Source organism: Vibrio navarrensis, assembly GCF_015767675.1.
GTDB lineage: Bacteria > Pseudomonadota > Gammaproteobacteria > Enterobacterales > Vibrionaceae > Vibrio.
The window spans coordinates 115343-173013 of the sequence record NZ_CP065219.1 but is presented as its reverse complement, the minus strand read 5'-3'; the positions used below and the strand labels follow the sequence as shown (position 1 = coordinate 173013).

Here is a 57671-nt window from a genome sequence, read left to right as displayed (position 1 = left end):
CAAACCGCGAGTCAAGCACTCACACCCAATGCGTTACCGCTTAATATCGATGAGTATTGCGCCGATGAAACCTGCCGCCGAGATATCCGCGCGCCCAAAGAATCGAGACTGTCTGACAGTGACATCAATAGCCAAAAAAACCTTGCTTTCGCTGAAGATGAGACCGCCCAAGCAATACAGAATAACTTCAACAAGGGTAAGCCTGATATAAAGAGCGACCCTGCGATGCGCTTTGCTTTACTCGGTCAAGAACATGCCTTTGAAGTGACCCATGGCATTTCTAACGCCTATGTGGACTGTGATGCGGGAACTCAGTGCTTGATTGAAAATAATACACGTATCTGCACCTCACCAACGAACAACCCTGTCTCTTGCTTTGAAACGCCTTATGTGTCTGAGCAAAGTATAGAAAGTGGCAGTGTTTCATTTGATTATAATGGTTTTACTCCTATTCATTATTCGCTGCCAGAAGGCGTAACAGAAATCACAGGGATCCGCTTCCCTACGGTACTCACATGCCAAGGATTAAGCTGTCTTCCGGCCATTAATAATGGGGTTAAATTCCTTATCAACAACAACGTGATCCACTCCAAACCCTACAGGGATGGCTCTAACACAACCGAAGCGGAACGAAGCCTCTGTACAAAAGGGGGATTTGGTTATATCTGCCTCCAAAAGTACCCGTCTTTCTATCAGGCAACCGCTTTAGGAACATCAAGTGACATCACGATTGATATTCTTAAAGATGCTGGATTGTTCAACGGTACATTCACTATTGATTACAAAAAAGGGGCAAACTTAATGAAGTGGCAATCCAGTTGCTCAACGTTATTGCCTGAATGTAAACAAACACAACGCACCTGCGTCGAAGGTGCAGAGACTCGCATCATTAATGGCATAAGCACTTATCTCAGTTGTTGGAAATACCAGGTTGATCACCTTTGTGAACTAGCAGACTCATGCGCCAGCTTACCCAACGACTGCAACGAACAATCTCGTTCTTGTTCACTCAAACAAAATGGGGTTTGCGTCGAAGAAGAGATTGAGAAAAGCTGTCCTGATAAGTCATGCCGCGCCACCCAAATGCAGTGCGGTGAACAATCCTTTTGCCTTGATGGCGATTGCTATGCGGAGGAGCCCAAACTTAATGGCAACTTTGATAAATCTGTCGCGGCATTAGCTGGCCTTTCCGAAGCGGTCAAAGACATTGGCGACCCGCCACAAATCTTTACCGGTAAACCCATGATGTGTGACAAAAAACTCGCCGGTTTTAACGACTGCTGCAAAGACTCGGGCTGGGGACAAGATGTTGGCGCAAAATGCAGCGAAGCAGAAGAGGCACTAGGCAAAGCTAAAGAGAAAGGATTAACCCTCTATGTCGGTGAATATTGCGCCAAAAAAGTCTTAGGCGTTTGCACTCGTAAAAAGCGTAGCTACTGCGTTTATGACAGCAAGCTTGCCAAAATCATTCAAGAGCAAGGCGCTATCGGGCAATTAGGCAAGGGACTTGGCAGTGCGAAAAGCCCTACCTGCGCCCCCATCACGCCTGAAGAGTTGGGTCAAATCAACTTTGAGTACATCGACTTTAAAGAGTTTTACCCTGAGATGCACGCCAACGCCCAGCTCCCTAACTTTGATGAAATCAAGGAACGGCTTCAAAGTGCGACGGGCAATTAAAGCATCCTTCTTAATCACTTTGCTTCACTCAATCAAGGTCTATGATGATGAAAAAACGACTGCTTTACGTCATTACCCTAGGGCTGCTTGTTCAACTTCCCACCTTGGCTAATGAAACACCGCCAGGGTGGCGATGGTACAACGAACCCAAACCAGCCCCCCAATCGCCCAAACCCGAGTCACTACCAAGCAACACCCAAACCACCATATCAAGCCCGAAAACCTTGTCAGCAACCGAACAAATGGCGTGGTTCCACACCATGCATAAGGAGGCGCAAAACGATGCGGTTATCCACCCCAAAGATAAGGAAAAACTGGCCAGGTTCCTAGCGCTTAATCGATTTATTACCGACCAAACCGACCAGTTAGGCATGACCTTTAAGGCTTTACTACTGGAAAAACCCGAGCTCTCTTACACCAAAGACCACCCGACAGAGCAAGCCGCAAGGCAGGTATATTTGGAGCTTGAAACCAAAAAGAAAACCGAGGCCGTGGAGAAAATGAAGCAAGAAGGCTGGGGTTTTTTCTTTGTCTATGAAGGCAAAGACACGCTCAGTCAGCAACTCGCCCCATCCATTCAAGCCTTTGCTGACCAATACCATTTTGAGCTCCTTGGGATCAGTAATGATGAAACCTTCATCACTAACATCAAAGAAAACCGCCACAACCAAGGCAAGGTTTCAGTGCCGTTTACCCCCGCATTGATTTTAGTGCACCCAAGCACTGGAGAGATGAAGCCACTGGCGTATGGCTGGATAAGCCAAAATGAGCTACTTGGGCGTTTTTACAACGTCGCAACCAACTTTGAACAATCCGATTTTTAAACATTAAGGAGGCGTCATGCCATATCGAAGTATCCTTTTGCTGAGTTTTTCGCTATTAGCTGGCAGCGCGCACGCCGCCATGCAAAACCAATACGCCTTAGTCTTCTTTTTTCAAAGCACTTGCTCGTACTGCCATCAGGCATCGCCTAAAGTCACTCGCCTTAGCGAGCGCTTCCAACTGCCCGTCTATGCTTTTTCTGTTGATGCTACAGGCATCCCAGGTTTTGAAGTTCCCATTCCGGTCACCCCTGAAATTGGCCGCACCTTTTTCCCTGAAAATGCGAAAGCGATCATGCCGGCCCTCTTCTTGATGAACGTAAACAGCCGCAAGTTTTCCCGCTTGAGCATCGGCGATGTGCCAGAAAGCACGTTAGCTCAGAGCATTCAAAACGCGCTCAATGATCCACGAGTGCAGGAGGCATTGCAATGAGGCGCTATTTTACTCACCACTTATCCACCATTTCGGTGCATAAGAACATAATTCCCTTATTGCTCATCGCTTTACCCGCAATGAGTCACGCCGACGCCAACAACGCCCTAGCACGCTTTTTTGATAACTCGGGCTATAACGCCAACGTCTCCAACCCTAGCGCTTACCAAGGCCAATCCGCCAACTATTACACCGGAGGCAGCTTGTTTGTACGCACCCCCATCGTGGACGCGCAATTGGTCAGTGTCACCGTGCCCTCTATCAGTGCGGGTTGCTCGGGAATTGACATGTTTATGGGGGGGTTCTCTCATGTCAATTCGGACCAACTGGTGAAACTGGGTAAAGCCATTATCCACAACGCCCCCCCTTTTCTTGTCAACTTGGCCTTGCAGACTTGGGCACCACAGCTCAAACAAAACCTCGATAATCTGCAAGCCATTGCTGACAAATACCTAAACCAATCCGTGAATTCTTGTGAAGCCGCACAAGCTGCCATCGGTGGATTGGCGGCCTTTGCGGCACCCGCCACCAAAAAGCATGTTTGTGCCACGCTCGGCACACAAAACAATGCGTTCTCAGACTGGGTACAAGCTCAGCATGAATGTGGGGCGGGAGGTAAAGCCGCCGGTCAACTGGCCAACGCAAAAAACGACTCAGCCCTGAAAGACATCACCAAAACCAATCATAATGTGGTGTGGTCGGCAATTATGAATAACGCGTTTTTGTCGGCAGATGTACACCTCGCGCAATTTATGATGAGCCTATCAGGGACCTACGTTTACGATGCCAACGGCGACCCTCGCTACTACCCTAGCTTGTTGACCAATAATAACAACTTGGTCAACGTGCTCTTAGAAGGAGGTAAAGCCGACATTTACCAGTGCAGAAACACCGGAGCGAAAGAGTGTATTACCATCACCAAGGCCAACAACTTATCCATCAGTCAGGCCAACGGTATTCAAAGCCAGATACGCAAACAACTGGAATCGATACTACGCCACATCGCGACTGACCAAAAACTCACGGATAAACAAAAGAGCTTTCTAGAGCTGACCCAGACACCGGTACTCAAATTTTTTATGGATGATCTGTCAGCCAATCAAACACCCGAGATCGGCAGTTACTCACGCATGATAGCGGTAGAGCTTCTTAATCAATACCTCACCAATATGTTGAGTATCGCCAGCCAATCACTGGCCAGTACTAATAACAGTGTCGAGGATATCGCCCTCATCACGCGCGATATCGATAACGCCAAACGATTTACGACAGGACTTGCCGACAAAGCCATTGAGGCGCTTAACCAGCGCAACCAGCTTATCGAGTCACAACGAAAAACGGCGCAGCAAAGTCAAAAGGACATCGGCACAACCACCAAACCAACACCGGCTTATGGGAACTAACCTATGATACTTGAGTATTACACCTACACCTCTGGCGAGGTGGTCAACAAAGCCTTTAACGCGTTGGCCACCTTTTTTAAAACCAATACCTTTGGCGATTACTTACAGATGTGCATGATGCTGGGCCTTATCACCAGTTTGTTTATCTTCATGCTCTCTCGTAACCCCAAAGACATTATCAAATGGATGGTGGTTTTCTTTGCGGTGCCATTGTTTCTTATCAACATGAAAGCAGACATGCTCATCATTGACAAAACCCAACCAGGAAAAGCCTACAAAGTCGATAACGTTCCCTACCTCGTCGCCGTGCCGACTTACTTTTTCTCTTCTATCATGGTGGGGATGACCGAAGGGGTGGAAGCCATCTTCACGACCTCAGATGATGAGCGTTATGGGCGAACAGGCATGCTGTTTGCCTCTGAGCTCTATCAGCTCTCAAGGCAATCTAGCGTGCGCGAAATAGGACTCAAAAAGCTGTGGAGTGATTATTTTCAAAATTGCATGATTGGCGATGTGAGAATTAACCACAAGTACACTTGGGATGAACTCTTTGCCGCCACGAATATTTTTACCTTTCTCGATGGCATCAAACAAAGCCCACTGCGCGCGCTCTACCTTGATGAGGGCGGCGGAAAAATCAGCTATAAACTGTGTGAAGAAGCTTACCCCATTGTAAAACAGCGCTTTGATGCGGCTTCGAATGAAAATGTCACCTTGTTAGCGCATCATTTACTCGGCAAAGAAGCCAATCGCTACAAACCGCAAATCGTGCAATCGATCCAACGCAGCTACAACAAATTCTTTTCCATCAGCACCAGCGCTTCCAACACCATTAAGCAAAACATGCTGATGAATGAACTTCGCTACAACCTAGATAGCCTTGACCCCACCCAAGCCGCGCTCAATTACGCCTACACGACCAACAAACTGCAAACCACTTCGATGTGGGCTTCTCTCGGTTTAATGGCAAGGGAATATTTACCCATGCTCCATACCATGTTGTTTATGCTCTTTGCTTGCTTGGCCTTTTTTGTCGCCGGTGCGGCGGTCATTCCAGGTTTAACCCTGATGGTACTGAAAAACTACCTTGGCACGTTTGCCTTTTTGGCTACGTGGCCAGTGCTCTTTGCTATCATCAATGGCATCCAGTTATGGGGACTGGAATCATTATCCACTGATGTCTCTGGTACATTTGGTGGCCTCGTCCTCTCCAATGCCAATGCGGCCGATGAGCTTCACAGCCGCTTTGCCTGGATGACCGGAATCTTGATGATAGGCGTGCCGGCAATCGCAGGGGGCATCCTCAAAGGGGGACAATCGGTCGTATCGAGCATGAACTACCAACTATCGAGTATGATTAATTCCACCAATGCCAGAGCGAGCGCGGCTGCATCGACCGGTAATCTGGACTTTGGCAGTATGCAAATTGATAACCACAGCATGAACAACACCCATGCCAACAAGTTTGATACCAACACACTCACCAACCAAGGACACAGTTACACCCAAAACCAGGATGGCTCGGTGACGACCCAACATGGCGATGGACGCACCACCTACGACAGTACGCAAACAACCAGTCGCGGTAACGTCAGTGCCAACACCTCCTCGATGCTGCAAGAGAGTGTCGCCAATGCGCGCAGCAATACCCAGCAAAATCTGGAACAAACTAGCACCCAACTTGGGCAAACCATCCAAGCTGGCGCGGCATTGAACGACCGCTGGCATGACAGCGTGGGTAAAAACTTAAGCTATGGCGAAGGCAGCAGCACTGGCTTTAATACCCAAGTCAGTCAGGGCATGAGCAACATGCAAAGCGCCATTGACAACGTCAGCAAGCAAACGGGATGGAGCAAAGAGAAATCTCAAGCGTACTTGCAAAGCGCTTACGCCGGTGTGGAGGCTGGCGTAGGAACAGGCAAAGGGAAATCACTATTCAATTTCGGCGCTAACGCTGGGGTGAAGTGGTCAGACGAAGAGCGCACCGCCTACAGCAACATGACCAGCGAGCAAAGGCAGCAGCTTGAACAAGCCACCAAACAGTATACTGAAGGAGCCAACGCCGTCACCAGTGCCGGCACCCAAGTGGACAACAAAGACACGCGCACGTCAGTTGAGCAGTTTGCGCATGACTTTGCGATTAACGCCAGCAACACCAAGTCTCTAGGAGCCAGCGTGATGCAAAGCCAAGCGGATTTGAACGCCCTATCCAACACTCAAACCCGTTTGGAATCGGGCGGAGCCAGCTTTACGACGAACGCGATCCAAGGCTTCCAGAACTACTTAGAAAGAAATATCAAAGACCCAACAGAAGTCCAACGCCTCATGACCGCTTACCAACCGGAAGACATTGCGGAAGCGAAAGAGCGCTGGCAGAAATTCACGCGCACTGAGGAGTTTGCCACCATGGCGGGACTCGATGGCGACAGCGCACGCATCGTGGCCAAGATGAACGAAACGCACCAAGCCAGTGCGCCAACAGGTGTGCTGAAACTCACTCCAGAGCAAAATAAAACGCTGGAGAAAGAATGGGAAGACACACAAGACGCAGTAGAAAAAACACGCACCGCTGTGTTGCACAACAAAGAAACGGGAGGGCTGTTTAACCAAGAACGCTTCGATGGGGTTACGGAGGATGTGCAGCAACAACAAAATCAGACGCAGCAGTCGATCACCAAACCAGAGCCCGTCATTGAGATGACCATCAAGCCAGAGGTAGAGGCTGAGGTGATAAGACCCGAAAGGACGGAATACGTCACCGCCGATCAGACCTACCCTGCGGTGCCAAGATACACCCCAAAACCCAAAAATAGTATTAATCAAGGTGCATAAAAAGGACTTTATGCACCGTCTAAATACTGGTATTATGATCAGGTATCTGAAAGGAGCATTATTATGAAAAGAATCCTACCTCTATTGCTACTTACCTGCGCGAGTGCACAAGCGCAAACGCATTCTCCTGAGCTCACTCAACTGCTGAGCGAGATACACGAGCAATACAATAGCCCAACTCTCATGAGCATCGATAAAAAAGACATGGCAGACCTCACCAAGCTGCCTTACTTTTTGCAGCACATTGATGAAACGGACACCGTCGAATCAATACGCCTCAATGCCTACCTGCAAGGTTTGCAATCTGCGTATTTTGGCAGTGCGAATCGTCAACAAGACTTAGGCGGCAATCACTGGTTCTGCATGCGCGATACGATGGCGCTCGACCCCAAACGCCACCCAGAGTTTATTAAAGAGATGATTTGGACGGTGTTAGAAAAAACTGCTAAGAATGATCCTCAAAACTTTCGAAGAGATAATTACGCAAGTGCGTTTGCTGCTTCGACAAAATCTGTCATCGAATACGGACTCCAAACCGAATACCCTTGCTATGACCCAATTCCAAAGGACTTACAACTGAACGGCTGGAAATATTAATCTCAGCGCTTAGGTCAACATTAACAGAGCATTGTCGTTCAAGAGTCCGTGTGCCGGCAAAAGAAAACATCCTCTATTATCCTGCCTAACACTCATCGCCAACCCCAGTAAAACGCCTCCTTGTCATTTCCAACGACAAAGAGGCGTTTTCTATCTCTATCCCCAAAACCGCTCAAAGAGGGGTTTAACGCAAGTGTACTTATCAAGATAACCGCTCAAACAAACGGGACGCTTTTGTTTCCCTGATTGAGCCTTTACAACGTTTCAACCTTTTATTTAGTGGAGACTGCCATGTCTAGACCTTCACGCTCCAAGGGCAATCATTTTACCCGTGGTGGACAAATCACCTTCCACTCGATTCGAATGTTCTTTCAAGTCAACAATACCTTGGTCTACGCCTCTATTTGGGCGGTCATTGCCTTAACCGGATTTCTCACGTGGCTGCGCGCCCCCGATAATGCCTTTTGGTCTGTATTCTACTACTGGCGCAACCAGCTTTATGCCAACCTTGGCCACGATTTAAGCAGTGAAGTGACGACCTTCTGGAATGGAAAGCGTTACGTCGGCACCCTTGCCTCACAGCTCGAAAACACACAGCTCATTACCCTTTACGACAATGTCATACGCCAAGCACAAATCAATTTCTTAATTGCCCTCGCCATTGCGTTAGCTATCTTGATGGGCGCGATGAGCTTTTTCAAACGACAAGGCGAAAAGCAAAGTGAAGATCTTCACGTGCGTGGGTTTCAACTTGCAGAGCCGAAAAGGCTCACTCAGGATTTAAAGCAGCGTGCCAAAACGCTGAAAAAACAAGGTGTAGGCAACGGAAAGATTTCTGATTTTAAAGTCGATGGCCTTGCCTTGTTTAAACATGAGTTTGAAGTACAGCACATACTCATCGATGGTACGACCGGAGCAGGTAAATCCGTCATGCTGCGCAAACTACTGCGCTGGATACGCAAACGAGGCGACAAAGCCATTGTTTATGATAAGGGCTGCACCTTCACCAGTAAGTTTTTTGACCCTAGCCAAGATATCTTGCTCAACCCATTTGATGAGCGCTGCGCTAATTGGGATGTGTGGTGCGATGCCATCGATGCCCCTGACTTTGAAAACATTGCCAACGCCCTTATTCCGCAGCACGGTGAAGGCGATCCGTTCTGGGTGGATTCCGCTCGTACCATTTTCTCCAGTACCGCGTATCGCATGAGCCAAGACAATAAGCCTTGCTCGACCGCAAGACTGCTCAGTCTGATCCTCACCTCAGAGCTCGAAACCCTCGGTAACTTTTTACAAGGCACAGAATCGGCTTCCCTTGTCTCTAAAGACATCAAAAAAACCGCCATCTCGATTAAATCCGTTCTGGCCACCTACATTAAGAGCCTACGCTTTTTGGACGGACTGGATGAAAAAGACGATCAAGGCAAGCTCAAACGCCAGCCGTTTTCCATCACCGATTGGGTACTCGATGATAAGCAACGAGGTTTTTTGTTCTTATCCAGTAATGCCCAGCAACACGCTTCCTTGAGACCATTGATTTCAACTTGGCTGGCGATTGCGTCTAACGCCATCTTAGGACTTGATCCGGATGATGACCGACGGATCTGGGTGATTATGGATGAAATGCCCAGTCTGCATAAACTGCCAGAACTCGATAGCATCATTGCTGAGGTACGCAAGTTTGGTGGCTGCTATGTGATTGGCCTCCAGTCGTATGCGCAGTTGGTGAAAACCTACGGCAAGAACACCGCCGATGTGATTTTTGATTTGCTCAACTCTCGCTTTTACTTCCGCGCGCCTTCGGCGCAGATGGCGCAAATCTCCTCTAAAGATTTGGGCGAGCAAGAAGTCGATGTATCAAGAGAAAACATCTCTTACGGTGCGAATACGTTACGTGATGGGGTCTCGATTGGCCACCAAACGATCACCCGTCCTGTCGTATCGAGCAGTGAAATCCAAGCCATGGACGATTTGCAATGCTACCTTCGCGTACCAGGAAGCAGTTTTATCACTCAACTGGATTTGCACTTCGATAAGATGCGAGATGTCAGCGCCGCCTTTATCAAACGGGATTACACCCCATCACCGGCGATGACCAAAGCGTATGAAGAAGCGATTTATTGCGAGTGTGTCGCGCCTGGCATTTTCCTCAATGACGAAGACCGCAATGCACTCACAGAAATCCAAGCCAAGCAGTTTGAAACGCCCGAAGAGATGAAGCTGGAAACAGACCAAATCAGAAAGGCACAGCGAAGTGATACGGTCAAGGAACTGGCCAGCGAGGATGCTGAAAAACTCAAATCCGATGGTGACTATCAAGATCGAGCTCAACGAGAGCTGGAAGAAGCCGCTATCTCCCAAGATAGCGAAATCACTGACGCCTATGATTGAATACAAAAAGCCTTGCGACCGCAAGGCTTTTTAATTCCACCTCACTTCCCCCTTTTAACCACGATACACCGCTCAGCGTTGCTGCCAGCGGCAATTTGCGTTGCATAAGGAAAATCTCAATGCTTTCTATCAGCCCATTAAAATCTGCCTCTGGCGCGGCCAAATACTACCTAAGCGAAGAAAACCCCAAAGATCTGCCAGATGTCTCTTTAGAGAAAGATGCCGGTGACAACTACTACCTCAAAGAAAAAGACCAGGGAGAAAACACCTTCTGGCACGGCAAGCTTGCTATCGAAGCGGGACTGGCTGGCAAAGCCGTGGACCAAACCACATTAGAGTCCGTGCTATCAGGCAACCTTGGTGATGAAACCATCAAGGGGAAGCGAGACGATCATAAATCAGGGTTTGATCTCACCTTTTCCGCACCTAAATCCATCAGCATTCTTGCGCTTACTGGCGGAGATACCCGCCTTATTGAAGCCCACAACAACGCGGTTAAATTCGCTCTCACAGAGCTTGAGAAAGACGTGGCGCAAATCACCACCATCAACAAAGAGGGAGAGCGTGAGTTCCATAACACGGACTCCATGATATTTGCAGTCGTGCGCCATAAAACCAGTCGTGAAAATGATATGCAAATCCACTCACACGCTCTAGCGGCCAATATGACACGTGATCAAGAAGGGCAACTTCGCACGCTGGCGTCTAGCATCAAACAAAAAGGGGGCGTCATTAACGGCACTGGCGAGCGCATCTACAATTTCCAAAAATACTACGGGATTTTATATCAGAGCCACCTCGCGAAAGACGCACAAGAATTAGGCTATGCAACGCGAGGCGTCGGGAACGGCCAGTTCGAAGTCAGTGGTGTCCCTCAATCCATTATTGACGCTTCCTCAACTCGCAAACAACAAATTGACCAGCGCACGCTCGATTTGGGATTTGAGTCTCGCGCCGCTCGCGATGTGGCCAACCTTGATACACGCAAAGGCAAAACCTACCAAAGCAATGACAGCCTCAATAAACAGTGGCAAAACACCGTCAGAGAACAAGGGTATGAGCCCTCTCAACTCGTTGGTCTCGCGCAGAAAGCGAAGGAGCAACAAACGATACCCTCGCTCGATGAAACGAAAGCCGCCATCAGCAGAGCCATCGACCACTTAGGTCAATACAGCACCGCTTTACATCTAGAAAAAATCATCGAACTCACCGCCTCAGAATTCACCAAAGGGGCCGTGCAATTAAACGCGCTTGATATCAAAAAAGCCGCCGATGAGATGATAAAAACAGGAGAGTTGATAGGACTCAGCCAAAAAGGGCAATACACCACCAAAGGCTTAATTGACAACGAGAAGGCGCTTATCGACAGCACTCAAGGACGAGCGCACCATATGCGCACTCACGTTGAACCCAAGATGCTCAATAAACTGGCTATCCCTGAAAGTCAGCAGCGTCTTCTTACCGAATTATACCACTCCACCAAACAGTTCCATGTGGTGAATGTGCATGGCTCATCGCAAGGTATCGCGCAGCAGCTGCTTAACTTGGGTAATCACAGTGGTAAACGGGTTCAGTTTGTCTCACAAAGCGCCAAAACCAAAGCCGAAGGGATGGAGAACGTACAGCGCAAAAGCCAAACCCTTGGGGCATGGATAGCCAATGCTTTTTCCCCAGAGCAGCGACACACCACCCATAGCTTACTGCAAAGCGATGTCCCGCTCACCAATAAAGACGTCTTGCTCATCGATGACGCCAACAAGATGAGCGCCAATGAACTGTTAGCGCTGACCGATAAAGCCAAGCAATCGAACAGCAAAGTGGTGATGTTAAACCGTGTTTCTAGCCGTCAAGGTTTTAAAGCCAATAACGCTATCTCGCTGTATCAAAAAGGCAATGTGGAGAGCCATACTTGGGTGAGTAGTAAACCCATCGAAACAGACGTAAAACTGCATGAGAGTGATACCGATAGGATAGCGCGCGTTTACGCTGACCTCCCCGATAAAGCCAACACTCAAGTGATAGCAACATCCAGCGTCGAGCAACGGCGATTAACCGAAGCCATTCGGGATAGACTCAAAAACACCGGCACGCTTTCTCGCCATGAAACCACTCTGTTCACTCAAGGCCCCCACTACCTCTCTAAAGCGCAGCAACCGCTCGTTCAACACTACAAGCCAGGCATGACGCTCACTCATTGGGACAAAGGCAAACCTCAAAGCTTTGTTATTGCCAGTATCGATAAAGAGAGCAATACCATGACAACACTCAGCAAACACGACGGACAGTCACACACGTTCGACCCATCCACTCGGGCTTTTAAAGCCATGAAGATGCAAATCAGTAAACCGCAAAGTTTGAACATAGCCAAAGGCGAACGGCTTAGCACGTTAGGAAAACACTCCCCCTCCGGTTTGGATGCCAATCAAAGTTACCTTGTCACCGATATCAATAAGACCGGCGTCACACTCGAAAGCCAAGGCAAAACGCAATACCTCAGCTTTGAGCACTTAAAAGACGCACCTTTGCAATATGATTACGTTCGAGGTGCCAGCCATATCGAGAAAAAGGCGCATACCTTACTCTCAGCCAAAGCGTTTACCCTTTCTAAGCCACTCATCAATGACCTGACCGAAAAAACGCAGCGTCTTGATATCTTCACCGATAAACCCGATAAAGCCCAAAGCGCACTGGAAAAAGAGCAAGTTTCCCCGTCAGCGATTGAGCGCGTATTGCAGACACAAAACGTCAACGACCGTTACCTAAACGACACCACCCAAGCTTTGTTAAAACAAGATGTCAGTCAGGCGTTATCGGCACTGGCGAAAGCGCAAAACGCGCCCCTCATCGAGAAAGCGGTCAGCTTTGCCCTTAACCACCTTTCAGAGCGAGAGGCGGCGTTTAGCCAAAAAGCGTTAGTGGTCGAGGCGGTTCGTTACGCCTTTGAAGAAGCCGGCAGCTCGATAACCAAAGATCAAATTGAAACCGAGCTGGCCAAACGCAGCGACACACTCTCAGCGGAATACAGCGACGGGACACGCTGGACGACACAAGCAGCGCTGGAGACGGAAAAGCGCATCTTGCAAAACATCATCGATGGCAAAGACCGACATCAGCCTTTTGCTACCCCTAAGCAGGTGCAAACCTTTCTCGATACCAAACCTCGCTTAACCCAAGGACAAAAAGACGCCATCACGCTGACCTCGACCACCCCAGACAGCTTTGTGGCGATTCAAGGTTTAGCCGGTACGGGTAAATCCACCATGCTCGAATCGAACATTGAGCTTATCCAACTAGTCAAAGAAGCCAGCCAGTTGCCCGAGCAAAACGTGATTGGGCTTGCACCCACTCACGCCGCCGTGTCTGAGCTTGAAAGCAAAGGGGTAAAAGCACAAACGTTGGAAAGTTTGCTGACCGATATCAGGCAAGGCAATCGAGACGCCAGCGACTATCAACATACCCTATTCTTTCTTGATGAAAGCTCGATGGTCAGCAACAAGCAAGCTAAGGAGTTTACCGAACTGGTGAATGCCAGTCAGTCCAAAGCGGTACTTTTAGGTGATAAAGAGCAGCTATTGTCCCTTAGCGCCGGTAAACCGTTTGAACTGGCCATAAGCAAAGGTGATATCGATACCGCGTACATGACCGACATCATTCGTCAGCAAAACGACACCTTGCTGAATGCGGCACAAAACACCATTGATAAGCAACCGCAAAGCGCCCTGGATAAGCTCAAACAGCAAGACCCTGACAACCAAGGTAACGGCCACCATGTCATATCCACGTTGGATGAGCACCATAAAGACCAACGCAAAGCGCAGCTAGAAGCCACTGAAAAGCTGCCTTTTGTCGTGGCCAAAGATTATCTAGAGCGCACCCCAGAGACGCGAGAGAATACGCTTATCATCGCTTACACCAACAAGGAGCGTGACACCATCACCGAATACATCCGCGTCGGATTAATGAAAACCCAAGAGATTGGCAAAGAAAACATCATCACAACCAGGCTGCGTTCTGTCGGGGCGACAGGGGAAGAGCTGTCCACCATGATGCCCTACCAAAAAGGCTTAGTACTGAGTACCAAACCTGGGGAATACGCCACCATAACCCACGTGGATTCAGAGCATGGTGTGGTAACACTCGAAGACGCGAAAGGTAAAACCAAATCCTTCTTACCCCGCAATCGAGACCATACCTTCACCACACTGTTTAACGTGTCAGAAAAGCCGCTTTCAACAGGCGATAAGATCGTGACGCGCTTTACCGATAAAAGCCGCGACATTAAAGCCAACGTGGAATACCGCATCACGCAAGCAAGCTCAGACGGCATCATTGCGCAATCGAAAACAGGAGAGACGCTAACCATCAACCCCAGTGAGCTCAAAGACGGGCATTGGGACTACGCGTATAGTCGAACCGCCGACATGGCGCAAGGAGCCACCTATCCCCATGTCATTACCGCCATTCAGAGCAAAGGGGCACTGACCAACCTAAGACGCGCCGGTATCGATGTCACCCGTGCCAGTCAGCACATCCGACTTTATACTGATAACACCACGCAACTGGTCAGAAGTTGGTTATCCAAAGAAAGCCATAAAGCCAGCGCAATAGAAACCATTAACCAAATCCCACCCAAAGACACCACTTACTTTAACCGCAACGCACTTCCTCACGAGGACGTCCGGTTCCAAAATAAAAGCGGTGACTTTGACTACAATAAATTTAGGGAGCACATCAATACACAGCTACCAAAATACACCGAAAGTCTTGCCATTCAGTTATTAGGCAAGCCAAATCAATCCAAATCAGACCGTGATTACTTAACTTTTGGCAGTGGAAAATCCGCCATTAAAGTTTCCTTAACAGGCGAGTACCGTGGCTATTTTAAAGACTACACCACGGGCGAAAAGGGCTCACTCATCAACCTAATGATGAGCCATAAAGACATCAGCTATAAAGAGACGATGAATGAAGCGCATCAAATGATTAATGAGCCAGAAAAATACCAACTGGAGGAAAACAGAAAACACGAAAAATTACTGAGCACCACACCAAAGCATATTGCTCGGTTTGAAGAAAGAGCCAAGGAGTACATAAATCAAAGCCAGCCGATCAATTGCACACTGGCTCAAACGTACTTAAACAATCTGGGTATCAACAACATTGAAAACGACAATGTAAAATTTCACCCTGCGGTGTACTCGTCCGAAGATAAAAATTTCCACCCTGCTATGTTAACTAATATCCACAACAAACAAGGTGAAACCAAAGCGATTGAAGTCACCTATTTAGACTCACAAGGAAATAGAGACAACACGCTAGACATTAATCCACGAACGCTAGGAACCAAATCCAAACAGTTAACAAGTTTCCACCAAGGAGAGAATTTAAACACGACCATCATCAGCACCTCGATTGAAAATTCATTTTTAATTCGAGAGCAAACTCAAGGACAGATTGACATTATTAATGTCAATCACAAGAACGACATTCAAAACATCAATATCGATGAACTGAGACAGAACATCATTATTGTATTAAACCAAGGTAATCACGATTTAAATCCAAACAACATTGAGAAAATCATCGAGAACCTCAATGGACGAGACATTCAGTTCATGTCAGATGATAATCTCAAAGAAGACATTAAGGCGTGCATCGAAAAACTAGAGAGGGATAACAGTGTACACGATATTGAATTAAGCGAAACACACTCACCTCATCAAGAAAGCGAATTAGACACATCGAATTTTGATGAGAAAAAAGAAATCGACAGTCAATCACTTGAACACTTTGAGCCCAAAAAATATTCACCTCAGCAAGAGATGGACTTTGCACACCAAGAGAAAGAAAGTGATTGGGAGGACAGAGAAATCGACAGAGAGTTAGAACGGTAATAAAAGGGTAGCGACGGCTACCCTTTTTTTTCGCCTGAAAGATAGGCATCCACCTTGTTATCGATATCGGCTTTAATCTGCTGCCTTACGGGCTTTGATTCTTTCTGCTCTCGATATAATTTTTCACCATCAAAGGTTTGCCCGTGAATAACCTCACCAATCGCAGAGCTCTGCCTTACCACTCGGTAAATCTCCTCCATGAGCTCACGGTTCGACGGTCTATCATCGTCACTGTCGTTCAACTTGATACGTAACGCCAGTGTCAAAAGCTGACGCACCGCGTCGGCGTCGGTCAATCGCTCTCGCCTTTGAAACTTACGAAAATCCTGCTCTAGCTGCCCCTTAATCGTTGCCTGTAACACCGTGCTTCTTGTCATTTTTAGATTTTCCTATCTCAAATCTCGTCAATACGATTCAATGCAAAATCAAATACAAATCCATATTATCATAACATTTAAAATAGCCACAGACCAATTCGCAAAAGGTCTAAATTGAAATCAAATACAATAACAGTAACAATCAACTCAAATCGCCCAAATCCCTTACTACACATAGTCTAAATGGAAATTAAATACAGCATCCACATTTTCAAATACGATTTAAACGGCTAATTAGTTGAGATTTTAAAAATTTTTCAATGAGCAATTCACCGAAAATATATCACTCAAGCTATTGTTTTAAATGCACTTAATGATTTCACAGACAACCATTCGCATTGTTTACAATGCGCCGTGGTGTGTGGTCGCTTTCAGAGAAAGCAAAAGGTCAGGATGACTTCATCGCCTTAAACTGTATGGACTAGGAAAAGGTTGACCAGGCCAACGCGAAAAAGCCGCACTATGGCGACTGAATAGAGTTAACTGGAGGGTTCGCAGTTGGAACAAAGAAGACAGGGAGAGGATCAGCAATGCACCATTTTAGTGCACAATGCGTTATTTAACTTTTTGGGAATAATAAGCAGATTTAACTTTTTGAATGTATATTTTTCTGGCGTCCTCTGTGCGCTTGGAAAAACCCGCATTATACGCACCGACACTGTTCCAGTTATAGCCATGACTGGCAAAGTTAGCACTGAGTACCCAAGCCCCTAAAGACACATTAAAACAAGGCTCATAGACATTTTGCTCATTCACATTAAAATCTGAAAGCTTGTCGAACCAACTTGAGTTAATTTGCATTAAACCAAAATCACGACTGAGGACCTTACCAGCAGCATTTTTATTTTCGTTATAAGCAGAAGGATTAAGACTACTTTCAACGGTAGCGATCGCCTCTAATAACTTAGGATCAACATTGTAATATTTTCCTGCCTCATCAAAACAAAAAGCACTGACAGAATGAGAAATGATCAACAATGGCAACAGTGTCACTTTTTTCATAAACCACCATCAAACCAATCCATTTGAGATTGAAGTATATCAGAATAGAAACAACGCCCCATATTATCAATGAGGCGTCATACGTTCAAAGGGTTGTAAACATTTTTAAGATGTATTGAGTAGATGAAACCGCATTAGCCGTTGTTTTTCTAACCCATGCACCACTAAATCGTGACCACTTAAAACCGTTTGACTTCAAAATATTTCGAACTGAATCACTAGGAATTTCATCAAATCGAAATTTTATGCGACCGTCTTCCTCATAAAGAACATAACTAGAACCATCCACTTCACCATTTTGATCAAAAGGTTTTTGACTATGTAGCCTTTCAAGCTCTTCAATTCTTTGTTTTATCATTCTGATATTCGCATTGTTGTTTTTCAATGCGTAATCAGGAAAGCCAGCCGATCCAGTTTTAGGAAACAAGACGCTCTTAGCTTGCGATTCTGAAAATTTGTGCGTTTGAATCATAAATTCAATTTTATCATCCTCCGTTAAGTTATGAGAGCGAATCACTTTATTGATTGATTTCATTGCCTCTTGACTATTTTGCAAACTAATTAGCTTTGCTTTTAGTTTGCTAACGGCTTCGGGATCATCAGAAGCAATACCAGCCGAGCCAACGTTATTAGCTTTATTTTCGTAATGGTCGGATTTTTCTTGAGCGTGAACGGATTTACCCATATCACGCCAAATACGCTCCGCATCTTTTCTCGCTCGTTTTTCTGAATGATGGCCAACTAAAATTGGTTGACCGAATGGTATCAAACTCGCTCTCTCTTTCGACGCTTGATAAAAAATCACAGATTCAGTATGAGCCTTATTAGATAATTCACTAAATCGTTCTTTTTTAGATTCAACGCGTGCTTGATAATCACCAAGACTTACAACGCGCCTAGATTCATCACTGTTATCTTTATCTGGATCGGGTGACGGATATTTACCATCATGATTTAGGGGTGAGATATACCCTTGCCCAAGCGCCTCACAAACTTGTGCAAATGAAAATCTTGGCTTTGCTGGCTTCTCTTGATCAATGGAAAAGTACATAACAAGATCATCGGAAAAATGATAAATACAATCGCAGAACTCGACCTTTGACAGAAAGCCATCGCGAATAGTTAAGTAAATCACCATTTCGCTATAGTTGTTCTCATACCACTCCCAAAACTTGGCCTTGTCATACTCTTTAGGCTCGTTTGCGTTCCAACAATCATCAAGCCCCATAGATTGCGTTTTTAAGATCAACGAGTCACAGCTATCAAGCAGCTTTTGAATGACTTTCTTCGAATTTTTACGAAGCTTGCCAGCCTTGAATGATGCTAGAAATAGATTCTTTTCACTTTGCTTAATCCCATCAGCCGCACAAGAGATATCATTTTTAGGTGAGCTTTCGCGGTCCAGCGGCGAGACGCTGGTTGCTGAATTCAAGTTAGTGAGAGTTGGGGTTGTGTTTTGTTGCGCCATGAGGAGTTTCCTTTCTGTTTGAGTATCACTTTTCGGAGCCGCTTAGCTGTCCGGCCTCTTAACATCGTTCTGGTTTGACAAGGGGCTAGCAGCCCTTAGCAACTTGTTGCTTTAGGGATGCAGCGTTTACTTCCCTTGCAAACCAGGTTGTGTTGAGAGACGGTTTAACAGCTTGCGAGCCCGTAATGTGATGCGAGTCGAAAGGAAAATTCGCGCATAAAAAACCAAGCCCTTACTCGAACTTAGTTGAAATCAGTTAAACGCAACGAGGAGGGACGACGAGGCGCAGCTACGCAGTAGCGAAGGCGTTAGGGATTGTGTATCTGGAACCTAGAGACGCATCGAGCTTGCTCGATATCGCGGCTCAGGTTAGCGATACGAGCGCAGCGAAAAGCCCGACCGCGCAGCGGTAACGCACTGGCTAGCACAACGAACACCCCGGCCTAAAGACCTAAAGACCTAAAGGACGGGATTGCTCGGCTCATTCGATAAAAAAGGTCGCGGTAGCGGCCTTCCTTTTTAAGCATGGCCGTTCAATTTCAAAGAGATGCCCAATGCAGAAATGATGATGGCCATAAATCCTTTAAGCTTAGGATTTCCCTTTGCACTAAGTGTTCTATATGGCGTTTCGCGGGATAATCCCGTCTGTTCCGCAAGTTCTGTCATCCCCTTAGCGCAAGCAATCACACCGAGAGATTGACTGATGAAAGCTGCATCACCAGAGGCTACAGCTTCATCAAGATACGCCTGTATCGATTCAGGGGTATCAATACAACCTACTTAGGGCGGCAACGCCGCCCGTTTAACCGTGAGCGTTAAGGGCTGCACTCCCATTGAATATCTTCACCTAACCTTTTTTCCTCTTCTAGTTGCAGTTCCGTTAGATAGCCGCTTATCACTCTGTCTCCCTCATCCCAAACACAAGAATACGCTTGTTCATTTTCGCTCCAGAAGTTAACAGTGATCATATGCATTGTCGGAGGGCTTCGCCCTCCGCTCCTTGGTTAGTATTCGCTAGGAAGTAAAATAGTGGTTACGCTGCGGTCAGCTTCGGTAATAATCCAAATACACTGCTCACAGAATTTATAACTAGAAAGAATGCGGTCACCGTAACGTGTCGCATGATCGTTTTGCTGCTTATCTTGAACACAGACATTCCCCCAATCACCGCCTTTGTGGCGAGCTAAGAAAGGTTTCAATAGTTCAACTGGCAGATTCCCGAGCATCTTGATAACGCCTTGACTCACGACGATTTCGCCTAAATCAAAATCAATGGATGCTGGAAAGTAGCGTTCTTCTTTATTTTGGATTACATTGGTGCTGTACATAGCTATTACCTTTATTTGGGTAGTGAGTACCGCCTTAGCTTGTTGCACCAAGCTAAGGCTTTTTTTTAATGCGCTTTACTAGATTGCTCTAACGCTTCGGTGTGATCTTTGTTGAACACATAAACAGACTTAATAACCTGCCGTTTTTTGTCTTCATCCCCCTCTTGCTTGCCTTCGTTTTCCACTTTCTTTTCGCAAACCATAAATATTTCGCAGCCCTTAGCGCCCTTTTTCACTTTTCGCCCAGCCTCAACCCATTGACGAAAGCCCGCCCACAGATCGGAAGAAAGAGCAAATTTTTGCTTGTGTTCATCTAAAAGTTCTTGGTTTTTTGCGGAATAAACAGACTGAGTGACAGCATTCATATTGCTCATAATTAAGCCTCTTTTTTATCTAGATAATTGAAGTGAAATGACGTAAATAGATACCCGTTTTCAGTGGTTCTAAATGCCAGTGCTGGCGCGATACTTTTATAGTGAGCAAACACCACCGCCCCATGAGAAAGCGCACTCCCCACCATCACCACAGTCCAGCAATCAAGGCCACTTTCGCGAAGTGATAGAGATAACTGCTCAACTTCCTTAAAAGTGAAACAACGCTTTTCACCAATCAGTTTTTGAATGCACGGATAAAGCATTGATTGCTTGAGTTCTGCGATAGCAATACGTTTTTGCTTTTTCTTTTGGCTCAAACGCTCCTTGGCAAGGCGTACTTTCTTCACGACAAAGCGCAAAGCGTGCGCTCGTTTGATAGCGCGACGAGCATTCAAAAAAACAGCACAAGAGATATCATTTTTAGGTGAGCTTTCGCGGTCCAGCGGCGAGACGCTGGTTGCTGAATTCAAGTTAGTGAGAGTTGGGGTTGTGTTTTGTTGCGCCATGAGGAGTTTCCTTTCTGTTTGAGTATCACTTTTCGGAGCCGCTTAGCTGTCCGGCCTCTTAACATCGTTCTGGTTTGACAAGGGGCTAGCAGCCCTTAGCAACTTGTTGCTTTAGGGATGCAGCGTTTACTTCCCTTGCAAACCAGGTTGTGTTGAGAGACGGTTAACAGCTTGCGAGCCCGTAATGTGATGCGAGTCGAAAGGAAAATTCGCGCATAAAAAACCAAGCCCTTACTCGAACTTAGTTGAAATCAGTTAAACGCAACGAGGAGGGACGACGAGGCGCAGCTACGCAGTAGCGGAGGCGTTAGGGATTGTGTATCTGGAACCTAGAGGCGCATCGAGCTTGCTCGATATCGCGGCTCAGGTTAGCGATACGAGCGCAGCGAAAAGCCCGACCGCAAAGCGGTAACGCACTGGCTAGAATTAGCTGTAGCGGTGGTTCAGGCGGATGAAACGCCGCTCAATGTCCTCAAGGAAGACAAGCAATGCTACATGTGGCTCTACTGCTCGGGCGCAGACTCGCCCGATGCCGCACTCCCCAATGTGAAAAATATCGTCTTGTACGACTATCAAAACAGTCGCGCGAGGGCATGCCCCGTTGCCTTCTTGGGCGACTATGATGGGTATCTGCAAACCGATGGCTATGGTGTTTATGATGGGCTTCATCTCGTCACCAATGTCGGTTGCTTCGCGCATGCTCGGCGCAAGTTCATGGAGGCGAAAAAGCTGCAAGGCAAAGGCAAGTCAGGCAAAGCGGATAGTGCATTGGCTAAAATCCAGAAACTCTATGGAATAGAATCCCGCTTAAAAGGTGCCAGTGCCGAAAAACGGAAAGCAGAGCGCCAAGAGCATGCTAAGCCGATACTGGATGAGCTTTATGAATGGATGACAACTCAGAAAGTGCTTGAGTCTAGCCCGCTGGGTAAAGCGATAAAATACACGCTCGGTCAGTGGCCGAAGCTCACCCGCTATATCGATGAGGGTCACTTATCGATAGACAACAACCGAGCTGAACGCGCAATAAACCGCTGGTTATTGGGAGAAAGAACTGGCTCTTCTCGACCAATCCCAATGGAGCCGAAGCGAGCGCGATGCTTTACAGTATCGTCGAGACAGCGAAAGCCAACGGCCTTATCCTTTACGACTACATGGTCAAGTGCATGCAGGAATTAGCGAAAGCTGAACCTGATATCGATGCACTCCTGCCTTGGAACTTCAAACACTAACAATATCGCCCCGTGGGTTCATGGGGCGGATACTATCAAACCAACCTTTGGCACCTGCAATAACCGCACAGAGAGACCCGAACAACACTTCAAAAAGGCAATACGTAATCTTAGCGCCTTGTCGTTTGTCGTTAAGCGAATGAAAGTGTTCTTTGAAATGGTCAATGTGCATGGTGTACTCCCTAAAAAGAGAACATAAGATCACAACTAAATATGATCGTCAAATCGGTAGTTGTTTTGACTAAAAAATGTTCACGATCTCACCCTGGGAGACTAGTTCCGTGAGCGAATGTTCTCAATTATCAAGACGGCGAAGCTTCAGCAGACCTCTGCTTATAACTAGCCGCGTGAAATCGTCGAACATCATCTAGTAAAATAGATTATCAGACGTCGGCATTTTTAGCCTAAACCGACGTCAATAGCTCACGGGTGGATAGTTACTATTTTTGTATTAGGGTGCTAGATCTCACTTAAGTTTCAAAAAATCAAAACGGACGTGCTGAAGCAACCAATCTTAGGCGGAGTTCCTCTTCAAGAATATAAATATCACCATTGTCGGTATATAGAACAAAACCAGCGTTAACTGGGACGACCCTCTCTATTCTTGCTGAAATTTTTTGGTTTCTATAACTACCGCCGGCTTCTTTAAAACCCCATGTCTTAACCATCACATATGGTTGTTCGGTAGATTGATAATCTTTTACAAAAAGGTATGCTCCTTCATTAGAAAAGAGTGTTCCTGCTTTGCCGGATATATCGACTCCCCCAACATCTGAAAAACCTACATAACTTGGCCGATTGTTGTCGTAGTAATAAAATTTGGTGTATTCACCAAATTCGACTTTTGCATCCAAATCCCAAATCCCTTGCCATGAAATAACAGTGCCATCGGAAAGAACTGCAGAATAACCATAACCATTTGAAGCTACGTTTACGACATCGGTTAACTTGTGATCGTGTTTTACTGACTCAGAGTAGATGTTGCCGCCTGTAAAGATACTGCCCCAAGTCACCACTTTGTCATCAAATGTAGTTGCTGCAAATGAATTAGATGCGGCATTAATTGACTTAACGTTGGTTAAAGGGACCTCTAAGTTATAACTGGTCGACTTTTTTACAGGTTCATAATGTGCAGGAATCGTGACTTGCTTTTTGCGCCACCCACAAACAGGATCAACGTCGTAATAATCTTCTTCTAATCGACAAGTTTTAGTCGTAGCAACATATTGTTGCTCGAAGGTATAATAGTCGTAAGAGAAGCTTCCGCCGTGTGCGCTATTTCCCCATACACCAACACTATTGTCTTGCGTTATATAAGCAAAGGCATGATCATTATTTATTAGAGATAGAACATCGTCACTGACTTGCTCCGCTGGTGAGTTAGAAAGAAAACCCCAGCGATAGAGATTGCTTTGGTCAGTTAAGATTGCATAATTGCCAAGGTAGGAGTCTTTCAATTCGGAAAACTTAACAACACTACCAAGTAGGGTTGAACATGACTTACTGCCATTTTTTATGTTGAAGATACATGTTTCTCCCTGATCAGATTCAGTAGCTAAACTCTCGTTGCTACTAAAAATGCTGTTTACACTGCTGACCAGTAATTTCTCAACCTTATCATCTTTACCAACCAAAAAGACATTTCCCGCTTCTGTCAACACAGCGAAGTAATGGTCTAAAAGCCTTATATCTTTAATTCCTTCGGAGTTAATAAAGGAGAGGTGGTCATTACTGTGGTTTATAGGTCCCCATATATAGAAGTTTCCATTACTCTTGAGTCCACCAAATGCGAATTGAGTCGCAAAGATTTTTTTAAACCCAGAATTTTCAACAGCGGATAGCTTTTGAAATCGTCCGACAGCCTGGTATGCCATTGAACCATCTAAGATGTGATCCCATTCGAGAATAGTCCCATCGCTATACAAAGTTACTTTACTGTAGTCATTTGAAACTTGATCAATAGGAAAAGCTTTATGGAAAGTCTTTGTAAATGTTGAAGAAGGTTGGTCATGATATTGGAGATTGATAGAAACCTCTATCGGTAAAATATGTTCTCCTTTTGAAAGTGTATAGTTACAACTATCAGATACTTTCTTCTCGCCAATTTTCCACGAGCAAGTAAATATTTGACTCCCATCAAGCACACCATCTGTTGAGGCTAGTGCTAACAAACTATCTTGACTTGTATACTCATTTTCTCGGTGAGATGAATAAAGATCAGATTTAAGCCTGATATCGGTAATCGATATACCTTGGTTCGGAGAGGGAGGGTTGGGTTGTGATGGTGTGATATTATTATCATCGTTTCCTCCGCAACCGACTAAAACAAGCAAAACTAAAAATGGTGATTTGAATTTCATATCTCTACTTCTTAAAGACATAATTAGCGTGAGGGTAGTGGCTATGGCTCTTCTTTATCCCCTCAATTATCTAATTGCAATACTAACTACATGCTCAATGCTCAACCTTGCACTTTTAGTATACTTTACAAGCTTTAAAAGGCATACTAATTTTAAATGTTACAGATTAATCACTATAACGTGAGCTTCACAGATCAAGCAGCGAAGTTTGACTGTTCTGAATTAATCACCGTTGGACGCTTTAGCCAATAGTAAGGGCGGGATCGAACTTCAGTTACTGAAATTGTGAGACTTTTTATATCCGATTGAACTTCCTGGTATTATATCGATTAGATCTTTCATTCTTAACTACTGGTTACATGAAATGATCATCATCAAACACTTAGACAAAGTATGTGACACCCGCTCGCACATCAATCAAGCCTACCCCGTTATTGAAGTCGCTTTCCTTGTCATCTCTTCCATGCTTTGTGGCCAGAATAAATGGACTGATATCAAAGACTTTGGAGAGGGTAATCTGGATTGGCTACGCCAGCATTTACCCTATAAAAATGGTATACCTACTCGTCATAATATTGCGGCCATCATGCGAGCGATTGTGCCTGAAACGCTTCTAGATGCCATGGTCGGTTGGGTGAATGAGCACCGTATAAACAGTGAGTTACCTATCATCAGTGTGGATGGCAAAGTCCTCAAAGGAGCAAAGGCGAGTAAGCTGGATAACCCGCTTTATATGGTATCCGCGTTTGAGGTTGACCAAGGATTGGTTCTTACTCATCGACCCTGTGAAGGAAAAGGGACCCTGTGAAGGAAAAGGGACCCTGTGAAGGAAAAGGTAAGGAGATCGATGCTATCAGAAGCCTGCTCGATGCGTTAAATATCACGGATTGTTTGCTGACGGCTGATGCCCTTCATTGTCAGGTGGAAACGCTCCAAAAAGTCGTTGATAAGGGCGGCAATATGTTAGTTCAGGTCAAAAAAAACCAGTCAGCACTGCTGAATGACATCGATGCACAGTTCCAGGCTTATTGGGCATTGCCACAAGAAAAGCAAGCGTTTTACGCTACGCACAACAAAGGACATGGTCGCACGGAAGTTCGTGAAGTCTATACGCTGCCAGCCAACTTTAGCGCGGCTCTTAGGGAAAAATGGTCGATGGTGAAGAGCATCGTTGCCGTAGTCAGAGATCGAACTGTCGGTGATAAAGGAAGCTATGAGACGTCATACTATGTATGTACAGATCACATCAGCTTAGAGTTAGCCGCGCAAGCTTCGAGAAAACATTGGCAAATAGAGAACCAACAACATTGGGCGTTGGATGTCATTTATAAAGAAGACGAACAGCAAATGCATGCTGGTGACTCGGTGTTGAATATGGCTTGTTGTCGCCGCTTTGTGCAGAACTTATTTAGGAAATCAGAAGGTAAAGAGTCCGTGCCAAGGAAAATGAATAAGGCGGCATGGGACTATAAATACAGAACCGAGCTTCTGTTTACATGATTGTTACAAAGCTCATTCGCGCCCTTCTTCTCTGGTAAGATATGTGAGCTATATTTTTTAGTGTAAATTTAATATTGATGTTTTATAACTGTATGAAATGGAAATGAACAAAAAATCTACATTTTCCGGGCAGGCTGTTTACTCGAAGAAAGTGCTTTCAATATATGATATTTGGGTTTTAGGAGTATCAAACAGCTATTTTTGGAAATGTCCAACCAGATTTATTAGTGAGCAGTTTTCAATGTTTGTTTCATCTAATCATTTAGATGTTGGTGTTGGTTCCGGCTATTACCTTAAGAATTTTCTCCCTCAATCAACAAGACGCATTGCATTATTAGATTTGAATCAAAATAGTCTGGATGCGACTTCAAAAGCAATTAATCATCTTCAACCAGAAGTTTACTGTGGAGATGTACTTGAGCCCATTGAAGTAAACATTGATAAATTTGACTCAATTAGTATTAATTATTTACTTCATTGTTTGCCTGGAAATATATCTGACAAGAGTATAATGTTTAAGAATTTAAAGAATCATCTGAATGATAGTGGACTATTATTCGGTAGCACAATTTTAGGAAAGGGTATAAAACTAAATTTTTTTGCTAAAAAATTGATGAGTGTTTACAATAAAAAAGGGATCTTTTGCAATAGCAATGATGACTTAGACTCATTGATATCATCATTAAACGAGCACTTTACTGATGTAAAGGTGGATGTTATAGGATGTGTTGCATTGTTTTCAGGTAAAAAAATATAACAATTTAAGAGGGATTCGTGCCGCGTAGCATTTTGGGTATGCGGTGATTTTGGTTTATGCGGCACTCACCCCTTAACGCGGCTACATGGATTCCCCCGGTTGTCAAACATCCGCTAAACTTCAAGTGATGGGTTTTGGACTGCCGCTCTACATTCGGTCTACTTATCGATGATTCGCATATATCGTGACCCTGATGACTTTACGCGACTGCGGTGCCTTATTCGTTAGATGACATCTAGTGTGTCCGCCGCATTAACAGGCTCTCCGCAAGTGGTCTTAACCTATCTCCATCATTAGCGTCTGCAATGACCCGGTGGGTTTAACTCTTAATAACGCTGCTTAGTGCTTTTAGAGGCTAAGCAGCGTAGTTCTCATATTCGGTTTGATTGTGGAGTAAAGACCAGATGATGCGAGCATTCTTCGCTGCAAGTGCCACAATCGCTCGGTTTAGTCCTCGTCTTTCCTTTATTTGGCGACACCACTGACTCAACCTATCTTGTTTATCACCAATTGTGGTAATGACAGCTCGTGCACCGTGAACGAGTAAGGTACGAATAGTAAACGTTCACCAGTACCACATTGACAGTAAAAAGTGTAACCAATAGCTCTGGATCCGATATTCCTCGGCTGTTTTTAGAATTCATTTCGCCGAAGATGACGACACGTTCGTGACAAATGTGAAATCTTTATGCCTTTGAGGCACTAGCAGAGAGGCATGTGATTTTTGATGACGAGTCACGTTTGACCTCCTGATAGCCGATAGTAGTGAGAGATAGTTTAAACGAATATTGATCAGCAACCGACTTGGGTAGCCACCATTGTCATTAATTCGTTCAAACTGTGTCTCCTTTAGTCTCTAACTGTGCGTAAGCATTCGCATCTTTGATCAGAGCTTCAAAAACACTATCTGTAATCTCCAAATCACCATTTGCAACCTTTGCTACTTCGTAGGGTGTGTAACCAATTTTATTCCAACTACTAAAGCGCTCAGCCGCTTGCTTACCAGTGATCACCGCTTGAGTATCAACTTTACCCCAGAGGATAATTTTCCTAACTGTTTTAGCTTTATCTACATCCAAATACTTAGACATGTTTTACCTCGCTATTCTTCAAATAAAGCCTCAGCCCCAATTAACGGGATAATTCGAAGCAAAACATCCTCCATCACACCATTTTCAGCAGTGACAATTTTCTTCGCTTTTCGATCTTTCCAAGATAAGGTTTGAATCAAACTAGCCGCCACTACACTCGGCTTATCTAGGTTGTTTACTGGAACTTCCGTAGCCTGACCTCGAATACTGGTACTAATCGGGCAGCAGATAAGTAGCCCCGTTTGCTGATTGTATTCTTTACTTGAAAGGACAAGTGCTGGACGGTACTTGCCAATTTCTTTGCCTTTCACTGGCTCAAAATCTAACCAGATAATGTCATTACGTTTAGGGATGTACTGAGCCATTACTCGCCTAGCTCCTTACCAGAAACAACTGCTAATTCATCAGCATGTGCCGTATGAGCATCTAAGCCGTTCAGAAGTTCTTTTTCGCTGAACGGAAAGCGTTTCTTCGGTCGCTTGATTGGTTCGATAGTGATCTTTTTACCATCGGCTTTAACTTCTATATCAGAACCCTCGACAAGCCCTAACTGCTTAATGAAAGCCGCAGGAATTATATTGCCAAGACTGTTACCAATTTTTCGTACTTGAGTGCGCATATCTCAACCTCACAGTGCATACATTGTTATAACAATATTGATTGTACAGCTTTCAACCAAGGTGTCAACATTGTTATAACTACAGTGCTAATTCAGCCGCTTTAGATAATTGGTTAGCTGAAATGTCGATATACTCCAAGCTCATAGACGGGTCGCTATGTCCAGGCGCCCTTTGTATTGCGCTTAAATCAACCCCGTTAGCATTCATGTTCGTTCCATAAGACCTGCGCCCTGTATGACTACTACAGCCCTTTAACCCGACACGTTGATACACATTTCTAATCATCAACTCAAGCACATCACAAGCTTGATAATCTACTTGCTCACCTTCATGGTTGATTCTTGTCTTGCGCTTCATACTGTAGCTGCGTCCTCGATTATTCAGCACTAGCTTGCTAAGGGGATTAAGCTGTTGGTAGGAGTCGTCAAACGTTGTCGCCCATTGGTGCGACTTTCGATAGTCAACCCACTCTTGAATCATTTGCTTGGCTAATTTACTTAACCAGATAGAACGGGGCTTTCTTCGCTTGCATAACGATGCTCTGAGGTAAATCTCATCCTTTTCCTCGTAGAGTCAGAAATACACACACAACGACTTTAGGCCGTGTTGATTATGGTATCAGACGGATTAGCTGGCTTTGGGGGAAAACGCGACTGCTAGAAACAAGGTTAAAATTTGCACACTTAATTGAACCCATATAAACTACAATCAAACTAGGTTCAAAAAAGTATGGTGATATATGTCTTTATATTTAAGCCTTGGCAAAGATACAGAAGGCAACTTTCATCACATTGACTCGCAGAAGTCAGGCAAGGGTGATTTAGCTTGCCCTTTCTGCCAGTGTCCATTAATTGCGGTGAAAGGCAAAACGAAAGCGGCTCACTTTAGACATGACGGCGAGACTTGTAACGAGTCTATGAATGAGATCCCGCAGATACCCGCATGGCATCACTTTCACCTCAACTATCCATTAGAGATTATCGACGCTTTAAAGGACGGCTATCAAGCGGATAGCAAGTCGCCAAACGTGTTTCAACATTGGAAGTCTGGATTACATCGCTTTACACGTACAGCCAAACAAGAACTGTTTAGCCGTGACGACTGGACAGATAACCTCATCTTTACCGATACCGCGAGAACCATCCTTGGCAGCTTACCACTACTAGGGTTTAGCCAGTGGATGCGTAACACATTACAAATGCGCGTTCACACCTTGCGTGAAGCAATCGAACACGGCACAAAGCATCGCGCTTGGCTCGAAATTGAGGCGCACCGCCAGCAAGCCATTCTCAAAGCATCACTGTATCTGTTTGAGTACAAGCTAGAGGATAACAGCGTTATTCACAAGGTTGGGAGAACATCGAGAGAGCCAGAGGAACGCTTGAAAGAAACGGTACTCGATCTAGAAAAAGCCACTGGTAAAGCGGTAATAAAAAGCACTGTTTTGCGCAAAGTTGCGAATTGTGGTCACGTTGAAAAGTATGTTTTTCATCGTTACAACAATCATTTAGCTAGTATTGGGTCGCACACAGAATACCTGGTACTTGATGACAAATCATTGAAGCGATTGAAAGCGGAATTTACCAAGCTGACCAACAACCTAGAACCCTTCAACAAAGCGGAGCGATTCATTGTTACAGGCCGTTGGAAATATGAAGAAAAACGCCTCGCAGCCTCCAAACGTGGCATCAAGCTAACCCAACGCGAAAGCGGTAAGTTTGGTCGGCCTAAAGGAACTACGGTCAGCACTGACGACTTTCTTGTAAAGCACTCTGATATTGTCACCAGTTTAGAACGTGGACGCTCTATCAACCAAACCGCAGAATTTACAGGTAAAGGGCGTTCAACCGTCAAGCGCGTAAAAGCAGCCATGAACAAATGAGGGGAAACAAAAATAAGGTAACTAGGTTAAGTGATTCAAATTTTATCAATACTCAAAATAGAAACGATCTATGTCTGAATAGGGACGAAAGCAATCAACCTGAAAATCACTCAATGTTAACCGAGTAACGCCGCTCTCTAATACTTCAACCGTACCATTATTAGTGGCGGTAAATAGAATGGCTTGTTGCAAACTAGATTCATAACTTAATTGCAGATCACGTAAACAATTTACAAGCGCCTCATGACCTTGCATCTTTGCAGCCTCGATTTTTAAAGCAGATAAATCACATTCAGACGCATCCATTTTTTCTCTATCCGTTGGACACAGCAACCCCCGTTTGGCCAGCAAGAATAACCGTCAGGATTTCAGCACAGCCCTAGAAACCGACAGCCGGCTCCAGCCTCCTGCGTGCTTATCCAGACTAAAAAACCAACCGTGATTACTATCCACCAAATCCGATTCATGTTCCGTTTACCAATGTTTGTGAGACCAAGAGTCCTTGAATATTAACCTGAGATCTGGTTAAGCCAGAACTAAGCAATTACTCTCTAACAGCTCAAACTCTTGAGCTGTTAGATCTAGACTGGGCTTTTTATCCCTCAAGCAGTACGCGATTAATCCGCCCAACAGATTCAGGATAAAACCATGCATACTTCGATGGCGAGAATGCTCGATATACGAAATGTTCTTCAACTGGTCATTCACTGTCTCGATAATAAAGCGTTTTTTCAGTAACGCTCGGTCCCATAAAGAGATAAATTTCTTCTTCATGTTCTTACGAACCGTGGTAATGAGTTCAACGCCCTTATCCAGAAGCTCACCTGTTAAAGCTTTGCTGATATAGCCTTTATCACCGTACAGTTTCCCCCAGATTGCATCAGCCATCTCTGGTACTGGCTTCCTGTCATCTTCATTGCCTTTAGTCAATTTGAGGGCGACAAGCTCGCCTAGGTGATTGATGATCAGATGAAGTTTGAAGCCGAAAGACCAGCCCATCGTCCCCTTTCCATGGCAGGCAACACCTTCAAACACTTTATTTCTTTTGGCTCGAATGATGTGGCAAACCTCAATCTTGGTCGAGCCTACAAACTGGATACCCGTAGGCTTACCTAGCTTTGATGTCAGATAACTGCACATTGGCACGACTACGCTAGCCGTCATACCAAGGAATCTCGTGTAACTTAAAAGGTTTGGAAAGTATTTGGTCAGATTACGGCACACATAGAGCAAATAGTAGCTCTTGAAATCTCGATAGTGGGATTGGTGAAAGTGAATAAGGATGGTCATTATCTCAGCTGGAGATAGCTTACAGGCCCTACGGCGCTTGAGTTCACCGATTTCGATGAGTTGCTGTTGCCACTGCTCAATAAACAACTGACAGAAATCATCGACATCACAGAAGGTTTCAATTAATTTGTCCATGCTCGTTCCTTGGAGGTATCTGTTCCTTTTGGTCGAATGATCAGATCGGGGAACGAGCAATTAGTTCCTCTGCCAGCTCAGTTTCTTATCCAGAGTTCAGGTAATATTAGGTTGATGATTTGCTCAGTTTCGCTCGTTGTTAACATCAATTTTTGCTTCCGCGTGAGTCAAAACTTACTTATCACCATCGATATACAAATCCTCCTTACTTTCTACAGATATCAGAATAGTCTTATTTCGCTGGTCGCTTTCTCAATCGCTTCCTCAAGCGAACCAAACATACCTAGAGAACTTGAGCGATCCCATGCACCGCCAGTGAGACAGCGAACCTCATAGCGGATACCCGTAGGGTAAGCTTTAAACCATGACTCTTTAAGTTTTTGGGTTCGCTCATTGAACTCATGCTCTGATTCTGGCTTATAGTGAACATCGTAACTGGCCATTCGGACTACAAACTCAGAGTAAGTTTCTGGACTGTATTCATCGGTTTCTATGTATGGCCGCCCATACCAATGCTCAGTTTCCAAGGTTTCTCTTTCATCATTTGGCGTGTAATTGAAATCACTACGCAATTTCGGATTAATAAAGATACCTTGCACCACTTCGCACGTTTGGTTCTCTGGATAGTGCTCAGGCAGGTAGTCGGAAATTTCGGTTTCTTCACCTAGGTACTCAATGGTTCTTGGCATGTATATTTTTCCTATATTTAGTGGTTGCAGCAGTTGCGACCGATACTAGATATTGTGTTAGGTAAGAGAACGATTTTCGCTCCGGTTAGCCCCGCACGGCTTGGCGTTTAATAGAAGTGGCCCCCGATTTTCGGACATGACTTTAAGTGGTCGATCTGTTTTGATAGTACCCAACAATACAGGGACAGATTATGACTAGAAAACGTAGAAACCACTCTCCTGAGTTTAAAGCTAAGGTGGCACTCGATGCCGCTAAAGGCGATAAAACCGTCGCTGAGTTAGCTCAGAAATACAACCTGCACGCTAACCAAATCTCGACATGGAAAAAGGAGCTGCTTGAAAACGCAGCCATGATTTTTGCCACCGAAAATCACACAGGAAAAGAGAATTCCGAAGAAGTGGACAAACTTCACGCCAAGATCGGTCAATTGACCATGGAAAATGATTTTTTGGCCAAAGTGCTCGGTCGTTAGACCGAGCCCAGCGAAAGAGTTCGCTGGTTAAATCCACCCCATTGCCGATAAAGCGCCAGTGTGAGCTGCTCAATATTGCTCGCTCTACCGCTTACTATCAACCCATAGGACTCTCTGCTGAGGAGATTGCGTTGCGCCGTATGATTGACGAAATTCATCTTCAGTATCCGTTTATGGGCAGTCGGCGCATTCGAACTGAGCTGGCTAAGAAGGGTCATAGCGTTAATCGTAAGCGTGTTGTTCGACTCATGCGCGATATGGGGATTGGGGCGATTTACCCCAAGCCCAAAACGACGCTGGCGAACAAAGCACACAAGGTGTATCCCTACCTGTTGCGTGATATCGAAGTCACTTACCCAAACCAAGCTTGGGCGATTGATATCACGTACATCCCAATGGCGAAGGGGTTCCTGTACCTCGTTGCTATTATCGACTGGTATAGCCGCAAAGTGCTGGCTTGGCGACTATCCAACACCATGGACACGAGTTTTTGTATCGAAGCGCTTGAGGAAGCGCTGAAGCATTATGGGCCACCTGATATCTTTAACTCAGATCAAGGCAGCCAGTTTACCAGCACAGAGTTCACACAGAAGTTAATTGAACATGACATACGTATAAGCATGGACGGGAAAGGCCGCTGGGTTGACAATGTTTTCATTGAGCGATTATGGCGAAGCCTGAAATATGAGGAGGTTTACTTAAAGGCTTATACCACGCCCCGTGAAGCCGAGCTTGAAATCGGCAACTACATGGTGTTTTATAATGAAGAGCGTAACCATCAAGGACTCAATAACCTCACTCCTGATGAGGCCTACTTCGGTAGGCAAAGATACGCAGCATGAGCTGGGTCAACCACTTAAGAAATGAGCTTATGTGTCCAACCATTGGGGTCCACTTCTAATCTCTTGGGCTTTCATCACCTTAGCGCCCATAATGACGACTCTTAGAAAACCCTGTTTCGATTCAGTTTTGTTCCAGTTGTCTAAGTTCTGGCGTGTCGTACATGCGTACTTAGCTAACTCATCCACCGTGTCAAACCCTGCCATTTTACTTAGCTCTGAGAGCTTGTAATCTGGTACAAAGCTCATTGATCCCCCTCAAACATATTGGTAAAAATGCTTTACCATCAAATCCATTTTAGTCAATATATTTTACCAATTCAATCTGTTTTGTAAAATATTTTTACGAAACTTAGTGAGCGAATTCGAAGCCAACGAGACAAAAAAGGCCGCTGCGATAACAACGGCCTCTTAGGTTAGGAGATTTGACATAACGTCTAAACGTGTGTGAAACCAAAGTCTAATTGGCACCCACACGCCTTAGCGTATTTCATTAGTGTTTTAATCGTGGGGTTTCCAGTCCCCTTTTCGAGCCTAGAAACATTAGACTCTTTAGTACCCATGCGCTCTGCTACTTCTTGTTGGGTTAGCCCCGCAGACTCACGCATAGAAAGGAGAGTATTGATAAACTTAAACTCAGGCTCAAGTGCGTCATACTCTGCTTTCACTTTGGGATTCGATAACGCTTTTTTCTGTAGAGATTGTAAGCTACTCATTTTTAACCTCTTTCATTCTTACTCTGGCTAACTTAATGTCTTTCTTAGGGGTTTTCTGGCTCTTTTTAACAAAAGCATGAAGCACGTTGATATTTTTACCTTCTAGATAACAGAACAGGCCACGACCAATACCCTCTTGAGATTTCGCTCGAATCTCAAACAGTCCATCACCCATTGCTTTGGTGTGGGGTTCTCCAAGATTTGCCCCATGTTCTTCCATAAGTTCAAGCAGCTTTAACATTCTTGCTTGCATCTTAGGCGGCATATCTAAAATAGCTTCTTCGACCCCATCATACAGTTCAATATTCCAACTCATCGTTGTGTTCCTACGTTTATTATTATAGTTATTTGAACTTATCGTATATGATAAGATTATCCATGTCAAAACGCCATATCAGCAATGGCAAACATACTTACTGTACCCTCCCAGACTCAACTTTTAAAGATAAGGTGTTGTAATTGTTAATTTTATTCTGTTTGTGTTTTTGTTGTTGGTACATTTAGTGGTACATCAGAGTTTCAATATAACTAAAAGAAAATTCGTTTATATGAATTTCTTATATTAATATTTTTTATATAATTTAACGGTATATTGAGGTGTATCGCCCTAGTGGGCAGTTAGTGACTATCTCTTTTACTATGCCTTCATCCTGATCAAGTAAAGCTAGCTCATCTGCATTAGGGGCCGTTTGATGCAGAATGTGACTGGGATTGATCTGCCTCTACATGTTTGTTGAATTAGTTGGTTTTATTATTAATTAAAAGGTGAACTGTTCACAGTAAAGAGATCGTTATTACTTCGGGGTTGTTCGCTAATAATAGCGAGATAAACCTTTGCTGTGCGAGTAATACCATGAATCCATTAGACTACACCTTCTATACTTTAAATGCGAAACAGTACTTACCAGAACAACCTCAAACGATGACAGTGATACAAACTCAAAGCCGTCCGCGCTTATCTGGTATAGTTTTCTTGATGGGCTTCTTAGTTGGTCAGCTAGTCCACCTATATTAACCTCGGACTGTGAGATGACAAAAAGAACAATTTTGCGTTATGTCGTCAAGTGTCAGAGTAAGCCTTCGTATCTAATGAACATATTTTTGAGGTTGACATGGTAGGTTCTCAGTTGTTGTCTACGAGTCATCTACAACGCTTAAAGCAACTCGAGAAACATTTTTCTCGCAATGAAACTTATGATGTTGATATTGCTTCCCTTGCTGAAGTTTTGGTCTGTTCAGAAAGGTACGTGAGCAAGTTAATGGCTTCATTTGAAAGCTTTGGGCTTATCCATTGGGCGTCGGGTCAGGGACGTGGCCACCGCTCTAAACTGACACTACTTAAAAGCTTTGAGGCCTCACTGCTGACTCAGTTAGAGCAAATGGCTCGATCTGGCAGAATGAACCATGCATTTCGGCTAGCCACTCAATTTGGCGAAGTCCGCCTATTTCAAGATCATTTGCCTCTCTGGTTAGGGGACGCACAACAGGAGCTGAAAAAGCAGAACACTTTAATGTATTTAGTGCCATATATGCTGCCTGAATGGCGTCCACATTTGGCACAGTCCGCTCGTTCTATTTTATTGATCGAAAGCGTGTTCGACACCTTAGTGCGTTATGACCCCGTTCAAAATGATATTGCGCCTCACATCGCACACCAATTTCATTACAGTGACAAGCAAATTCGTCTTCGCATCCGTAATGACATCATGATGCACAATGGAGAAGCGCTGACACCGGAGCTGGTCAAAAAAAATATCGAGATGCGTCTCAACACGCCGCACCCATATCAAATTCTATTTCGCCATGTCGAGCGAATTGACATAGATAAGCAGTGGGTCATTTTCTCTATGCGTCAATCTGACCCCGTTTTGCTTCATTTATTAGCCGATTCGCACAGTGCGATTTTTGATTATCAGGCATCAAAACCTATCGGATGTGGAGCATATCGGGTCGAAAGTCTGGAAAAACAGTATTGGAGTTTGGTTCGTAACAACCACTATTTTGGCTTTGGTGGCCATATTGAACGAGTAGAGTTTTGGTGTAGCGATGCCCGACCTCAAACGCCTATGCACGTGGCAGAACTGCTCTATTGCGAATCTCAACCCGCTCAACCACAAAAAGTCGATCGCAGTGGGTGTACTGTTTTGCAGTTTCATCATCATGCAAACGCCTTGTCCGCTCAAGAAAGAGCTTGGCTTGTTCATCATAGCCGCCGCTTTACACTTGATAGCCAAAAAAGAGCAGCGAACAGCGTGATGGATTGCCATCAAGATAAGGGGTTTCACTTGTTCAATCACGACATGAAACTGCCATCTCGTCCGGTGGTCATTGAAGTGATAGACAGTCATATGAGGGAGTTGCAACCTTTGCTTGATGCGTTGTCTCAAAAAGGGGTTATTTGGCAGGTATGTCTTCAAGGACAGTCTCAAGATGTGGCTGTTGATGTCTCCTACGACTGTTACGTATTTGGCGACGACCTGACGTTCCAGTATTACGAATGGCTACTTTGTGGCAATGTGTTTAGTCTATGTTTGTCTGAACGAGGAAAACAAAGCCTATTAACCTTTATTGATATGCTCATGCAGGAAAGTAACGACAGTGAGGAGTTTCTGCACAAGCTGTATCGAGCGGAGGATTGGCTTATCCAGAACTATTATTATTGTCCTCTGTGGCGCAATCATTTCACCATCACTCGCGCGGACAATTTGTATGGCACCGAAACCAACAATATGGGTGTCATGTCTTTGGTCAATATGTGGTTGGAGTAATCGCTGGTATGATAGTGTGTCAGTGGCGATTTTTTGAAGTGTTTAACGGAAAATTACGGATAGAAAATGGATTTTAACCTTTGGCTCGGCTTTGTCGCGGCATCGCTCATTCTTACCGCGACACCGGGGCCTAGCATATTTTTAGGTATTGCACATGCACTGAAGTATGGGCATAAACGCGTGCTTTATACCGCCCTTGGGGACATCTCAGCTAACTTTATTCAAATGGTGTTAGTCGCCTTGGGTTTAGGTGCCATTCTTGCCAATTCGGTAATGGCATTTACTGTCATCAAAGTCTTTGGTGTGATCACCTTGGTTTACATGGGGCTAAAAATGCTCCTCGCTAAACCGGCACAAGTTGAGTACTTAAACCTCAACGAATCAGATTTACAGGCCTCAAACAAAAAGTTGTTTTACTCTGGCTTTTTAGTCGCGGCTGGCAATCCCAAAGCCATCCTATTCTTCTCGGCTTTTTTCCCGCAATTCATCAACCCCGACTTGCCCGTATTCCCTCAACTATTCGTGATGTGCCCAACCATGGCGTTGCTTGATTTCAGTTTAGTGATGCTTTATGCGTTTTCGGCCAGACGGATTGTTGATGCGAGCCGGCTATCTCTTGCCGCTGTGACCAGAGGAAGTGGTGTTTTACTGCTGGGAGCCGCAGGTATTCTAGCGATTAAAGAACCCACTTAATCTCGACTGAGAACCGCGACCAAGATTGAACATACTGTGCCCAGCACAACCATTAGACCTATTTAGCAACTCTCGGAGTAAGACTCCTATGATCACTTTTTACGAACTGTGTGGGGACGATGAATTAAAATTCAGTCCTTATTGTTGGCGAACGAAAATGTGCTTGATACACAAAAATATCGCCTTTGATACCTCAGACCTATCTTTTGTCGACATTCAGGCTCAGTTTAAGGCGCAGTTTTCTACACTCCCCGCCATCAAAGATGGTGAAACGGTGCTCTCTGATTCGTTTAACATCGCTGATTATCTTGAGGTCCACTACCCGGAATCACCTTCACTATTTGGCGGTGAAAAAGGGCGTTTAATGGCACTTTTTTTCCATGAGTGGGCAGCATCATTACATTCGGACATCGCCAAAATTGCCATCTTCGACATTTACTGCAAGCTTAAAGAACGCGATAAAGCTTACTTTCGTTCCTCTAGAGAGAAATACTTCCAGGACAGCTTAGAAAATGTACAAAGCAACAACCAAGAGTTAGCAAAGGCCGACTTACTCAAAAAAATGAGAGTACTGGAATCTTATTTAGCTAAGACACGATATTTATCGGGCGAGGCGCCTATGTATTCAGACTATATCGTCTATGGGACGTTGAAGTGGCTGCTGTCTACGAGTAACGTTTTCACAGAGGAAATGCTGACTAGCCATGTTTTGAATTGGTATGACAGCCTAGATAGGATTGGCACTGGATTAAACATGCTTTAAGACAACGATGGAAATGTGAACGCATCGCATAGTTTGCGTTTAAATTTATCGGGTGTAACATATTGATTTGTTATGATTTATTTTATTGCATTGTTGTTAATATGCAACTTGCGTAATAAGTGTTTATTTCAAAAAGTGCTACAAGGTATCGTATTATGATAACTAAAGTTGTTCCTCTGATGTTGTTCGTTTCGTGTTCAAGCTTTGCATCAAGTGAGATTGTTGATAATTTTTCTCACATAGGATTTGGTTATAAAGGAGCTAGTTTTAAGTCGGGAGCGTTAAAACCTTACCTTAACGATAAGTATGACAATACAGAGAATAAGACGATGGGAGGGTTATACTTAGATGTCAGTGCTCAAGTTTTCGACTACGTATTCATCGAAGGAAAAGCAGATTTTCTCACTCGATTTAGTTCGGAGGTAGACAGTTGGCAAGCCGGCGGAGGACTCATTGGGCGTTTGGGAGGGGCAATGGCAAGCTCTTTATCCTGTGGAGCAGTAAACTATCGTGCTGATAGTGATTACAGTTCACCATATTCCGAGCGTGGAACATACTGTCAAGCGATGGTTAGAAAACAAATAGCTAATCATTGGTTGATGGGAGTTTCCTATCAGCATGATTTCTTAGATCTAGCAAGAGATGAGTTTAAGTGGAATAATGTCTTTCAATTTGGCTCAGTGTTTGGCTTAGTCGCAAATTTAGAATACGCAGAGCGTGAGAAAGCAGAAGTGAGCTATGAGCTTGGGTTGCAGTTCTCATTTTAACGTATGCGCATCGCAATAATTAACTTCATTCTGGATGTGAATGTTGGGGGCTATAGTAAGTTAGACTTAGCCACCACTTGAAAATCATCTCTATATAAAATCGTACCTACATTCGAATATTGTAATACTGAGACCTTGATATCATATTCTTCTAATATGTACTTTAATTCGTACATGATCGATATGTATTGGGTACTAGAGTCTAAAAACCAAGAAATTGCATTTCGTGGCCATGATTTTTCTTCAAATGGTGGGCAAGGTAAAGATGAATTGAGTTGAGAAAATATTTTTTCGATATGCTCTCTATGATATTCATGAAGTATTAGTTCTTCATCGAGCATTATTTTCGCCTGTGTAATGATGCCATGAGTATGCTGCAAATGCTTTTCTTCATTTTTGCTTGCAATAAATCTAATGTACATAACCTTGCTACTTGTTTGGTTAGTTGATGCCTAAATTAAGATAAGGCGGTCTGCGTTTTTGAAATTGTAACATAATTAATGAAAGGTAATACACGTATGAGAACAAGAATAAATGAAGCTATCTTGCTTAGAAAAAGAGGGAGCCATAAAGAGTCTCGTCAGTTATTGCGCACGGTGTTAGCGAATTCTTTCTATGCGGCTTCCGCGCATTTGAATATTGCTTGGTCCTACGATAACGAAGGCAAGGAACAACAAGCTATAGAACATTACCGGTTAGCATTAAAGGGTCCGCTTTCACCTAACGAGCGATTTGATGCATTGTTTGGTTTAGCGAGTACTTACAGAAGCCTCGGTTGTTATGAAGATGCGCTGGACTACTTTCAACAAACGATTACCGAGTTCCCAAGTAATTTAGAAACTCAGCCTTTTTATGCGATGTGTTTATATAACCTAGGTAGACATAAGGAGGCAACCGCTTTGCTTCTTCATTTGTTGGTATCGACAACTGACAATCAGTCAATAAAAGAATACCAAAGAGCAATACTGCTGTATGCAGAAGACCTTGATAAAAAGTGGTAAATATTGTCTCCCTACGTATGTTTGTTCGTCTAATCGTGGAGTAGACACAATAGCGTGGTTCTAGTGATGAATTCTAAGGTTTTGGATCTCGATAAGTTGGTAGCTGACTAGGAGCGATGAATGAGAATACAGAGACGATATGCTGATGCTCAAAGTGAGTTTAATAATGACCAATCGTAAGATTACTCATTTTGTTGCGGGAGGTGCATCTGCTGGCATTTTGAATTCTCTTCTTGCACCAGATGAAAAGTATCCGCCCCATGAACTCACGGGGCGATATTGTTAGTGTTTGAAGTTCCAAGGCAGGAGTGCATCGATGTCAGGTTCCGCTTTCGCTAGCTCTTTCATGCACTTGACCATGTAGTCGTAAAGCCGAGATTCCGCAGCTATTTTTAGAATTTATTTCGCCGAAGATACCAACACGTTCGTGACAATTACGAAATCTTGCTGCTTTTGAGACTCTAGCAGAGAGGCATGTAATTTTTGATGACGAGTCACGCTTAACCTCCTGATAGTAGTGAGAGATAGTTTAACCAAGTATTGTTATCAGAAACCGACTTGGGTAGCCACTATTGGATGGCCCAATCAATCGTTATGTGATGAAAGTCACATGATTTATTGGATAATTAGGTGCGGAATGACGGGTAAAGGATAAGGCCGTTGGCTTTCGCTGTCTCGACGATACTGTAAAGCATCGCGCTCGCTTCGGCTCCATTGGGATTGGTCGAGAAGAGCCAGTTCTTTCTCCCAATAACCAGCGGTTTTATTGCGCGTTCAGCTCGGTTGTTGTCTATCGATAAGTGACCGTCATCGATATAGCGGGTGAGCTTCGGCCATTGGCCGAGCGTGTATTTTATCGCTTTACCCAGCGGGCTAGACTCAAGCACTTTCTGAGTTGTCATCCATTCATAAAGCTCATCCAGTATCGGCTTAGCATGCTCTTGGCGCTCTGCTTTCCGTTTTTCGGCACTGGCACCTTTTAAGCGTGATTCTATCCCATAAAGCTTCTGGATTTTGGCCAGCGCTTTATCCGCTTTGCCTGACTTACCTTTGCCTTGAAGCTTTTTCGCCTCCATGAACTTGCGCCGAGCATGCGCGAAGCAACCGACATTGGTGACGAGATGAAGCCCATCATAAGCACCATAGCCATCGGTTTGCAGATAACCATCATAGTCGCCCAAGAAGGCAACAGGGCACGACCTCGCGCGACTGTTTTGATAGTCATACAAGACGATATTTCTCACATTAGGGAGTGCGGCATCGGGCGAGTCCGCGCCTGAGCAGTAAAGCCACATATAACATTGCTTGTCTTCCTTGAGGACATTGAGCGGCGTTTCATCCGCCTGAACCACTATTTGCTCGAGTAGGTGCGTTTTTAAGGCCGCGTAAAGTGGAGCGAACTTCTCACTGACTTGGATAACCCACCTTGCCATGGTGGTGCGTGAGAGTTCGATACCCGACTGGGTAAACAGGGATTCTTGACGGTAAAGTGGCATCGCATATTGGTATTTGCCGAGGATGATATTGGCCAACAAGCTTTCTGTGGCGAAGCTCTTAGGGATAATGCTTTGCGGCGCTGGCTTTTGAACAATGCGGCTGTTGTCCTGATTTTGCTCGCATTGGCGGCAATCATATTTAGGACGAACATATTCCAACACTTTAAGTACCGCAGGTGTGAACTCAAGTTTCTCGCTACGGTCTTCACCGATTTTATGCAGACTATGTTGGCAGCAAGCACACTGCTTTTCATCGTCGTCTAAATCAAGTTCGATAACCTCACGAGGCAAGCTCTTTGGCAGTGGCTGACGTTTACCACGTTTCTTCGTTGTGATGGTCGTTGTGACAACGTCAACCGCTTCTTCTTTAGCAGCTTCACACTCCGCTTCGTTGAAGAGGTCACCTTGTGATTCATTGTAAGGCTTTAACGCCTCCGAGCGTTTAGCGAACTGACGGTCGAAGGCAAGTTTGAGTTGTTCAAGCAGCGATTGGCGCTCTTGTTTCAATTGGTTTTCTGACGCCAACAGTGCTTTCACCATCGCTTGTAGCTCGGCAACATCTTGGCTTTCTGGGTTGATATTTGGCGTCTTTTTCATGGCATTGATGATACTAAAATCATGCCGTTAATGCTTGGTGGATAAGACTTTATTATCGCTTAAGTCATTGTAAAATCGTTTATTCTAACGGGTTTATGGCCGATAATCGTGAAGCCAGAAAGCAGTCTATCAAGCTCGAATTGAGTTAGGATAAACACCTCATTTTGCTCTTTTGATGGCCACTTGTACTTGGCTTTTTCAAGGCGCTTGTACCAAAGAGCAAAGCCTGTTTTATCCCAGTACAGCACTTTGATTTTGTCGCGCTGTTTGTTGGTGAACAGGAACAGTGCGCCGCTGCCCAAGGGCAAGTCGGTGTCATTTTCGATAATCGCAGCGAGGCCATTGATGGACTTTCTAAAATCGACACTTTCACGATGCAGATAAATCTCTGGTGCGCTGAGCATGCGTTTCATGATAGCGCACCGATGAGCTCTGCTAGATAGGCCGCTGTCGTGCCTTGTGGAATGCGCAGCTCTAGATCATTGACGAGCAGCGTCATATTGGCAACGACAACGTGAGTGGCTTGATACTTTGTGGTCTTTTCAACGACTTCTGCTTTAACAAAGCCAACCGTGTTCGGTTTTTCGATGTGCTTTAACTGTTGGCGCTTAGCGTAAAAAGTGGAGAGGCTCAGTCCGTTACGTTCACAGAATAATCGTTGTGATAGTTGGCTGGATTCATAGTGTTCGAACAGGGTTCGCCATTCTTGGTTAGTGCGTCGTTTGGCCATTTCAAATCTCCTTTGGGTTGGAGGTTTGATCTTATTATTCGGGCTAGGTGATTAGAATGCGGGGTTTATGATGCGCTTACGCGCTTTCAAATAAAACAGAGTTTATCTCGCCGAGGAAACTGTTGGGATAATGCGCCGATAGAGCGCTTCTTTAGAAGTCTGAAGACGGAATGGGTGCCAACTGTGGGTTATCGTAGCTTCGCTGAGGCTCAACAAGAAATCACCCGCTACATTATCGGATATTACTGCCAACTCAGGCCACATCAGTATAACGGTGGTCTAACTCCCAATGAATCAGAACGATTATATTGGGAAAACTCTAAAACCGTGGCCAATTTTAGTTGACCACTACAGACACACGCCTTGCTTCACTTACTTAGCAAAGTATCAGAAACCACTCGTCACGTACCGGTTTCGACTCGTAACGACATTTTGATCCGCTACCTAAAGCCGAAACTGAATAACAAAGCGCTATCGAATATCAAGAAAGACATTAAGCTCATGCTCAATGTAGCCAGAAGACCAGGAGGGAATCTAGAGATGAGATTGTACGATTTAAATTCGCAACCCAATCGCACAAAACTCGCCGGAGCCGAAAAGCTCTATAACATAACCTACTGATACACCTCTACGATGTGGAAGGGATTGAATCCCGTTTGTTTGAGGAAGGTAGCGAAGCCGAGACAGGGATCCTCTATATGCTTGAAGAGCAAATAGAACATGGTTTTGACCATGAGCACAACCAAGTTGCCCCGCTATCGATGCTGATTCAGCTGGAACGCGCGCCAGAACTTATCGATTCAATAAATCAGCACGGACTTTTCGTTGCTGAAATGAAGGAGTGGAATGCCAGTTCACACCAAGCGCATATCGTCGTGCACCCGAATTAAGATTCACGTAAAGCCACTTAGGGCACTGAGGAATCCCCTAATGATTTTGATAAAAATCATCAATTTAAGGTAGATACACATCTTGTCATATGATCAAATGGTTTCGCCAAAAATCAATAATCAATAATCAGACAACAAGATGTGCGAACTCGATATTTTACACGACTCTCTTTACCAATTCTGCCCCGAATTACACTTAAAACGACTCAACAGCTTAACGTTGGCTTGCCACGCATTACTTGACTGTAAAACTCTTACTCTTACCGAACTTGGCCGCAACCTGCCCACCAAAGCGAGAACAAAACATAACATCAAACGAATCGACCGATTGTTAGGTAATCGTCACCTCCACAAAGAGCGACTCGCTGTATACCGTTGGCATGCTAGCTTATCTGTTCGGGCAATACGATGCCTATTGTACTTGTTGACTGGTCTGATATTCGTGAGCAAAAACGGCTTATGGTATTGCGAGCTTCAGTCGCACTACACGGTCGTTCTGTTACTCTTTATGAGAAAGCGTTCCCGCTTTCAGAGCAATGTTCAAAGAAAGCTCATGACCAATTTCTAGCCGACCTTGCAAGCATTCTACCGAGTAACACCACACTGCTCATTGTCAGTGATGCTGGCTTTAAAGTGCCATGGTATAAATCCGTTGAGAAGCTGGGTTGGTACTGGTTAAGTCGAGTAAGAGGAAAAGTACAATATGCAGACCTAGGAGCGGGAAACTGGAAACCTATCAGCAGCTTACACGATATATCATCAAGTCACGCAAAGACTTTAGGCTATAAGAGGCTGACTAAAAGCAATCCAATCTCATGCCAAATTCTATTACATAAATCTCGCCCTAAAGGCCGAAAAAATCAGCGCTCGACACGGACTCATTGTAATCACCCGTCACCTAAAATCTACTCAGCGTCGGCAAAGGAGCCATGGGTTCTAGCAACTAACTTACCGGTTGAAATTCGAACACCCAAACAACTTGTTAATATCTATTCGAAGCGAATGCAGATTGAAGAGACCTTCCGAGATTTGAAAAGTCCTGCCTACGGTCTGGGGCTGCGTCATAGCCGAACGAGCAGCTCAGAGCGCTTTGATATCATGCTGCTAATCGCCCTGATGCTTCAACTAACATGTTGGCTTGCGGGCGTTCATGCTCAGAAACAAGGTTGGGACAAGCACTTCCAAGCTAACACAGTCAGAAATCGAAACGTACTCTCAACAGTGCGCTTAGGCATGGAAGTTTTGCGGCATTCTGACTACACAATAACAAGGGAAGACTTACTCGTGGCTGCAACCCTGCTTGCTCAAAATCTATTCAAACATGGTTACGCTTTGGGGAAATTATGAGGGGATCCCTCAGCTTAGGGCATATAAAGTTATTCAACTCTAGGGAAGGTGGCTAGCTTCTGCCCCAAAATCATTTAGATTAAATATTCTACACAATTCAGGGGACGTGCGTTTACCCCTACTAAAAATAATTCGATTGAGTTGATAACTCATCATTCCCGTTACTAGGCGACATCTTGCGGTCTAACTTTCCTTTATGTGGCATAACGTATTGATTTTTGGTTTATTTAATATGAAAATGAATGCATTATGGAAAGATGGAAGACGACAATTTGTCGTCTAATAAGCGTTATGTGTTTGATGGGTTTTTGAGGTTAATTCTACGATTTCATTGAGAATTCGTTCTGTATTTTCGGCAAGTTGGCTTGGTCGAAATGGATTCTTGAATAATCTGAGATTGATCGTTTTCAAGGTTCTTGGGTTGCCTCAATTGAGTTTTGGATCTGGTTTGTGTTGAGTTTTATCGGTTTCAAATCGCTTCAATTGAAATGCATTTTTGACTGATTTGCTTGCTGACATTCAGCACTGAAAGTCTGGTGAAGCAAAAAGTTTAGCGGTTGCTGAAAGGGCGCTTTCTTTGTTGTTGATTCTGTAAGTGGTTTTCTTCGGCTAAGATCGCTGTGAAATTTAGGTTTTGGTCAGCATCGTTTTTGTACGTAACTTATTCAAATCTCTTCATTTCCACGGTGGTTTACTTTGAATTCACGGTAAAATTCACATAACAAGCAATTCAAGTGGATTCTCAACGCGTGGCAGTTTTACTATGCGTTGAGTAAAGTGTTTTACGGTGCAATGCAGCGACTTGGTCAGTGCGTTGTTCACCACTTAATTGGGCGTTATGTTTATCGAGGAAATTGAGAAGTATGATACATCAAGTCAATATTGGTAATCAGTCTGTTCAAATCAATGAGTTCGTATCATCATGTTCAGAATGTGGTGCACAAATCGAACCCGTGGATACAGGCTTAGTGAACTGGATTCAAGATTTCACACACATGATGGCGACTGAATTTGAGTGGGTTCTTCAGTGTCCAGCTCAAAGGTGTAAGAGGCTAATAATAGCTCGATATTCTATGAAATCAGAAAAGGAAGGCTTCGTTAATGGTTTTTATAGTCTTTCGGAAGTTGTGCCAGCAGGTTTAAAGCCAGTCGAACAACACGAAGAAGTAGAAAAAATATCTCCGTTGTTTGTCGAAATATTCAGCCAAGCAACCCATGCTGAAAACTTGGGGTTAAATCAGGTTTGTGGTGTTGGCTACAGGAAAGCTTTAGAACACTTAATTAAAGATTATTGTATCCATACTAATCCAGATAAGTGCGAATCAATTCAAAAAGTACAGCTCATGAATTGTATTACATCATTTGTAAAAGATGCCAATGTATTGGCTTGTGCTAAAAGAGCAACTTGGCTCGGAAATGATGAAACGCACTATGTTCGTAAATGGGCATCTCGAGACATTAATGACCTTAAGGTTCTGATAAAACTTGTTAGTAACTGGATAGTTAGTGATGTGCTAACAAAGCAATATATTGAGTCCATGCCAGAATAAACATAACAAACAATTTAAGTGGATTCTCAACGCGTGGCAGTTTTACTGTGCGTCAGGTAAAGTGGTTATGGTGTAATGCAGCGGCTTGGCCAGTGCGTTGTTCACCACTTAATTGGGCGTTATGCAACTCAGGTAAATTTAGGGGTTCAATCTTTTGGGATTTCTACGGCCATTCGTTTTGTATTGTCGGCAAATGAGCATTTTTACCCTCAAATTCTTGGTTAACTCAAACCGTAAAACAGGCAAGTTTCTTGGTTTGCCTCAATCAGTTTTAGCGTTGGGGCGTTGTCAGTTTAGCGGGTGCAAAGTGTGGAAAGGGCAAGTTAATCGGTCATTTCGCATTTGCTGAAAGTCTTGCTCGGTGATTTTGTTTCATTCAAAAGCTTGGTTTGTCGTTGAAAGGTGGACTTTGTTTTGCGGCTTATTTATCACGGTTCAGGCTTTGGTTGATTCTTGATTCACTTAACCAATATTTTGATTGTTTTCTTAATCAAATTTGGTGTAACTTCTGGTTTATCTTATTGAATTTGCATAACAAAGCATTTAAGACGGATTCGCAACGCTTGGCGGCTTTAGTGTAAATTCAGTTTTTGCGTTTTAAGTGGTTTGTCGAAGCATTGGTGTTTAGCGTTGCTCACCACTTAATGCGGCGTTAGGTGCCCAGTGTGTACGACAATCCTGCTTGATGCAATTGAAGCGCTTCTCAATATGATTGAATATACGCTTCAATTTTTTTTGTAACTTTTTGTCTAGGACTTTACTTGAACTTGGCGGCTAAAGCAGCAAGTTGGTCAGTTGAAGCTGCTTGAGGGGTAGGGGCGGAGTACGAAGATAGTGCGTCTTCTAATTCTTTAAACTTACAAGAAACTTTTGAAAAATGAACATGCTGGTTCTCAACAACTAGCTTGCGGAGCTTTTCTGCTCGGGAAGTGATTTTTTCGCTGTTTTTCTTGATGAATTTTATTTGACGCTGAAGCATTTGTTTATAAGGTTCATCTTGAGCATCGACATCTAGCTCACTGATCACACTGTCAGTTACAGGAATCATGTTATTAAGTTGGATCATCCCCAATTTATTGTCGGGATTACCTTCTTCATGGAGCTTGAAGATTGTAGGTGTACTATTCTTAATTTTATCTTGTTTTTCTTTGTATGAAGTCAACGGAGCAAGGTACTTAACTCCATTAACCTGTAAAACGATACCAACATAGGCACGAGTCTCTGAATAATTGTCAGGGACGTGGTTATCTATCTTTTTGAGGTGTTGAATATAGTCGTCTGTCACAGTGTAGAATTTCATCGTTATTATTATCCTATAGCCAATAGTAAAAAACCCTGCTCGAAAGCAGGGTCTTTTATGTTTTTCAAGTTCACACTTAATGGTAGTGACTCACCTGTTTTTCAAGTTCACACTTAATGGTAGTGACTCACCTGTTTTTCAAGTTCACACTTAATGGTAGTGACTCACCTGTTTTTCAAGTTCACACTTAATGGTAGTGACTCACCTGCTATGAATTGCTCAAAATTATTGCTCAATTCACAATGCAATTATGAACCCTGTTTAACGTAACTGTCAACTACTTTACGCTCTCGAAACGTGTTTCATCTTGTGAGCATGATGGTATCATACCACTGTCTAAGGGGCTAATGGGATCCAAGGCACCTAACAATAAATTTAAGAGTGATTCACAACGCTCGGCGCTTTCACTTCAAGCCAATTTAGTGTTTATGGCACAATGCTTCAGGTAGGGTGGTTAGCGTTGTTCACACCTTAATTTGGCGTTATGCTTAATCACCAAAAATCAGTGGTTTATGGCTTTTCTTTGTTCCCTCGGCTGGTTAGTTTTGAGTTTGTCGGCAAGTTTGCTTCAGTGGGCGCTGTTTTCTGGACACTTATTCTTTGGCGCTGGAAATTCAGAGCGTTGCCTCAATCAATTTTCGGGCAAGCGTGAGGCTAGGGCGGTTGGCTCAATCAGAAGTTTGATCTTAGGTTTTTCGGCTTTATCTGCCAAAGTTCAAAGTCTGATTTTCAAAATTATGAGTCATTTCAGTTTTTTGGTTTTTGGCTTTTGTTTGTGAGTTAAAGCTGAGTTAATCTCGGTTTTGGTAAAACGTAAGTCATTGAAGCTTAAGCATAACAAAGCGTTCAAGAGGGATTCGTGCCGCGTGGCATTTTTGGTATGCGGTGATTTTGGTGGTGAAAGTGGTCTGCGGAAAGTTGGTTTAGGCGGCACTCACCCCTTAACGCGGCGTTATGCAACTCAGGTAAATTTAGGGGTTCAATCTTTTGGGATTTCTCCGGCTATTCGTTTTGTGTTGTCGGCAAATGAGCTTTTTATCCTCAGATTCTTGGTTAATTCAAACCGTAAAACGGACAAGATTCTTGGTTTGCCTCAATCATTTTTAGCGTTGGCGCGTTGTGAATTTAGTGGGTGTAAAGTGCGGAAAGGGCAAGTTAATCGATTATTTCGTACTTGTTGAAGATTTCGCTCGTTGAGTTTGTTTCATTCAAAAGCTTGGTTTGTTGTTGAAAGGTGGACTTTGTTTTGGCGGCTCATTTATCACAGTTCTTGCTTGGGTTGATTCTTGAATCACTCAACCATTGCAATTGTGGTTTTTGGTCGCGTAAAGTCAGTTTATCTCATTGAATTTGCATAACAAACGGCTCAAGAGGGATTGCCAACGCGTGGCGGCTTTAGTGCAAAATTGAAGTTTAGTGTTTACAGTGTGTTTTTTGAGTCCGGCGGTGCGTTGTCAACCCCTTAGCCGGGCGTTATATGCTTTCAAAATCTGCGAGTAAAAGGGAGCTTAAAATGATTCTAAATCACGTCTCAGTTGGTGTTTCAAATGTGGCATCTGCTGTGGCTTTTTACGATTCAGTTCTATCCGCATTATCGGTAAGACGTTCGCATTACATCCAAAATGTGGCGGCTGCCTACGGTGAGAATTTTGAGTTTTGGGTAGGTTGTCCATGTGAAAATGGAGCCTCTTCAGGTAACGGAACTCACATCGCTTTCAATGCGCCAAGTAAAGAAGCTGTTGACCTGTTTTATGCTACTGCATTAGAGCTTGGCGGCTCGTGTGCAGGTAAGCCTGGCTTACGTCTAGAGTACGGTGAGACTTACTATGCGGCATTTGTCCGCGATGCTGATGGAAACAAAGTTGAAGCAGTCTTTATGTAGTTGAAACAACGCATATAACAAAGCGTTAAAGAGGGATTCATGCCGCGTGGCATTTTTGGTATGCGGTTATTTTTGGTGGTGAAAGTGGTCTGCGGAAGGTTGGTTTATGCGGCATTCACCCCTTAACGCGGCGTTATATTATTCGGTGGATTATGGAACATAGACTATATAAATACATGCCTCTTAGAATGAATTTTTTTGAGAATTTTCTTCTAAGATGCACACCTAAGTCATCACTTAATGACCCTTTTGAAGCATTACCATCAATGGGGTATTGGGAACAGTTTTTTGAAAAGCTGTCTTTCTGCGGAGATGGGGAGTTTTCTGTTCTCAAAGAGCAATATTTGAAAGATAGCTATGAGAATGATTTTGGGCTTGATGTATTTAAAGAACATGGAATTATTAGTTTTAGTGAAACACACGACAATTTGTTGATGTGGGCTCATTATGCTGATAACCATTCAGGCATTGTAGTTGGATTTGATGGTAATCATGAATGGTTTAAAGCGCTTCACCGAGTAAGGTATCGCAAGGAAAGAAACACCGAATTTATGGATTTCAATGATCCTTATCTGTACAAATCAGATGAATGGTCTTACGAGAAAGAGCATAGGCTAATTGTAAAATTATCAAGTACTCCGGTACAAGTGGCTAGTAAGCAATATTTGGATAGTATTGGATGTAATGTTGCAGACCAGAGTAACTATATTGATCAAAAATATCTTATTCCCGAGCATACCAATGCTGATTTAAGTCACAAGGATGTGCTTTGTTTTGAAAAAGCACCTCTAGAGAATATTAAGTCAATTTATGTAGGCTGTAAGGTCGAACCAAAATACATAGAAAAAATTGTTAGATGTTTAAGTGATCACAACCTTAGTGAAGTCCATGTTTTTAAATCAAATATCGATAAGGATAATTTCAAATTAAACTTTGAAAGAATAATATAACAAGCAATTTAAGAGTGATTCAGCACGCGTGGCATTTTTACTATGCGTTGGTTCAAGTGATTAAGCTGGTATGCGGTAGCATTGGTAGTGCGTGCTTCACACCTTAATTGGGCGTTATGTGTTTGATGGGTTTTTAAGGTCAAAGCTACGATTTCATTGAAAATTCGCTCGGTGTTTTCGGCAAGTTGGCTTGGTCGAAATGGATTCTTGAACAACCTGAGATTGATCGTTTTCAAGGTTCTTGGGTTGCCTCAATTGCGTTTTGGATCTGGTTTGTGTTGAGTTTCGTCGGTTTCAAATCGCTTCAATTGAAATGCATTTTTGACTGATTTATTTGCTGACATTCAGCTCTGAAAATCTGGTGAAGCAAAAGATTTTGTTGTGGCTGAAAGGGCGCTTTCTTTGTTGTTGATTCTGCAAGTGGTTCTCTTTGGCTCAGATCGCTGTGAAATTTAGGTTTTGGTAAGCATCGTTTTTGCACGTAACTTATTCAAATATCTTCATTTCTACGGTGATTTACTTTGAATTCACGGTAAAATTCACATAACAAACAATTCAAGTGGATTCTCAACGCATGGCAGTTTTACTATGCGTTGATTAAAGTGTTTACGGTGCAATGCAGTGGCTTGGCCAGTGCGTTGTTCACCACTTAATTGGGCGTTATGTTTAATCACGTAAATTCAGTGGGTTATGATTTTTCTTTGTACCATCGGCTTGTTAGTTTCTAGTTTTTCGGCAAGTTGGCTTCGTTTGGCGCTGTTTTCTGGACATTTATTCTTTGGCGCTGGAAATTCAGAGAGTTGCCTCAGTCTATTTTCGAGTAAGCGCGAGGTTGGTTCGGCTGGCTCAATCAGTATTTTGAACACCGGTTTTTGTGCTTGAATTGCCGAAATTCGAAGTCTGTTTTTCAAGTCTATGAGTTGTTTCAGTTTTCTGGGTTTTGGCTTTTGTTTGTCAGTCAAAACCGAGTTAATCTTGGTTTAGGTAAAACGTAAGTTATTGAAGCTTAAACATAACAAACGGTTCAAGAGGGACAGCCAACGCGCGGCATTTTTATTATGCGTTGGTTTTTGTGGTTACGGTGTTATGCGGAAGCTTCGTAATGGCGTTGGCTGCCCCTTAACCGGGCGTTATATGTTTCATCAATTTAGGAGTTATCTCAATGTCTTATGCTGAGGCTAATTGTCTTTGTGGCGCGGTAAAAATTACGGCTGAAAACGTTAATCCTAAGTTTACTGTCTGCCATTGCCAATCATGCAGAACTTGGGGTGGAGCACCATTCTTTGCTGTGAAATGTGGCACTCAAGTAAAGATCGAAGGTGATGATAAGGTTAAAATATACAAATCATCTTCTTGGGCTTCTCGTGGTTTCTGCTCTGAATGTGGAACTCATCTGTTTTACAAATTTAAAGAAACTGGTGAGTACAATATGCCAGTGGGTTTATTTCCAAACTTAAAAGACTTGGAAATGGACATGCAGTATTTTAGTGATATGCGCCCAAGTTATTACTGTTTTGCTAATGAAACCAAAGAAATGACCACAGAAGAAATCATGGCTTACTTCGCAGATAAGGTGTAAGCAAACATATAACAAACGGCTCAAGAGGGATTGCCAACGCGTGGCGGCTTTAGTGCAAAATTGAAGTTCAGGGTTTAGGGTGGTTTTTTGAGTTCGGCGGTGCGTTGTCAACCCCTTAGCCGGGCGTTAGGTGCCAATCAGTTATCATCAGTTTTCAAGAAATAATCGTGGAGAAAAAATGCAGTTTGCTAGTGCGTTTCAATATAAAAAATGGGCAAACGATGAGTTGCTTGAGTTAGGTGAAAAACAATTTTCACAGTTACCAGAAAACGATGCGATCTTTTTCGTTCGGATTTTGAATCACACAACGGTCGTGGATAGTCTTTTTATCAGTCGTATTTTAGGTGAGCCTGAAAAGTACAGTGGTGACAATACCGTCGAGACTCCTTCATTGTCTGAGTTACGACGAATAATAAATGAGCATGACTCATGGCTTATTGATTTTACAAAATCAGTGAGTGTAGACGAACTCAAACGTAATGTGATTTTCCGTTTTATCGATGGTGGTTTTGGACAGTTAACAATAGAAGAAATTTTGCTTCATTTACTGACGCATGGCAGTAATCATCGAGGTATGGTCTCAAGAGTGTTAGCCGAAAATGGTCTTGAGCGTCCGAAAGATACTTTTACTCGATACTTGCATGAAACAGAGCCAAAAAGACGATTGTGTTCAGGCACCTAACAAACGCTTCAAGAGGGACTTCCAACGCGTGGCATTTTTACTATGCGTTGATTTTTGTGGTTACGGTGTTATGCGGAAACTTAGTAGTAGCGTTGTTAGCCCCTTAAGCGGGCGTTAGGTTTATAGGTAAGTTCATGGAAATAATTAGATTTCAGTCTCAGCATCTCGAAGCTTCAGCACGACTTTACCTTGAATCGAGAGTAGCTACTTTCACTTTCATGGATACAGATGAATATTGCTTAACTGATTTTGTGAAAGATACTGATGGAGAAGAAATTTGGGTGGCTGTAGAGCAGGGTGCAGTAATTGGTTTCATCTCAATCTGGAAGCCAGAAAACTTCATTCACCATTTGTTTGTTAGTCCCAAAAGTCTTAAACAAGGTGTTGGTTTAAAATTACTGAATCATGCTAAAGACCTAAGTAATAACTTAAGTCTCAAGTGTCTTGTCCAAAATACGAATGCAACCCAGTTTTATCTTTCTCAAGGCTTCAAGATTTTTGAAACAGTGGGCAATGGGCCAGAAAACTATCACTTAATGAGCTTTGATGTACAAACCTAACAAACAATTTAAGAGGGATTCCCAACGCTTGGCATTTTTGCTTCTACTTCAAATTTAGTGTTTATGGCACAATGCGTTAGGTTGGGTGGTAGCGTTGCTCACCCCTTAATTGGGCGTTAGCATACAAAAAAAATATTTCGTAAGTTATTGATAATTGATATGATACTAGCTGTCTAATCGTATAAAAATCAGAATGGAAAAGCATGTTGTCTATACTAGTTTATGAGAAAAGAGTGAAAGGAGTTGTTATGTCAATTGACTTTATACTCAAAACTCTAGGCTTGAGACAAGAGTCTCTAGTAGAGCGAGTAAATAGAAAAATTGTTTCGGGTTATCAACCTAGCGATATGGCTAAAGTCGTTGTTGGTAAGGTTTCATCAAAGCGGTTCAACCAAATGATGCAAGAGGCAAGCTCAAAGTACTATAAAAATCACGAGGATAAAGTTTTCAAAGATGAGTAAGACTTATAATCAAATGCACGAGAAGCTAGTAAAGAGTAAACAAGACTTTACTGGAATGATCGCTTACTCGATCTACAAAACTGAAAAACGTGATGCAATTAAAAATGGTATTAATGTCGACGAGTTCACTAGACTAAAACTTAGACCAAATGAGGTTAAGAAATACAAAAGCGAAGCTGAAGGTTTAGTGAACTTGTTTTTGCAAGCTGCTGCAGATGATGAAATTAAGCGCATCAAAGAGCAACTGACAAAAGAGATCAACCAAATTACAATCAAGGGCTTACCAAAAGAACCTTGGTATAAAAAGCTGGCTTGCTGGCACAATAGTGGCGCCGCTGGTGTAATTGGTAACTTTTGGACTGGTGTAATCGTAGCTGTATTTGTATGGGTAATGGCAGACCAAGGAGCTTGGGAATCAGCAAAGGAAAGTGCTGAAACAGCAGTTTCCAAAGTAATATCAAGCGCAGAAGCACAAACCGAGCTCCCTACATCGACAGGTTCTCAATAACTCCCATCTCGTAGCATATGTATGCTAACAAACTGTTTAAGAGTGATTCGCAACGCTTGGCATTTTTACCATGCGTTGCGTTTTTGTATTTAAGGTGGTTACTGTAGCTCTCTTGTGCGTTGCTCACACCTTAACAGGGCGTTATGTGATTAGAAAACTAAAACGGCCCTTGGGAGTTGTGGGCCGTTATAATTTGTAACTCGACTCAATGCTCTGGAGTTCTAGCAAGTGAATGGCACTTTCGACTGCGTTATTCATAGCTTGTTCCGTTTCCAGCTTGCCAGAACTGGCTGGTCCAAGTGCTCGAGCATACAAAGCGAGCTGTTTATCAAAGGGCAAATCCAACTGTTCGTAAAGATTTTGTCGAATTTTCGCATGTTGTTCGGGGGCTTGATTTGCAAGGCTTACAAGAGTTTCATAAATCAGGGCTTTCATGTGATGTCCATTTTATTATAGTTGACGGGGTGCATAAGATTGTACGCGTCAAGCGACAGCAATGCTAACGTAACAATCACATAACAAAGCGTTAAAGAGGGATTCGTGCCGTGTGGCATTTTTGGTATGCGGTGATTTTGGTGGTGAAAGTGGTCTGCGGAAAGCTGGTTTGTACGGCACTCACCCCTTAACGCGGCGTTAGCTTAAAACAATAAAAATCAATTGTTTGCAGCCTGTTTTTTCTTCCCTTGGCAGTTCGTTCAGGTTATTTCGGCAAATCCGCATTGTTTGCCAACGTGAATTTTGAGTTGTTGCCTCAATTGGGTTTTGGGGCTACACGAGGTTAGCCAGTTTGGCGCAAAGTCGCTTTGGCAGTTTTGCTTTCGCTTTGAGTTTTCCGAAAGTGATTTATCAAATTTTTGGTTTTTCAAATCGCATGAAAGGTCACAAAGTTTGAGCCAATTCGGGTTTCAAAGCTCAAGTGATTTTTTGGTTTTCCAAATCGGTTTAATCTCAGGCTTGGTAAATCTAAGGCGCTGAAATTTAAGCTAACAAACTGCTTAAGAGGGATTCGCAATGCGTGGCATTTTTAGTATGCGGTGAGTTTTGTGACTAAGTTGGTGTGCGGTAGCTTTTGCAGTGCATTGCTCACCCCTTAGCAGGGCGTTATGCGATTAGAGGAAAAACCAATGAGAGCACCATTTCAAGTATTAGTATTTCCGTATCAAATACTCAATGAACAACCTCGTTACTTAATCGGAAAACGAAGTGATAACGGTGTATGGCAAGCTATTTCCGGCGGTGGTGAAGATAGTGAATCCATTATCGAGGCAGCAAAGCGTGAACTTAAAGAAGAAACTAGTTTAATTGGCTGTGATTGGCAGCAATTGGACTCAATGTGTATGCTCCCAAAAGTGTACTATGCTGGTCATGAAAATTGGACTAATCATCAGTTTGTTGTGCCTGAATATTCTTTTTCGGTGCGGGTGTCTACTGAGCCTCAGCTATCAAATGAGCATACAAAATTTCGTTGGTGTGGTTTTCAAGAGGCTAGTGAACTTTTGAAATATGACTCAAACAGAATAGCATTGTGGGAGCTTAATCAAAGACTTAATAGCAACCTTTGAGAAATCGCATAACAAACGCTTTAAGACGGATTCGCAACGCTCGGCGGTTTTGGTTTGATTTGGCTTTTGTGTTTACGGTGTAATAATTGGGTGTCGTGGTAGCGTTGCTCACCACTTAAGCGGGCGTTATGTTTAATCACGCAAAATCAGTTGGTTGTATCTTTTCTTTGTTCCCTCGGCTGATTGGTTTTGTGTTTGTCGGCAAGTTGGCTTCAGCGGGCGCTGTTTTCTGGACACTTATCCTTTGGCGCTGGAAATTCAGAGAATTGCCTCATTCAATTTTCGAGTAAGCGCGAGGTTAGGGCGGCTGGCTCAATCAGTATTTTAACCACTAGTTTTTGGGCTTGAATTGCCAAAATTCGAAGTCTGTTTTTCAAATCTATGAGTCGTTTCAGTTTTTTAGGTCTTGGCTTTTGTTTGTGAATCAACGCTGAGTTAATCTTGGTTTTGGTAAAACGTAAGCCCTTGAAGCTTAAACATAACAAAGCGTTAAAGAGGGATTCGTGCCGCGTGGCATTTTTGGTATGCGGTGAGTTTCGGTGGTGAAAGTGGTCTGCGGAAAGTTTGTTTATGCGGCACTCACCCCTTAACGCGGCGTTAGGTTTACGAAGAGAAAAGCGTAATTGGTGCGGAAAAGATTTGGGGATTTCTCTAACCATTCGTTTACGGATGTCAGCAAGCTAGCTTGGTCTACCCAAATCATCGCGTTTCTTTAGTTGCTTCTCATGCCAATATTCGTGGGTTGCTTCATTGGAAAATGGATTAGGTTGGTTGAAGATTTCACTGGCGCAAAGGCGCTTTGGTTTAATCAATGGAATTGACTTCACTGTTTGTTTTTAACTTAGTCGCATTTGCCTGCCAAATTGAGTGAAATATTTGGAAGTGGTTCAGCGCAATGCGT

The 57671-nt window shown here is 43.8% G+C and carries 50 protein-coding genes and 8 pseudogenes (1 of these 58 cut by a window edge); 31 read left to right on the top strand and 27 right to left on the bottom strand.

Annotated features, from left to right (window positions below):
• The 8 genes from traN to traI form a co-directional block, all read left to right on the top strand.
• Positions 1–1677, top strand: partial view of a type-F conjugative transfer system mating-pair stabilization protein TraN gene (gene traN / locus I3X05_RS23665; protein ID WP_337971487.1) — the 3' portion only. The gene continues 102 nt to the left of window position 1, outside the view; 1677 of the gene's 1779 nt are visible here — the last part of the coding sequence; the start codon falls outside the window, past its left edge; the stop codon is at positions 1675–1677.
• A gap of 41 nt (positions 1678–1718) precedes the next feature.
• A complete protein-coding gene (traF, locus tag I3X05_RS23660; protein ID WP_193167692.1) occupies positions 1719–2501 on the top strand; it encodes a type-F conjugative transfer system pilin assembly protein TraF in 783 nt (260 codons plus the stop codon).
• 16 nt (positions 2502–2517) lie between these two features.
• Positions 2518–2931, top strand: coding sequence for a type-F conjugative transfer system pilin assembly thiol-disulfide isomerase TrbB (gene trbB, locus I3X05_RS23655; protein ID WP_193167691.1), 414 nt, complete (start codon positions 2518–2520; stop codon positions 2929–2931).
• Positions 2928–4334, top strand: a complete 1407-nt coding sequence (locus I3X05_RS23650; RefSeq protein ID WP_337971486.1) for a conjugal transfer protein TraH — start codon at positions 2928–2930, stop codon at positions 4332–4334. The genes trbB and I3X05_RS23650 overlap by 4 nt, the downstream gene beginning before the upstream one ends.
• A gap of 3 nt (positions 4335–4337) precedes the next feature.
• The gene (traG, locus tag I3X05_RS23645; RefSeq protein WP_337971485.1) at positions 4338–7166 is read left to right on the top strand and encodes a conjugal transfer mating-pair stabilization protein TraG; all 2829 of its coding nucleotides are present in this window, start codon (positions 4338–4340) and stop codon (positions 7164–7166) included.
• Between the two features lie 63 nt (positions 7167–7229).
• Positions 7230–7763 carry a hypothetical protein gene (locus I3X05_RS23640; protein WP_258427814.1) on the top strand — a complete coding sequence of 178 codons (534 nt, stop codon included), beginning with the start codon at positions 7230–7232 and terminating at the stop codon, positions 7761–7763.
• Positions 7764–8054: 291 nt separating this feature from the next.
• Positions 8055–10154 carry a type IV conjugative transfer system coupling protein TraD gene (traD, locus tag I3X05_RS23635; RefSeq protein ID WP_045569403.1) on the top strand — a complete coding sequence of 700 codons (2100 nt, stop codon included), beginning with the start codon at positions 8055–8057 and terminating at the stop codon, positions 10152–10154.
• A 119-nt stretch (positions 10155–10273) separates the two neighbouring features.
• The gene (traI, locus tag I3X05_RS23630) at positions 10274–16048 is read left to right on the top strand and encodes a conjugative transfer relaxase/helicase TraI (RefSeq protein WP_337971484.1); all 5775 of its coding nucleotides are present in this window, start codon (positions 10274–10276) and stop codon (positions 16046–16048) included.
• Positions 16049–16065: 17 nt separating this feature from the next.
• On the opposite strand, the gene I3X05_RS23625 is transcribed toward traI, so the two are convergent.
• From I3X05_RS23625 to I3X05_RS23595, 7 genes are all read right to left on the bottom strand, one after another.
• The gene (locus tag I3X05_RS23625) at positions 16066–16425 is read right to left on the bottom strand and encodes a hypothetical protein (protein ID WP_045569405.1); all 360 of its coding nucleotides are present in this window, start codon (positions 16423–16425) and stop codon (positions 16066–16068) included.
• Between the two features lie 555 nt (positions 16426–16980).
• Positions 16981–17427 (bottom strand): lytic transglycosylase domain-containing protein, encoded by a 447-nt coding sequence (locus tag I3X05_RS23620; protein WP_045569406.1) that lies wholly within the window; start codon positions 17425–17427, stop codon positions 16981–16983.
• An 85-nt stretch (positions 17428–17512) separates the two neighbouring features.
• Positions 17513–18895 carry a DUF3560 domain-containing protein gene (locus I3X05_RS23615; protein ID WP_193167689.1) on the bottom strand — a complete coding sequence of 461 codons (1383 nt, stop codon included), beginning with the start codon at positions 18893–18895 and terminating at the stop codon, positions 17513–17515.
• Positions 18896–19414: 519 nt separating this feature from the next.
• Positions 19415–19648, bottom strand: coding sequence for an addiction module antidote protein (locus I3X05_RS23610; protein ID WP_242401987.1), 234 nt, complete (start codon positions 19646–19648; stop codon positions 19415–19417).
• 251 nt (positions 19649–19899) lie between these two features.
• Positions 19900–20223 (bottom strand): type I restriction endonuclease subunit M, encoded by a 324-nt coding sequence (locus I3X05_RS23605; RefSeq protein ID WP_193158076.1) that lies wholly within the window; start codon positions 20221–20223, stop codon positions 19900–19902.
• Between the two features lie 65 nt (positions 20224–20288).
• Positions 20289–20597, bottom strand: a complete 309-nt coding sequence (locus tag I3X05_RS23600; RefSeq protein WP_045569408.1) for an ArdC family protein — start codon at positions 20595–20597, stop codon at positions 20289–20291.
• 2 nt (positions 20598–20599) lie between these two features.
• The gene (locus tag I3X05_RS23595) at positions 20600–21103 is read right to left on the bottom strand and encodes a hypothetical protein (protein WP_193158077.1); all 504 of its coding nucleotides are present in this window, start codon (positions 21101–21103) and stop codon (positions 20600–20602) included.
• Between the two features lie 426 nt (positions 21104–21529).
• Between I3X05_RS23595 and tnpC (I3X05_RS23590) the strand changes: the two are divergent.
• Positions 21530–22332, top strand: a pseudogene (gene tnpC / locus I3X05_RS23590) (IS66 family transposase); the annotation flags it as partial.
• A 34-nt stretch (positions 22333–22366) separates the two neighbouring features.
• On the opposite strand, the pseudogene I3X05_RS23585 reads toward tnpC (I3X05_RS23590), so the two are convergent.
• Positions 22367–22504 (bottom strand): annotated as a pseudogene (locus I3X05_RS23585) (transposase family protein); the annotation flags it as partial.
• A 313-nt stretch (positions 22505–22817) separates the two neighbouring features.
• On the bottom strand, positions 22818–24692 hold the full coding sequence (locus tag I3X05_RS23580; protein WP_337971483.1) for a hypothetical protein: 1875 nt from the start codon (positions 24690–24692) through the stop codon (positions 22818–22820).
• Between the two features lie 364 nt (positions 24693–25056).
• Between I3X05_RS23580 and I3X05_RS23575 the strand changes: the two are divergent.
• Positions 25057–26192: pseudogene (locus tag I3X05_RS23575) on the top strand (ISAs1 family transposase).
• Positions 26193–26295: 103 nt separating this feature from the next.
• Positions 26296–26949, top strand: coding sequence for a class I SAM-dependent methyltransferase (locus I3X05_RS23570; RefSeq protein ID WP_337971482.1), 654 nt, complete (start codon positions 26296–26298; stop codon positions 26947–26949).
• Positions 26950–27304: 355 nt separating this feature from the next.
• On the opposite strand, the pseudogene I3X05_RS23565 reads toward I3X05_RS23570, so the two are convergent.
• The 5 genes and pseudogenes from I3X05_RS23565 to I3X05_RS23545 all read right to left on the bottom strand — a co-directional run.
• A pseudogene (locus I3X05_RS23565) lies at positions 27305–27505 on the bottom strand (IS110 family transposase); the annotation flags it as partial.
• 277 nt (positions 27506–27782) lie between these two features.
• A complete protein-coding gene (locus I3X05_RS23560; RefSeq protein ID WP_193158207.1) occupies positions 27783–28040 on the bottom strand; it encodes a hypothetical protein in 258 nt (85 codons plus the stop codon).
• Positions 28041–28051: 11 nt separating this feature from the next.
• The gene (locus I3X05_RS23555; RefSeq protein WP_193158206.1) at positions 28052–28405 is read right to left on the bottom strand and encodes a type II toxin-antitoxin system PemK/MazF family toxin; all 354 of its coding nucleotides are present in this window, start codon (positions 28403–28405) and stop codon (positions 28052–28054) included.
• The gene (locus tag I3X05_RS23550; protein WP_193158205.1) at positions 28405–28659 is read right to left on the bottom strand and encodes an AbrB/MazE/SpoVT family DNA-binding domain-containing protein; all 255 of its coding nucleotides are present in this window, start codon (positions 28657–28659) and stop codon (positions 28405–28407) included. Before I3X05_RS23550 ends, I3X05_RS23555 begins: the two co-directional genes overlap by 1 nt.
• A gap of 79 nt (positions 28660–28738) precedes the next feature.
• Positions 28739–29140: a tyrosine-type recombinase/integrase gene (locus I3X05_RS23545; RefSeq protein ID WP_226972540.1), complete on the bottom strand. Its 402-nt coding sequence runs from the start codon at positions 29138–29140 to the stop codon at positions 28739–28741.
• 259 nt (positions 29141–29399) lie between these two features.
• Here I3X05_RS23545 and I3X05_RS23540 point away from each other — a divergent pair, with 259 nt between their 5' ends.
• On the top strand, positions 29400–30542 hold the full coding sequence (locus tag I3X05_RS23540) for a GIY-YIG nuclease family protein (protein ID WP_337971481.1): 1143 nt from the start codon (positions 29400–29402) through the stop codon (positions 30540–30542).
• 45 nt (positions 30543–30587) lie between these two features.
• Here the strand turns inward: I3X05_RS23540 and I3X05_RS23535 are convergent, their stop codons facing one another.
• The 3 genes from I3X05_RS23535 to I3X05_RS23525 form a co-directional block, all read right to left on the bottom strand.
• Complete coding sequence (locus tag I3X05_RS23535; protein ID WP_193167684.1) at positions 30588–30848, bottom strand: hypothetical protein; 261 nt, start codon at positions 30846–30848, stop codon at positions 30588–30590.
• Positions 30849–31067: 219 nt separating this feature from the next.
• Positions 31068–31967: an IS982 family transposase gene (locus tag I3X05_RS23530; RefSeq protein ID WP_337971480.1), complete on the bottom strand. Its 900-nt coding sequence runs from the start codon at positions 31965–31967 to the stop codon at positions 31068–31070.
• A 221-nt stretch (positions 31968–32188) separates the two neighbouring features.
• Positions 32189–32656, bottom strand: coding sequence for a hypothetical protein (locus I3X05_RS23525; RefSeq protein ID WP_193158202.1), 468 nt, complete (start codon positions 32654–32656; stop codon positions 32189–32191).
• Positions 32657–32847: 191 nt separating this feature from the next.
• Between I3X05_RS23525 and I3X05_RS23520 the strand changes: the two genes are divergently transcribed.
• A protein-coding gene (locus tag I3X05_RS23520) for an IS3-like element ISVpa4 family transposase (protein ID WP_337970625.1) occupies positions 32848–33971 on the top strand; the annotation gives its coding sequence in 2 pieces (ribosomal slippage) (positions 32848–33100 and positions 33100–33971; 1125 coding nt in all).
• Positions 33972–33998: 27 nt separating this feature from the next.
• On the opposite strand, the gene I3X05_RS23515 is transcribed toward I3X05_RS23520, so the two are convergent.
• The 3 genes from I3X05_RS23515 to I3X05_RS23505 all read right to left on the bottom strand — a co-directional run bounded on the left by I3X05_RS23515 (position 33999) and on the right by I3X05_RS23505 (position 35000).
• On the bottom strand, positions 33999–34217 hold the full coding sequence (locus I3X05_RS23515) for a hypothetical protein (protein ID WP_337971479.1): 219 nt from the start codon (positions 34215–34217) through the stop codon (positions 33999–34001).
• A 188-nt stretch (positions 34218–34405) separates the two neighbouring features.
• Complete coding sequence (locus I3X05_RS23510) at positions 34406–34684, bottom strand: helix-turn-helix domain-containing protein (RefSeq protein WP_193158200.1); 279 nt, start codon at positions 34682–34684, stop codon at positions 34406–34408.
• Entirely contained in the window at positions 34677–35000 is a 324-nt protein-coding gene (locus I3X05_RS23505; protein WP_193158199.1) for a type II toxin-antitoxin system RelE/ParE family toxin, read from the bottom strand. The genes I3X05_RS23510 and I3X05_RS23505 overlap by 8 nt, the downstream gene beginning before the upstream one ends.
• A gap of 796 nt (positions 35001–35796) precedes the next feature.
• Here I3X05_RS23505 and I3X05_RS23500 point away from each other — a divergent pair.
• The 4 genes from I3X05_RS23500 (at position 35797) to I3X05_RS23485 (ending at position 39675) form a co-directional block, all read left to right on the top strand.
• Positions 35797–37452, top strand: a complete 1656-nt coding sequence (locus tag I3X05_RS23500; RefSeq protein WP_337971478.1) for an SgrR family transcriptional regulator — start codon at positions 35797–35799, stop codon at positions 37450–37452.
• A gap of 66 nt (positions 37453–37518) precedes the next feature.
• On the top strand, positions 37519–38145 hold the full coding sequence (locus I3X05_RS23495) for a LysE family translocator (protein WP_337971477.1): 627 nt from the start codon (positions 37519–37521) through the stop codon (positions 38143–38145).
• A gap of 88 nt (positions 38146–38233) precedes the next feature.
• Positions 38234–38908, top strand: coding sequence for a glutathione S-transferase N-terminal domain-containing protein (locus I3X05_RS23490; RefSeq protein ID WP_193158243.1), 675 nt, complete (start codon positions 38234–38236; stop codon positions 38906–38908).
• A gap of 155 nt (positions 38909–39063) precedes the next feature.
• The gene (locus I3X05_RS23485) at positions 39064–39675 is read left to right on the top strand and encodes a hypothetical protein (protein WP_193158242.1); all 612 of its coding nucleotides are present in this window, start codon (positions 39064–39066) and stop codon (positions 39673–39675) included.
• Between the two features lie 50 nt (positions 39676–39725).
• Here the strand turns inward: I3X05_RS23485 and I3X05_RS23480 are convergent, their stop codons facing one another.
• Entirely contained in the window at positions 39726–40097 is a 372-nt protein-coding gene (locus tag I3X05_RS23480; RefSeq protein WP_277435984.1) for a hypothetical protein, read from the bottom strand.
• Between the two features lie 96 nt (positions 40098–40193).
• Between I3X05_RS23480 and I3X05_RS23475 the strand changes: the two genes are divergently transcribed.
• Entirely contained in the window at positions 40194–40676 is a 483-nt protein-coding gene (locus I3X05_RS23475) for a tetratricopeptide repeat protein (protein WP_171981776.1), read from the top strand.
• A 644-nt stretch (positions 40677–41320) separates the two neighbouring features.
• Here I3X05_RS23475 and tnpC (I3X05_RS23470) read toward each other — a convergent pair.
• The 3 genes and pseudogenes from tnpC (I3X05_RS23470) to tnpA all read right to left on the bottom strand — a co-directional run.
• Positions 41321–42769, bottom strand: a pseudogene (tnpC, locus tag I3X05_RS23470) (IS66 family transposase); the annotation flags it as partial.
• 59 nt (positions 42770–42828) lie between these two features.
• Complete coding sequence (tnpB, locus tag I3X05_RS23465) at positions 42829–43182, bottom strand: IS66 family insertion sequence element accessory protein TnpB (RefSeq protein ID WP_337971475.1); 354 nt, start codon at positions 43180–43182, stop codon at positions 42829–42831.
• On the bottom strand, positions 43179–43499 hold the full coding sequence (gene tnpA, locus I3X05_RS23460) for an IS66 family insertion sequence element accessory protein TnpA (protein WP_337971474.1): 321 nt from the start codon (positions 43497–43499) through the stop codon (positions 43179–43181). Before tnpA ends, tnpB begins: the two co-directional genes overlap by 4 nt.
• A gap of 75 nt (positions 43500–43574) precedes the next feature.
• Here tnpA and I3X05_RS23455 point away from each other — a divergent pair.
• The 4 genes and pseudogenes from I3X05_RS23455 to I3X05_RS23440 all read left to right on the top strand — a co-directional run.
• A pseudogene (locus I3X05_RS23455) lies at positions 43575–43844 on the top strand (integrase core domain-containing protein); the annotation flags it as partial.
• Positions 43845–43862: 18 nt separating this feature from the next.
• A pseudogene (locus I3X05_RS23450) lies at positions 43863–44389 on the top strand (DUF2913 family protein).
• Between the two features lie 139 nt (positions 44390–44528).
• A pseudogene (locus tag I3X05_RS23445) lies at positions 44529–45736 on the top strand (IS4 family transposase).
• An 863-nt stretch (positions 45737–46599) separates the two neighbouring features.
• Positions 46600–47286 carry a DUF4145 domain-containing protein gene (locus I3X05_RS23440; RefSeq protein ID WP_088729491.1) on the top strand — a complete coding sequence of 229 codons (687 nt, stop codon included), beginning with the start codon at positions 46600–46602 and terminating at the stop codon, positions 47284–47286.
• A 757-nt stretch (positions 47287–48043) separates the two neighbouring features.
• Here the strand turns inward: I3X05_RS23440 and I3X05_RS23435 are convergent.
• Entirely contained in the window at positions 48044–48586 is a 543-nt protein-coding gene (locus tag I3X05_RS23435) for a type III toxin-antitoxin system ToxN/AbiQ family toxin (RefSeq protein WP_337971473.1), read from the bottom strand.
• Positions 48587–49452: 866 nt separating this feature from the next.
• Here I3X05_RS23435 and I3X05_RS23895 point away from each other — a divergent pair.
• The 3 genes from I3X05_RS23895 (at position 49453) to I3X05_RS23415 (ending at position 51418) form a co-directional block, all read left to right on the top strand.
• Positions 49453–49767, top strand: a complete 315-nt coding sequence (locus tag I3X05_RS23895) for a hypothetical protein (RefSeq protein WP_425304506.1) — start codon at positions 49453–49455, stop codon at positions 49765–49767.
• Between the two features lie 332 nt (positions 49768–50099).
• Positions 50100–50468, top strand: a complete 369-nt coding sequence (locus I3X05_RS23425; protein WP_337971472.1) for a VOC family protein — start codon at positions 50100–50102, stop codon at positions 50466–50468.
• 152 nt (positions 50469–50620) lie between these two features.
• A complete protein-coding gene (locus I3X05_RS23415) occupies positions 50621–51418 on the top strand; it encodes a DUF2971 domain-containing protein (RefSeq protein WP_337971471.1) in 798 nt (265 codons plus the stop codon).
• A gap of 680 nt (positions 51419–52098) precedes the next feature.
• Here I3X05_RS23415 and I3X05_RS23890 read toward each other — a convergent pair.
• A complete protein-coding gene (locus tag I3X05_RS23890) occupies positions 52099–52380 on the bottom strand; it encodes a hypothetical protein (RefSeq protein ID WP_425304508.1) in 282 nt (93 codons plus the stop codon).
• A 200-nt stretch (positions 52381–52580) separates the two neighbouring features.
• On the opposite strand from I3X05_RS23890, the gene I3X05_RS23405 reads away from it, so the two are divergent.
• The 5 genes from I3X05_RS23405 (at position 52581) to I3X05_RS23385 (ending at position 55208) form a co-directional block, all read left to right on the top strand.
• Positions 52581–52997: a GFA family protein gene (locus I3X05_RS23405; RefSeq protein WP_094167963.1), complete on the top strand. Its 417-nt coding sequence runs from the start codon at positions 52581–52583 to the stop codon at positions 52995–52997.
• 178 nt (positions 52998–53175) lie between these two features.
• On the top strand, positions 53176–53679 hold the full coding sequence (locus I3X05_RS23400) for a DinB family protein (RefSeq protein WP_258428854.1): 504 nt from the start codon (positions 53176–53178) through the stop codon (positions 53677–53679).
• 134 nt (positions 53680–53813) lie between these two features.
• Positions 53814–54239 (top strand): GNAT family N-acetyltransferase, encoded by a 426-nt coding sequence (locus tag I3X05_RS23395; protein ID WP_193278024.1) that lies wholly within the window; start codon positions 53814–53816, stop codon positions 54237–54239.
• Positions 54240–54487: 248 nt separating this feature from the next.
• Entirely contained in the window at positions 54488–54700 is a 213-nt protein-coding gene (locus tag I3X05_RS23390; protein WP_337971469.1) for a hypothetical protein, read from the top strand.
• Positions 54693–55208, top strand: coding sequence for a hypothetical protein (locus I3X05_RS23385; protein ID WP_337971468.1), 516 nt, complete (start codon positions 54693–54695; stop codon positions 55206–55208). The genes I3X05_RS23390 and I3X05_RS23385 overlap by 8 nt, the downstream gene beginning before the upstream one ends.
• Positions 55209–55394: 186 nt before the next feature.
• Here the strand turns inward: I3X05_RS23385 and I3X05_RS23380 are convergent, their stop codons facing one another.
• Complete coding sequence (locus I3X05_RS23380) at positions 55395–55643, bottom strand: PAS factor family protein (protein WP_337971467.1); 249 nt, start codon at positions 55641–55643, stop codon at positions 55395–55397.
• A gap of 689 nt (positions 55644–56332) precedes the next feature.
• Between I3X05_RS23380 and I3X05_RS23375 the strand changes: the two genes are divergently transcribed.
• Complete coding sequence (locus tag I3X05_RS23375) at positions 56333–56770, top strand: NUDIX hydrolase (protein ID WP_047691370.1); 438 nt, start codon at positions 56333–56335, stop codon at positions 56768–56770.
• The last annotated feature ends 901 nt before the right edge of the window (positions 56771–57671 follow it).

Excerpts from the sequence above, each read along its gene's own strand:
- I3X05_RS23550 (WP_193158205.1), bottom strand. The coding sequence starts at position 28,659 with ATGCGCACTCAAGTACGAAAAATTGGTAACAGTCTTGGCAATATAATT.
- I3X05_RS23385 (WP_337971468.1), top strand. The coding sequence starts at position 54,693 with ATGAGTAAGACTTATAATCAAATGCACGAGAAGCTAGTAAAGAGTAAA.
- traI (WP_337971484.1), top strand. The coding sequence starts at position 10,274 with ATGCTTTCTATCAGCCCATTAAAATCTGCCTCTGGCGCGGCCAAATAC.
- I3X05_RS23640 (WP_258427814.1), top strand. The coding sequence starts at position 7,230 with ATGAAAAGAATCCTACCTCTATTGCTACTTACCTGCGCGAGTGCACAA.
- I3X05_RS23535 (WP_193167684.1), bottom strand. The coding sequence starts at position 30,848 with ATGGATGCGTCTGAATGTGATTTATCTGCTTTAAAAATCGAGGCTGCA.
- I3X05_RS23405 (WP_094167963.1), top strand. The coding sequence starts at position 52,581 with ATGTCTTATGCTGAGGCTAATTGTCTTTGTGGCGCGGTAAAAATTACG.
- I3X05_RS23415 (WP_337971471.1), top strand. The coding sequence starts at position 50,621 with ATGGAACATAGACTATATAAATACATGCCTCTTAGAATGAATTTTTTT.
- I3X05_RS23400 (WP_258428854.1), top strand. The coding sequence starts at position 53,176 with ATGCAGTTTGCTAGTGCGTTTCAATATAAAAAATGGGCAAACGATGAG.
- I3X05_RS23555 (WP_193158206.1), bottom strand. The coding sequence starts at position 28,405 with ATGGCTCAGTACATCCCTAAACGTAATGACATTATCTGGTTAGATTTT.
- I3X05_RS23485 (WP_193158242.1), top strand. The coding sequence starts at position 39,064 with ATGATAACTAAAGTTGTTCCTCTGATGTTGTTCGTTTCGTGTTCAAGC.
- I3X05_RS23475 (WP_171981776.1), top strand. The coding sequence starts at position 40,194 with ATGAGAACAAGAATAAATGAAGCTATCTTGCTTAGAAAAAGAGGGAGC.
- I3X05_RS23540 (WP_337971481.1), top strand. The coding sequence starts at position 29,400 with ATGTCTTTATATTTAAGCCTTGGCAAAGATACAGAAGGCAACTTTCAT.
- I3X05_RS23495 (WP_337971477.1), top strand. The coding sequence starts at position 37,519 with ATGGATTTTAACCTTTGGCTCGGCTTTGTCGCGGCATCGCTCATTCTT.
- tnpB (WP_337971475.1), bottom strand. The coding sequence starts at position 43,182 with ATGAAACGCATGCTCAGCGCACCAGAGATTTATCTGCATCGTGAAAGT.
- I3X05_RS23375 (WP_047691370.1), top strand. The coding sequence starts at position 56,333 with ATGAGAGCACCATTTCAAGTATTAGTATTTCCGTATCAAATACTCAAT.
- I3X05_RS23435 (WP_337971473.1), bottom strand. The coding sequence starts at position 48,586 with ATGAAATTCTACACTGTGACAGACGACTATATTCAACACCTCAAAAAG.
- I3X05_RS23480 (WP_277435984.1), bottom strand. The coding sequence starts at position 40,097 with ATGTACATTAGATTTATTGCAAGCAAAAATGAAGAAAAGCATTTGCAG.
- I3X05_RS23545 (WP_226972540.1), bottom strand. The coding sequence starts at position 29,140 with ATGATTCAAGAGTGGGTTGACTATCGAAAGTCGCACCAATGGGCGACA.
- I3X05_RS23620 (WP_045569406.1), bottom strand. The coding sequence starts at position 17,427 with ATGAAAAAAGTGACACTGTTGCCATTGTTGATCATTTCTCATTCTGTC.
- I3X05_RS23500 (WP_337971478.1), top strand. The coding sequence starts at position 35,797 with ATGGTAGGTTCTCAGTTGTTGTCTACGAGTCATCTACAACGCTTAAAG.
- I3X05_RS23650 (WP_337971486.1), top strand. The coding sequence starts at position 2,928 with ATGAGGCGCTATTTTACTCACCACTTATCCACCATTTCGGTGCATAAG.
- I3X05_RS23525 (WP_193158202.1), bottom strand. The coding sequence starts at position 32,656 with ATGCCAAGAACCATTGAGTACCTAGGTGAAGAAACCGAAATTTCCGAC.
- I3X05_RS23505 (WP_193158199.1), bottom strand. The coding sequence starts at position 35,000 with ATGAGTTGGAATATTGAACTGTATGATGGGGTCGAAGAAGCTATTTTA.
- I3X05_RS23390 (WP_337971469.1), top strand. The coding sequence starts at position 54,488 with ATGTCAATTGACTTTATACTCAAAACTCTAGGCTTGAGACAAGAGTCT.
- tnpA (WP_337971474.1), bottom strand. The coding sequence starts at position 43,499 with ATGGCCAAACGACGCACTAACCAAGAATGGCGAACCCTGTTCGAACAC.
- traD (WP_045569403.1), top strand. The coding sequence starts at position 8,055 with ATGTCTAGACCTTCACGCTCCAAGGGCAATCATTTTACCCGTGGTGGA.
- I3X05_RS23615 (WP_193167689.1), bottom strand. The coding sequence starts at position 18,895 with ATGGCGCAACAAAACACAACCCCAACTCTCACTAACTTGAATTCAGCA.
- traF (WP_193167692.1), top strand. The coding sequence starts at position 1,719 with ATGATGATGAAAAAACGACTGCTTTACGTCATTACCCTAGGGCTGCTT.
- I3X05_RS23530 (WP_337971480.1), bottom strand. The coding sequence starts at position 31,967 with ATGGACAAATTAATTGAAACCTTCTGTGATGTCGATGATTTCTGTCAG.
- trbB (WP_193167691.1), top strand. The coding sequence starts at position 2,518 with ATGCCATATCGAAGTATCCTTTTGCTGAGTTTTTCGCTATTAGCTGGC.
- I3X05_RS23510 (WP_193158200.1), bottom strand. The coding sequence starts at position 34,684 with ATGAGTAGCTTACAATCTCTACAGAAAAAAGCGTTATCGAATCCCAAA.
- I3X05_RS23490 (WP_193158243.1), top strand. The coding sequence starts at position 38,234 with ATGATCACTTTTTACGAACTGTGTGGGGACGATGAATTAAAATTCAGT.
- I3X05_RS23380 (WP_337971467.1), bottom strand. The coding sequence starts at position 55,643 with ATGAAAGCCCTGATTTATGAAACTCTTGTAAGCCTTGCAAATCAAGCC.
- I3X05_RS23560 (WP_193158207.1), bottom strand. The coding sequence starts at position 28,040 with ATGTCTAAGTATTTGGATGTAGATAAAGCTAAAACAGTTAGGAAAATT.
- I3X05_RS23440 (WP_088729491.1), top strand. The coding sequence starts at position 46,600 with ATGATACATCAAGTCAATATTGGTAATCAGTCTGTTCAAATCAATGAG.
- I3X05_RS23625 (WP_045569405.1), bottom strand. The coding sequence starts at position 16,425 with ATGACAAGAAGCACGGTGTTACAGGCAACGATTAAGGGGCAGCTAGAG.
- I3X05_RS23605 (WP_193158076.1), bottom strand. The coding sequence starts at position 20,223 with ATGTACAGCACCAATGTAATCCAAAATAAAGAAGAACGCTACTTTCCA.
- I3X05_RS23580 (WP_337971483.1), bottom strand. The coding sequence starts at position 24,692 with ATGAAATTCAAATCACCATTTTTAGTTTTGCTTGTTTTAGTCGGTTGC.
- I3X05_RS23595 (WP_193158077.1), bottom strand. The coding sequence starts at position 21,103 with ATGGCGCAACAAAACACAACCCCAACTCTCACTAACTTGAATTCAGCA.
- I3X05_RS23395 (WP_193278024.1), top strand. The coding sequence starts at position 53,814 with ATGGAAATAATTAGATTTCAGTCTCAGCATCTCGAAGCTTCAGCACGA.
- I3X05_RS23425 (WP_337971472.1), top strand. The coding sequence starts at position 50,100 with ATGATTCTAAATCACGTCTCAGTTGGTGTTTCAAATGTGGCATCTGCT.
- I3X05_RS23515 (WP_337971479.1), bottom strand. The coding sequence starts at position 34,217 with ATGAGCTTTGTACCAGATTACAAGCTCTCAGAGCTAAGTAAAATGGCA.
- I3X05_RS23600 (WP_045569408.1), bottom strand. The coding sequence starts at position 20,597 with ATGAGCAATATGAATGCTGTCACTCAGTCTGTTTATTCCGCAAAAAAC.
- I3X05_RS23570 (WP_337971482.1), top strand. The coding sequence starts at position 26,296 with ATGAACAAAAAATCTACATTTTCCGGGCAGGCTGTTTACTCGAAGAAA.
- traG (WP_337971485.1), top strand. The coding sequence starts at position 4,338 with ATGATACTTGAGTATTACACCTACACCTCTGGCGAGGTGGTCAACAAA.